This is a genomic window from Lysobacter sp. Hz25 (assembly GCF_046097045.1).
GTDB lineage: Bacteria > Pseudomonadota > Gammaproteobacteria > Xanthomonadales > Xanthomonadaceae > Lysobacter > Lysobacter antibioticus_B.
In genome coordinates, this window is the sequence record NZ_CP175666.1 from 5,577,986 (window position 1) to 5,634,026 (window position 56,041).

The window sequence follows — 56,041 nt, forward strand, 5'->3', positions numbered from 1 at the left end:
AGACAAATAAATACATTCCTGGAACAACCGGAAACTGGGCTAATTTCTGCCCTGGAGGATGCCCATGGCTCGTGCCAAAAATAAAATCGCTCTTTGGCTTCTAATAGCTATCTGCGCCCCCCTTACGGGGTGCCAAAAACCCCCAAAAGAGTATCGTGATGACTGGCAAGGACAGTTACCCAGCCAATTTGAGCAGATACCAACACTCGAAATGCTTCCCGCTTATAAGGCGGCGGCGTATGCCGGCTCAGGTCCAGCCGCAAATGCTCTTTCCACTTACTACTTAAAGGCAGACAGAACGGGCGCGCAGGAGTTTTACTGGAACTCTGTATCTGCTGAAAACGGTGATGCTGTTGGGCAATACAATGTCGCGATGGATCACTTAGAGCCAAATAGCCCTTATTTCTCGCAGCGGCGAGCAATCTATTGGCTGAAAATTTCGGCAGGACAAGGGCATAGTCTTGCGACGCGAGTACTTGCGGACCTAAACAAACGCTAGCAAGCGGCACTCAATCATGTCGCACTGGAAAGGCCCCCAAGACGGGGCCTTTCTTTTGCCCACGAGAACCACCGCTCCGCCCATCATCGATGTCTCGCCTAAGACATGCCGGTCATGATGGTAGTGACGTTTGCGAGGCCAAGGACGAGCGGGTCTCGTGGGCCGACAACGCCAACGGCGCGATCACCGGCTACACGCTGTACGACGAAGCCGGGCATTGGCTCGGCGATTACGACGCCAACGGCGCAACCAAGCAGCAGGCGATCTGGCTGGGCGAGGCGCCGGTCGGTCTGCTGGTCGGTGCGGGCGTCACACAAACCCTGCGTTACGTGCAACCCGACCACCTGGGCACCCCGCGCGCAGTGATCGACCCGAGCCGCAACCTCGCGGTCTGGACCTGGGACGCCAAGGGCGAAGCCTTCGGCAACAACCCGCCGACCCAGGACCCGGATCAGGACGGCACCGCGTTCGTGTTCGATATGCGGTTCCCGGGACAGCGCTTTGATGCGGCTACGGGGCTGAATTACAACTACTTCCGGGATTACGATGCACCTACCGGCAGATATGTGCAGGTGTTCTATAGAGCAGATGCTGTTAGAAACATTTTTCAAGACGCGGCCAAAGAGGCCGGGAGAGAGCTTTCTCGCCCCCATCATGGCTGTTTCCTCCAGCGGGAATCGCCGCGATGAACGCTTCCCCTAATGAGGATGTCTATGAACCCTGCCGCCACTCCACCTGCACTCTATCCTCTTTGGGCTAGGTACCTGGAAAGACATCGAATCGACGGTCGTCAGATCGACAAGGAATTTGTGCATCGCGGTTTTACAGGTGTTACGGCTGAGATTGAGTTCATCAACTCAATCTATGGGCCCAACACCTACGAGATAGACATAGAAGTTCATTCTAGTGCCACCGCGTTTCAGCGCTATCGAGCACTTGAGAGTGAAGCTCTTAAATCGATGCGCGCGAGCCTGACGAGTTCACCCGAAGAGCGAGCAGGCGCTTGGGCCGAGGTTTTAGATGACCCCCGTCTTCCGAGCTTTCTTAAACGGACTATATTGCGTTCATTGAGTAATCCAAAGTTCGATGCTCTCGTAAGCCGACATCTTCCTGAGCTGCGCGGCGCTCTCGCTAAGGAACGGCAGAAGATCTGCAGAATTTACTCAAACCCGCCTGTCTCTCTCCACCAAACAGAAATGATCCCGCTACGCAAAGAGGCATTTAACACGATCATGTCAGATGCGTATGGAGCACTCGGCTTTGATGTACTAAAGAAAAAGAAAGGTGTGAACCTGTACGTTAAAGCTATTACGTCGGAATATTCCGTGGTTTTGGAGCCGGATATCGTAGCGATTGAGCGCAAGCACATGGAGTCTCCTAGCACACAGGAACTCATCTATTGGCCGCTCATTCCGTCTGAAATTTGGTGCCACCTTGTCCCTACTAACGAACAAGGGAAGAACCAGAAAATCCCTTTAGTTGCAGGACTGCGATGCATTGCATCGGGGCGCCGGGAGCGCTATGACGACACCCAGTCACTTGAATTAATGATTCGCGCCAACGCGCTATGGTATGAAATTAATATTCAACCGTTTGAGAAAGATGTAGCCAGCGCTGATTGAACCTGCATCTTTCTTCGCATCAGAGAGGCCCCGGAAACGGGGCCTTCCTCTTGTTATCAGCCCGGCAGAAGTGCCTTGCCTATTGCGCGAGGCGTACCAACAGCAACTTACGAGCACTGGCGGACGAATCGTGAGTCCAACTAGAGCAGAGTGGTAATCATGTTTGAATTCCAGAAATTAGTTACACACCTGGAGAGCATCGAATATGCGCGTCGCAGTCTATTCGCGGTAATGACAGCGGAACGACTTGCGCCTTTTTTTCGTCGCTATGCAAGCTTGCTGCCAGATGGCGTTGAGGTTCTGGACGGGGGACTGGATTACGTATGGTCTAGAATTTCGACCGAAAAATTAGGGGCCGATCAAAGAGAAGGCTCATTGATTCTTTCCCAAATCGAACATCTGATCCCGCCCGAGGACAGTTCTGAGTTGTTTTCTGCTCAAGCCGACGATGCCGCATCATCCTTGATGTATGCAATCCGCAGCCTATACAGCCCGGACCCGCGAGAAGCAGCTTGGGCGGCTCAACGCGCATACGATACTGTCGACAACTTCGTCAACAACTTGCCGGACTCAACCGGCACGATCTCGAAGGGATATATAGATCACTCCCCGCTTTTGAACGATGAACTAGAGACACAAAGGGCAGATTTTGCCTTGGCACAAAGTGCGGACCTGACGGAACTCGTGAAATTGCGAAGCCACTCGGGGCAGAACGGCGAAGAGCTACTCGGCAAGTTTCTCAGCCTCATTAAGCGGGGATGATCTTAACGGAGACCCGGTAATAAATTGACCCCAGAAGATTGGGCTCTGTCCAAGCTCTGGGGTCAATTTAAAACGGGCATTCCTTTCAAAGGTTCAGTATTGCTTGATCACCTCAGCCGGCATGACTTCTGTTTTTCGGTGAGTTGCTGATCGAGAACGCTGACTCTAGGGTCGACGATTACCTGCAAAATGCCATAGAAGCTGGGTTGCTGGCGCGAAAGTTCGTCCTGCAAATCAAGAATGAGTGCTGCAAAAAACCGGGTCAGAGCACCTTTCTGTCTAGCCTATGTCGGAAGCTACTCTGACCCGGTTCGCCAAGATCATCCTCGACAGCGCCGCCGGTGGCTTGTCGCTCTCGTATGGTTATAACGAAGTCGGCGAACTGACCGAACAAGGACGGCCTGCAAAGCGCGTTCCTGGCCAAGTACGACTACGACACCCTGGGCCAGCTGAAGATCACCCGCGACGGTCCGACCGGCATGCCGTTGGAGACCTACGGCTACGACGCCACCGGCAACCGCAGCAGCCTGCTGCACGGCGGCATCACCACCAGCTACACCTACCCGGGCACGAGTCACCGCCTGAGCAACGTCGGCGGCGTCAGCCGCGGCTACGATGCGGTCGGCAACACCACCAGCATCGGCGGCACGGCCAGGGAGTTCGTTTACAACGCGAACGACCGCATGAGCCAAGTCAAGCAGGCCGGCGTGGTGAAGGCCAGCTACCGCTACAACGCCAAGGGCGAGCGGGTCTCGCGGGCCGACAACGCGACCGGGGCGATCACCGGCTACACGCTGTACGACGAAGCCGGCCATTGGCTGGGCGACTACGACGCCAGCGGTGCAGCGACGCAACAAGCGGTCTGGTTGGGGGATGCCCCGGTGGGTGTGCTAGCGGGCGCTGGCACGGCGCAGAAGCTGCACTATATCCAATCGGATCGTCTGGGCACGCCCCGTGCCGTGGTTGATCCAACCCGCAATCTCGCCATTTGGACGTGGGATGCGAAGGGTGAAGCATTCGGCAACAGCCCGCCGACCCAGGACCCGGATCAGGACGGCGCCGCGTTCGTCTTCAATATGCGATTTCCGGGGCAGCGATATGACCCTATTACTGGCTTCAACTACAACTACTTCCGCGATTACGACCCTGTCACAGGGCGCTATCTCCAGAGCGACCCGATAGGTTTGAGTGGAGGAATGAGCACCTATCTTTACGCAAATGGCCGCCCTGGTGACCTCGCGGACATGTACGGGCTTGCGGCCGGCAAAGAATGCGCAAAATGCGCCGGAAGTCCTGATAAGCCGGCTCACGACTCGTGGTCTATGGAACGGGCTAATGATGCTTGGATGGGCAAGATTTCCGTCACGAACGAGGGCGGCGTTACCGTCATTCGTGGAAATCTGACCGTGTCGGGTGTTGGGGCAGCGATAGCCGCCGCCGACGTTAATCGTTACTGGAACGGAGCTACCGGCAACTACAACGGCACTGACTACCGCTCGGAAATTTCCATGACCCCAGTAGACCGCAAAGGCGACTGGCGTATAGTTCCCTACAGCTTCAAGGAATGGCAACGCCGAAACGGGGAGTTATGTGAGGGCGAAGTGGTTGCAACTGCCAGAATCAACTCCCCAAAAATTTTGGTATCCCCTTTCGATTCCTGGAAGAAGGAAAGCGTAATGGGGCACGAGTTCGGCCATAGCATGGGTCTCGACCACGCCCCTAAAGGGAGTGGTAGCATCATGTCGTACGATAAAAACCCCAAGGTCCTCCCGAGAGACCTTTACAATCTCTCCATTGGATATAGGAAATAACCATGAGGACTCTTACGCTCACGTTGTTAACTCTTGTCACAGCGAGCTTTGGTTGTGCTGCGGGCCCTACGCTCACCACCGCTCAGATTAAGGAAATTGCCAAGGCTGAGGGGGTTACCTCAGTTTGGCGCTCTGAACTCAATGAACGGCAAGGTGGAGAGGTCGATCTTTTTCTCTTTCTACACTCATCGCCGGAGCAAATCGCTAAAAATGCGTGCACTACGCATGAGACGATCTTGGGCATAAAATTTGAGGGTGGTGCGCCTAAAGTTATCGACAAGAATGAACAGGACAAGATAGCTCTTGATTCATGCGCGGCACTCAGCCCCGAGGATTTTGCTGACATTTCGGGCAACACTCCTTCCACATCACTCTCGGTGATAGCCGAACTCATTGATAAAGGAATTCCTTCGCTCGGGTCTGAGGCAAAACCCGCGAGCGCAAAAGGGGGGAAGCTGAAACAGTGCATTCGCAAGTCACCGCGACGCGATTTGTCGTCACTGATAGTGGAATCGGAGAAGAAGGTCAGCGCGATCTTCTACACAGAGAAGAAAAAAAGCTGTCCGAAAGAGGTCACAGCGAGCATTACCCAAGAGGTCGACGGCACGGTGAGGGTGGCAATCGAACCCACGATAGGTTCGTACACCACTGAAAACTGACGAGCTGCGGCGCGCGCTGCACTTGAATCTTTTAGATAAAAGTCGCCCGGTCTTGCGAGCCGCAATGAGCCGGCGTCTTCCGAGAGGAAGGCGCCGGCTTTTTCATGGGTGACTGAATAGTTCAGCTAAGGCTCCTCGCTCAGTCGCAACGCACGAGATTGGCTGGCGCAGCATTCGTGCATGGCGCGCACAAAGCAACCTTTGCCAGAGCCTTTCCAAATGGAGGCAATGGAGTCCACGCAAGATTCACCATTGGAAGCCGAAAAACCGGGTCAAAGCACATTTCCATCTAGCCTCTGTCGGAAGCCACTCTGACCCGGTTCGCAGTTACCCGAAAACCATGTGGTGCAACACCTGCCCTTAAGGAGCTGACATGAGAATTTGCGCTTCCACCTTGTTGGCATCGTTCATAGGTCTTAGCTGCATTATGCTTACAGACGCTGCGATTGCTCAGGAAAATTGGTCGAAGGTAGCAGCACAGCAATATAAGAAGGCAAATGAATACGAACGCCTCAATTTGTGCATTGAGGCGATAAAGAGAAAGATCATTTGTCGTGGATGCAGTGTCGCGAACATCGATCAACTGTTCTCGACAAATTTCATCGAGCCAGATGAATCCACCAAAGGACTCGACAACTTATACAGCGGAATCGTGCACTTCGGTCCAGCAATCACTCCCCCAAAAAACCCCGATCCAAGTCGCGCCTGGCCGGAGCAGAAGGGGTGGCACTTGGCTTTTAAGTACAGCAAGAGTGGCAAGATCGTCACGTATAGTCTTTCCGACCTTGGAAAGTAACGAGGGAGCCGCGAATTAATAGGTCGACATCCGGATGCAATTAAGGAGGCGATTTTTTCTCTTGGCACCACCGAGGCGCGGCCCTCAATCTGCCTCTAGTTTCTCAACCATCAACAAAACCGGGTCAGAGCACCTTTCCATTCTGGGACCTAAAGGCAAGCCAATTTCGGGAAACCTACGGGAAAACCCTCATGCCCATATACCTGTTGAGGATTGGATCAAATGGACCGAATGGAACCGCCCGTAGGGCATATCCGCTTCCCGGAGGCTCGGGAGAATGTTATCAGTGCACTTCGATCGCTTGCCGACAGAACTTACCAAGAGCAGGAATGGGGCGTATATCGCAAAGAAGGAAGTCGTTATGACGACCTATCGTTGACCGTAAACTTGCTTTACGACAACCAAGTGCTTCCGAATCCAGCTGGCTGCATAGGAGATGTATTGTTTCCGCCTGAGGTAGAGCCATTGCTATGTCTCAGCAAGGTTCTTAAGCCGCTTATCGATGAGCTTGGGGATAGGCCCGATCTGAACTATATGAAAGACCCGCGCTGGACACTGGTTGTTGAGGCTGCGGCAGTTGCTCTAACGGTGTTTGATCAGAACGATACTTCTGTCTAGCAGCGAGTCAAATACTTATTCGTTACTAAGCCCAGAAAAGAGTAGCCCAAGATCGAAAGGCCCTAGCGATGGGGCCTTTCTTCCTAGAAAAATCAGGAGCTCATATAGCTCCGCCCCTTCAAAGGCCGGTGCAATCCAATACGTAGACTCCGCCTCTAATTCCCCAACTATCATCTGGTGATTTATGTCAGTTCCTGCTGTGGCATTAGCTATTGGGATGCAAATCACCGCATGCCCGCCGGTGATTGAAGACACCCAGAGCGTCAAACCTGTTTCAGGCTGGACTGTTTCGGTTTACAAGCATTCGCGGCCTTTAAAAGGGGTGATGCTTTACGTCGGCGAGCCCTCTAAGCGCCGATCAGTAATGCCGGTTCCAGGGAAAAAGAAAGGGACGCAAACTTGGGGCTTTGGAAAGACAGATACCTGGGTTGAGTGCGAATATACGGGTTCCGCCGCCACGCTCACGAGAAACCTCGGGGCCGTTAGATCCTGTGATTTCACCCCCCAACAGGGTGGCACCAGCAATCCAGCCAGCTTGGTTTGTGAAAAATAGAACTAGTCCACATCGGCTCGGCACCTTCCTTGAAGGTGCCGGGGCAGTAATGGTGGCTGAGTCCAACGCTTAGCAGGTGCTAGTAGGTTAACTAACTTATAGGGACTAGAAGTATTACAGAACCGGGTCAGAACACCTTTCCATCTGGCCCCTGCCGGAAGCCACTCTGACCCGGTTCGCAACCCTCTGGAGTCCACCCGGTTCTACATCCAGCTATCGGACAAGCAATTAGCCCGATTTAGAGAGGCAACGCAGCAGCGTTGGAAGCACAACGAACTGCGTGGCAATTGCGCGTCGTGGATCAAGTATGCTTTTGAGCATACGATCAAAGGTGCAAAAATGAATGTAGACGACTGGATGGTTGGCGCAGATACCCCGCGATATATTCAGGGCAGCATTGAGTTATGGAAAAAGAACGGCGCCTTCAAAGACAATAGGCTTACTAATCCGGCAAAATTCAATGAGTGAGCAGCCATGAAAAAATGGTTCCTAGCTTTAGCAATGATAATTGTTGCAGTAACTCCGGTATACATGCTCCTCAGAACCGACGACGTGTCCGAAAAAAAATTTAAATCCCTTTATATCGATAGCGTCGAGCATGCCTATTCAACATGGTACCTCTACGAAATTACCGGCGAAAGATTATGTTTTAAATACTCTAGGCCCATTGTGCCAAAGCGCTACTGTGTTCCGACCTCTGAACTCTCGGTAAAAAACGGCAAGGAAGGCAACGCGGCAACAGGCTTCGTAACCTCAAAGGAGCTTTTTGTTCGCAATCCCGACGGGCTGGAAACGCAAATTGTGGTTCCCTAATACGTCCTGCCATTAAATCTAAGGAAACCGCCCCCTTAAATCTCATCAACTTATAGCCCCCGGCGACGGGGCCTTTTCTTTGCGCGGGCCCTTATTCGGCCAAAAGGCTGATCCCGTCGATGGACAACCACGCGACCGTCGCACTCGGCTGCAGTCCAATGAGCGACCAAAACCGGGTCAGAGCACCTTTCCATCCAGCCTCTGTCGGAAGCCACTCTGACCCGGTTCGCAGTTGCGGTGTGTCCTCATCTGGGGGAACTGGAAGTCGCCGAACGCGGCCGGCTTGGGCTGCGGCGGTTTCGGCCGTGCGGCCGCCGAAACGAATAGCTCACAACCCAGATCGCGAGTTGGATCCAGAGGTTCATAAATTTCCAAAATTGAGCACAAAACAAATGCTCACGCACAGCCAACACCGGAAAGCAGCAGTCGGCCGCTGTAGCGCCTACGCACCGGCGCTTGGAGTGAGCTTTGGTGATCGATTGATCAATTGAGGCAGCGATCACGCTCGTCCGCCACGCTAATGACGATTATTTCGCTGCTGACGCGATGCACGCGACATGCCTCGCCTCATCGCGTCGCCATCGGCATCGGCATCGGCATCGGCAAGCCAGCATTCCTGATGCGTGCACTACCGAATCGGAGGCTAAAGTGACGGCATTGACCAATCGGGCAGCGTTGTTGTTCTTGTCAGCGATAACACTTTCAGCCGCTGGAAGCGCATCGGCAGCGGAGATCTTCGAACCAGTTGCCAAGAGCTGCCGCGGGATGCGGATTAACGATCTTGGCGAGTTTACCGGTATATGTACGCAGCCCTACGAGGGCCTCGTGAGAGTCCCGCTGCAAGGACAACCGTCCTATATCAGGAGCCCCGACCCTTCGTGTGACGTTCGCGGCATCGCGAATAACGGCACGGTGTTTGTGCAATGCGCAGACAACTCTTTGCAACGCGGATATCTGTGGCTTCCGCAACAAACAACATTACTGCCACTGCAACCAGTCATCGGCCACGAGCGAGCGACTGTCAATGGCTTCAGTAGCGTAGGCGTCGTAATTGGCACAACGGTCGACCGAAACGGAAACGCCTATCCAGCGCTATGGAGAAACCCGATCGGTCGTCCCACGGAACTGAAAGTCGGCCTACTAGGGACCTTAGGTGAAGGATGCGTCGCCGTTGGCGTCGAGGACGACAACGCTGTGGATCCGGCAGTGGTGGGTTCCTGCCCAAATCAGGGCAGCGATGGCAGCGATCCGGTCGTGTGGCGGCGTGATTCTTTACTAGCGACCTATCAAGCTCATCGCCTGAAGATTCCCCGCGACATGACCTGCATCGCTCGCTTTGTCTCGGCGGATTTCGTAGTTGGCACGTGCGCCGACGAGGATGAGGACGATGATGGCAATCAGCTGATTGAGATCGCTGTTTGGCAGTCGGACACGATGTTGCCGCGACTTCTCGAGAACTCGATCCCAGGCGGCGACCCCTTTTTGGTCAGCTACCCGATTGGCGTTTCCAAGGATGGAGCTATCGCCGGCTCCGCTGACGCCGCTTCACATGGCCAACGACCGCTAGTCTGGCGCCCGCTCGCCAACGATTTAACTCTGTATAAGACCGCTATCGACCCAACGCATCCAGAGCGCAATATTATTCCGCTCCGCTATAACAGCGGAAATGCCTATCTGTTCGGGTTTTCCACTCCGCTGAACATATTTCGCCTGAACACGAGCACAGGTCACCGCGAAGATTTAGGGGCTCCAGCTGGATACAGTGCCGCATACGTCTTTGACGCATCTAGATCAGGCTGCTACTTCGCATTGGAGGCGTTCTCGCTGGACGGACTTAATCGCGATGCGATTCGCGCACGGGTATGCCCGTGATCGCGAATCTGCACTGTCGCATCCCCTGTTTCTGAGTCAGAAGATGGGTGTTCCGTCAAAGGGGGACTTACCGAGCAGTCCGGGCGCGCCGCTGTAGTTCGGGGCGTTGTTGAACTTGGTGTGGCATATCGGTACAAAACCGGGTCAGAGCACCTTTCCATCGCCCGAACTGCCCGAGCCCGCTGTACCGCACCGACCCGGGCTTCCGTGCCTGCTACAAACCGGTCGGCGATTTCCCCGAGGTCAACCTCGGCGTGAAAAGCCTCACTACGCGCATGTTCACTGCGTTCGGCGCGGGGCTGGCTCCGATTCTTTGATTGCGGCCCGACTTGCGCGCCATGAGTGGCGCTGCCGCAGGGCTGATCCGCTGCGCTCGCCCGCATCGGCACCGGATGGAACTCGCCCGGCCAGTACGTGTCTGAGCGGGGGCGATTCGAGCCATGGACCGGAGCCTTTCGATGCGTATCGTCGCGTTGCTTGTAAGCGTATTGGGCGTGCTGGCATTCGGCGGCGCACTCGTTTATTCGTTCGTGCGACCCACCGCGATCGAATCGTTGGCCCGCGACCTGATCCGGGTCGAAGTAGAGCAACGCGTCGGCGAAACCCTGCACACCCTGGACGACACCACGGTGTCGCGGATCGCGACGCGGATGTCCGAACGCAGCCGTGCGCGTATCGCGCTGATCGGCCAGCAGTTGCAAACCGGCCTGCCGCGCCGGGTCGCCGAGATCGCAACGCAGATGCGCGATCCCGACTGCGCCTGCCGCGACCGGATCGAAGCCGGCGCTACCGCGGCGCTGCAGATGCAGCGCGAACGCCTGCTGGATTCGGACACGCGCCTGACCCGCACGATCCGCGCCAAATACATGCAAGTCGCCGACGCCTTGATCCGCGAGTTCCGCATCTTCAGCACCGCGAATCTGCTGGTGTTCGGGCTGCTCGGCGTGGTGACGCTGACCCGGCCTCGCGCCGGCCTGCATTTGCTGCTGCCAACCCTGGTAATGCTGGGTGCGGCGGCCATCACCGCCTATTTCTATCTGTTCCAGCAGGACTGGCTGCGCACCGTCGTGTTCGGCGACTACGTGGGTTTGGCCTATTTCCTTTACCTGGGGTTGGCGGGCGTTTGGCTGAGCGACATCTCGTTCAATCATGCGCGCCTGACCACCGCGACGATCAACGGCGCCGGCGAAGCGGTCGGCGTGGCGCTCAACCTCGTAGCCTGCTGAAGCCCGCACGAGACCCGCTCACCGAGCTTAGTCGGCCGGAGCGCTCCGGTATCGCTCCGAGCATGGGGCTCCGCAATCTCCGCTCTGCCCCAATCGTGCCGGGAGCTGGCCATGGACCATGGCTGAGCGCTCTCGTCTTCGTGATGCGCATGCAGCCAATCCGGCTCTCTTCCCTTCGGTTGGTCACATCCCTCGCCTGATCTAGGTCTTCAGTCATGGGTGCGCGATTGCAACCTCCGCGCCCCTCGCCACATCTCTATCCACAATCCCGGCGCTCGCAACCCAGCCGCCGGGGCCCGGAACCCCGCCGGGCGCCCCGAAACACCGGGGCATGACTTCCAGCACATAGCGAAGATTGTTTAGGTGTTGTACTTTACCAACACACCGAGTCACTACAGCCCCCACGACACAGGAAGCCCGCCATGAACGCCCAGAACGCCCGCACCGTTTCCCCGACCGCCACGACCGCTACCGCCACCGTCCAGGCTGCCCCGACCGTCCGCCACCAGCACCGCCAGCGCGATTTCGGCGTCGGCTACGGCAACAGCAGCGGCTACGCCAGCAACCGCAGCTACGCCAGCAACTGGGTCCAGCCGCGCTTCCGCTTCGCCTGAGCGCAGACGTTCGTCCATGGGCCGGCCGAACGCGGTGACCACCCCCTCCTCTTTCCGACCCGGACCGGCGCGCACAGTCCCCACTGTTCAACGCGCGCCGTTCCGGGCTTTTTAGAGGACGCCGGGCCACCCGACCGCCTCGAGCCAATCGCCCAAGCGCCGCCCAAGCGCCGCTCCATCGCCTCACTGCAGCACCCGATGCACGCCCGCAATGCCTGCGAGCCGACGCTCGCGACTGGCTCCACCGCCGCATCGCCGCTATCGTGAGGCGATGAATGCCTCCGACACCGCTCCCTCCGCCGCGCGTCCCCTGTTCCGCGGCCACAACACCGTCGCCGACCTCAACCAGCTCTCGCGCAACACTGCGATGGAGCCGCTCGGCATCGTCTTCACCGAAATCGGCCCGGACTACGTTCGCGGCACCATGCCGGTCGACGCCCGCACCCACCAGCCTTACGGCCTGCTCCACGGCGGCGCCTCGGTCCTGCTCGCCGAAACCCTGGGCAGCAGCGCGGCCAACCTGAGCGTGCCCGAAGGCAAGATGTGCGTCGGCATCGAGATCAACGCGAACCACGTCCGCGGCGTGCGCAGCGGCACCGTCACCGGTACCGCACGTCCCGTGCACGTCGGCGCCAGCACCCAGGTCTGGGAAATCCGCATCGAGGACGAGGCCGGCAAACTGGCCTGCATCTCGCGCCTGACCCTGGCCGTGGTACCCAAGCCCTGACCCGGCGAGTAGGCTAGGACCTCATCCGGCGCAGCAGCGCCGGTTTTGCGCTGACTCGCGAGAACCCCGTGCGCCGACCCACCATCAAAGACGTCGCCGAACTGGCCCAGGTCTCGCTGAAGACCGTCTCGCGCGTGATCAACGACGAATCCGGCGTCCGCGCGCGTACCCGCGCCCGGGTCCACGAAGCGATCGCCGAACTCGACTACCGCCCCGACCCGTCGGCGCGCAGCCTGCGCAGCGCGCAGCCGTATGCGCTCGGCGTGGTCTACGACAACCCGAACCCGTACTACATCATCAGCGTGCAGAACGGCGTCCTGGCCGCTTGCCGCGAAACCGGCTACGGCCTGCAGATCCATCCCTGCGATTCGTCCTCGCCGCTGCTCGCCGCCGACCTGATCGATCTGGTCCAGGGCGCGCGCCTGGCCGGCCTGGTGCTGGCGCCGCCGATGTCCGAGCGCATGGAATTGGTCAGCGAACTGGTCGCCCACGGCATCCGCCTGGTGCGCATCGTTTCGGCCGCCGAAGACCCGAAGGACGGCTCGCCCTGCGTCTGGGTCGACGACCGCGACGCCGCCTACGACATCACCGAACACCTGATCCAACTCGGCCACCAGCGCATCGGCTTCCTGTGGGGCGGCAAATCGCACCGTTCCAGTTGGGAGCGCTACAAGGGCTATGCCCAGGCGCTCAACGACTACGGCATCGCCGAAGACGAGAACCTGGTGCTGCCGGGCGACTATTCCTTCGACGACGGCTTCCGCGGCGCCCGGCGTTTGTTCGCCCTGCCCGACCGCCCGACCGCGATCTTCGGCAGCAACGACGAAATCGCCGCCGGCGTGTTGGCCGCGGCGAAGTCGAGCGGCATGCACGTGCCCTACGACCTGTCGATCGCCGGTTTCGAGGACAGCCCGTTCTCCAAGCAATCCTGGCCGACCCTGACCACCGCACGCCAGGCCACCGAAGAGATCGCCCGTCACGCGGCGTATCGCCTGATCGCCGAACTGCGCCGCGAAGTGGATCAGCCCCTGGAAGTCCCGCCGAACGAAGGCTTCAGCCCGATCCTGGTAGTCCGAGGCTCGACCGCCCCGCCGCGTCCGTTGCAGACGCCGTAAGCCGCCGCACGACCACGACGACGCGCCTTTGCTCTTCTCCCCCTTTTGGAAAAGGGGGCTAGGGGGATTTGCCGTTGCCGTTGCCGTTGCCGTTGCCGTTGCCGTTGCCGTTGCCGTGATTTTGATTTGCCGCTTTGCCGGTCAAGTGGAGACCCGGAGGGCGCCGCACAGGACGTGCGGCGTTTTCCGATAAGACAGGGACGTCTTATCGGAAAATCCCGGCGACAGCACCGCACTCGTGGCCTGTGCCCTTGCAAGGAGAGCCCTTTTCTTTGGTTACCTTTCTTTTGGGCTTAGCAAAAGAAAGTAACCCGGCCGCGTCAGCGGACGGAAGCTTTGCTCTTGCTCAGGCTTCTAAAGAAACTAGATCAAACGCCAAGAGCTTCCGCCACTAAAGCGGCGGGTTACTTTCTTTTGTCATAAGCAACAAAAGAAAGGTAACCAAAGAAAAATGCTTTTCTTTGAGTCAAGGGCCCGCACGAGCGATGCATACGCGGGGCTTTTTCATACGGGACATCCCTGTCCCGATGAAAAACGGCGCGCATCCCTGCGCGCCGCCCTTCGGGTCTTCTATCGCCTTCGCGAGTGCAAGGCTGCGCACAGCAACAGCGATAGCGACAGCGACAACAGAAACATCGCTATCGTCGCAAACCCGTCGCAGCGCGGTCGCGACTTGTGACCGAAGGAAATCCACTAGGACGCCGCTCCTACCCTCACGACGGCACGCCGCTTCGATGGATGACATCGGTGTTGTTGCGTCCGCGCATCCCGGGGTCGCGACTCACGTCGCTCCTACATGGGAAGGCTTCTCAAGTGGCGGCAGAAAAGTAGCAACAGCAAAACCACGCTATCGCCGAGCGATCAGCCGCGTAACGCGACCGCCTCACGCGCCAGCGCCTCCACCTTGCCCCAATCGCCGGCCTTGACCGCCGCCGCGGGCGCTACCCACGAACCGCCCACACAGGGCACGTTCCTCAGCGCCAGGTACTCGTGCGCGTTGTGCACGCCGATGCCACCGGTCGCGCAGAAACGCAGTTCCGGCAGCGGGCCGCCGATCGCTTTCAAGGCCGTGGCGCCGCCGATCGATTCGGCCGGGAAGAACTTGAGCTGGGTGTAGCCGTGCTCGAACAAGGCCATCGCTTCCGATGCCGTCGCCACGCCCGGCAGCCACGGCAGGTCGATGTCGCGCGCCGCGGCGATCAGGCCCGGTGCGCTGCCCGGCGATACCGCAAAGGTCGCGCCGGCCTTGAGCGCGTCGCTGAAGTCGGACGGCTTGCGCACGCTGCCGACACCGACCGCGGCGCCTTCGACTTCGGCAGCGATCGCGCGCACCGCGTCGAGCGCCACCGCGGTGCGTAGGGTCACCTCGATCGCCGGCAAGCCGCCGGCGACCAATGCGCGCGCCAAGGGCACGGCGTCCTTCAGTTCGTCGATCACCAACACCGGCACCACCGGCGCAAGCGCCAACACGGCGGCGACGCGCGCCTGCAGATCCTGCATCGAGCTCATTGCCTCACTCCTGTCGTTCGGCGCGTCGCGCTCAAGCGCGCGCAGCCACTTCGTCGATATGCCTGAGCAGGTCGGCCGGGTCTTCGTAAACGCGGAAGGCGCCGGCGCGCTCGAGTTCTTCCTGGCCGTAGCCGCCCGAGAGCAGGCCCACGCCGAGCGAACGCGCGCGACGCGCGGCGAGCAGGTCCCAGATGCTATCGCCGACCACGATCGAATGTTCGATGTCGGCGCCGAGTTTGTCGGCGGCGGCCAGGAACAAGTCCGGATCGGGCTTGGCGTGCTTGACCATGTCGCGGGTGATCACCGGGGTGACGTCGGGATCGACGCCGAGCGCGACCAGATTATGGCGCGCAGTCTCCATGCGGCCGCTGGTGGCGATCGCCCAGGGGATCCGGTTCTCGGTCAGATAGGCGAGCAACTCGATCGACCCCGGCAGCGGACGGATCTGGGTCGCCTGCCGGCCATAGGCCTCGGCATGCAGGCGGTGCAGACGCTCGATGCGTTCGGGGGTGATGTCGATGCCGGTCTCGCGCAGCAGAATGTTGGTGAACAAACCACCGCTCATGCCGATCTTGCGATGGATGCGCCACACCGACAGCGGGATGCCGTCGGCATCGAGCGCCTGTTTCCAGGCGAGCACGTGCTGGTAGACGCTGTCGACGAGGGTGCCGTCGAGATCGAACAAGAAGGTGGTGCGTGCGGGAGCGGGCATGAGGGTCCGAAGGTTAGGAATCAGGGATTCGGGTGGACGATCACAGCGGCAGCGCGCCGAACACGCCGGCGCCCCGGTCGGCGGGTGCGGCGTAGTCGCGGAACGCGGCGAACAGTTCTCGGCCGAGGCCGACGTGGTGCGAGGACAGGTCGACGACCGCGTTCTCGCGCTCGCTCCAGTCCACCGGCGCCAGCACGCTGAGGGTTCCGGCGATCGCATCGACGCGCAGCACGTCGCCGTCGCGCAGCTTCGCCAGCGGGCCGCCGCAAGCGGCTTCGGGGGTGACGTGGATCGCCGCCGGCACTTGGCCGGAGGCGCCCGACATGCGGCCGTCGGTGACCAGAGCGACGCGATGGCCGCGCTTTTGCAGCACGCTCAAGGTCGGGGTGAGCTGATGCAGTTCCGGCATGCCGTTGGCGCGCGGGCCCTGGAAGCGCACGACCACGATCACGTCGCGGTCGAGTTCGCCCTGCTCGAAAGCCTGCTTGACCTGATGCTGCTCGGTGAACACGCGGCACGGCGCTTCCACGGTCCAACGGTCTTCCGGCACGGCCGAGACCTTGATCGCGGCGGTACCGAGATTGCCGTCGAGCACGCGCAGGCCGCCGTCGACGCGGAACGGTTCGCTGACGGGACGCAGCACCGCGGTGTCGGCGCTGGTCGGCGTCGACGGCACGTGCATGACGTGGCCGGCCTCGTCGAGCCGCGCCTCGATGCGGTAACGCGCCAGGCCCGGGCCGGCAACGGTTTCGACATCGCCGTGCAGCAGGCCGTGGTCGAGCAGTTCGCCGATCAGATAGGCCAGACCGCCGGCGGCATGGAAGTGATTCACGTCGGCGCTGCCGTTCGGATAGACCCGCGCCAACAGCGGGATCGCCGAGGACAACGCGTCGAAATCCTCCAGCCGCAGCTCGATGCCCGCCGCCGCGGCCATCGCGATCAGGTGCAGCAGGTGATTGGTCGAACCGCCGGTCGCGTGCAGGCCGATCACGCCGTTGACGATCGCGCGTTCGTCGACGATGCGGCCGATCGGCCGGTAGTCGTCGCCGAGCGCGGTGATCTGCGCGGCGCGCTGCGCGGCCTGCGCGGTCAGCGCATCGCGCAGCGGCGTATTGGGATGGACGAAGCTCGAGCCCGGCAGATGCAGGCCCATCAGTTCCATCAGCATCTGGTTGGAATTGGCGGTGCCGTAGAAGGTGCAGGTGCCCGGGCCGTGGTAGCTGCGCGCCTCGGCTTCGAGCAGTTCCTCGCGCGAGGCGTCGCCGGTGGCGTAGCGCTGGCGCACCCGCGATTTTTCGTCGTTCGGCAGACCCGAGGTCATCGGCCCGGCCGGCACGAAGATGCCCGGCAGGTGGCCGAAGTGCAGCGCGCCGATCAGCAGCCCCGGCACGATCTTGTCGCACACGCCCAGGTACAGGGCGGCGTCGAACATGTCGTGCGAAAGCGCGATCGCGGTCGACATGGCGATGACATCGCGCGAGAACAGCGACAGCTCCATGCCTTCGCGGCCCTGGGTGACGCCGTCGCACATCGCCGGCACGCCGCCGGCAACTTGCGCGGTGGCGCCGGCCTCGCGCGCGGCGGCCTTGAGCAGATCGGGAAACCGCTCCAGCGGCTGATGCGCCGACAGCATGTCGTTGAACGAGGTGACGATGCCCAGGTTGGGCGCATGGCCCGAGCGCAGCGCGCTTTTGTCGCCGGGCGCGCAGGCGGCGAAACCGTGGGCGAGATTGCCGCAGGACAGACGTCGGCGTTGCGGGCCGCTGCTCAAGGCCGCATCGATGCGGGCGAGATAGGCATTGCGGCGCGCGCGGCTGCGTTCCTGGATGCGGTGCGTGACTTGCGCGACAACGGGATGCATTGGGGTATTCACGGGTACTCGATTCGTTCGGGGCGCCTGCGATGGCGCCGGCCAGTTCCCCCCTTCGAAAAAGGGGGGTTAGGGGGATTGGCTCTACCTACACCTTCCTGAGAAGCCGAGGCAAAAGCAAATCCCCCCGCGCCCGCCAAGCGGACGCAGCCCCCTTCGGGAAGGGGGCGACAGCAAAGGCCTGAGCTTGGGAGGGGAGGGAGCCTGGGCCTGGCTGTCTGCGGAGTCCAAGAGTGCTGCGGACTCCAAGTTTGGAGCGAGAGAGACGGAACGTGGGACGGGAATCGGGAATCGGGAATCGGGAATCGAAAGCTAAAGCGGAGTCTTCAAGGACTCCAGTACAAGGTCGGCGTAACCGGCGCGCCGCTCAGCACCGAACGGATCGGCAGCGCGCTGCGCGGATCGCGCTGGGCGCCGTCGAGCACTGCGCGTTTTTTCTCGCCTTCGATGTGCAGGTACAAGGCCGGCGCGGTGAAGATCGCGCTGAGAGTCAACGTCATGCGCGGTTCCGGCATCGCCGCGGTGCGGATCGACATCACCGGTGCGCGGCCGCGCGGCTGCAGGCCGATTTCGCGCAAGGCCGGATTGTCGTAACCCAGGTCGGGGAACAACGAGGCCACGTGGCCGTCGTCGCCCATGCCGAGCACGGCGACGTCGAGCGGCAGGCCTTCGTTGGCGATCTTGGTCAGCACCGGCATCAGCGCCGCTTCCGGGGTTTCGGTCGGGCGGTACAGCGGCAACAGGCGCGCGACGGCGGCGTTGTGCTGCAACAGGAATTCGCGCAGCAGGCGCTCGTTCGAGCGCGGATGCTCCGGCGGCAGCCAGCGCTCGTCGATCGGCAGCACCGTCACCCGCGCCCAGTCCAGAGTCTGGGTCGACAAGGCCTGGAAGAAGCGCTTCGGCGTATTGCCGCCGGACAACGCGATGCAGGCTTCGCCGTGGCGCGCAAGCGCGCCGCGCAGATCCGCCGCGACCTGTTTCGCCAAGGCTTGCGCGAGTTGCTCGCCATCCTCGAACAGACGCTCGTGCAACGGCAGGGGCAAGGGTTCGATCACTTTCAGTCGCTCAGCCTGCATCTTCATGCCAGGTCCTCCCATCGCGTTCGATCAAGGCCACTGCGGCGCTCGGGCCCCAGCTGCCGGCGGTGTACGGGCGCGGCGCCTCGGCGCTCGCGGCCCAGGCGGCGCGGATCGGATCGATCCACTTCCAGGCCGCGTCGACTTCGTCGCGGCGCATGAACAGCATCGGGTTGCCGCGCACCACGTCCATCAGCAGACGCTCGTAGGCATCGGCCTGACGTCCGCCGAAGGCCGCGGCGAAGCTCATGTCCAGCGGCACGTGGCGCAGGCGCAGGCCGCCGGGGCCGGGCACCTTGTTCATCAGCCACAGCTTCACGCCTTCGTCGGGCTGCAGGCGCAGCACCAGCTTGTTCGGCGCCAGCCGGCTCGACGGGTCCTGTTCGGTGAGGTCTTCGAAGATCGAGTGCGGCACCTGACGGAAGGTCACCACGATCTCGGACGAACGCTCGGCCAGGCGCTTGCCGGTGCGCAGGTAGAACGGCACGCCGGCCCAGCGCCAGTTCTTCACTTCGGCCTTGATCGCCACGAAGGTTTCGGTGAGCGACTGCGCGCCGAGTTCCTGCGCATAGCCCGGCACCGCGCGGCCGTCGACCGCGCCGGCCTTGTACTGGCCGCGCACGGTGGATTGCGCGGCATTGCCGTTCTCGATCGGGCGCAAGGCGCGCAGCACTTTCAGTTTCTCGTCGCGGATCGCGTCGGCGGCCAGCGACGACGGCGGCTCCATCGCGACCAGGCACAGCAGTTGCAGCAGATGGTTCTGGACCATGTCGCGCAGCGCGCCGGACTTGTCGTAGTACGGCGCGCGCGATTCCACGCCGACGGTCTCGGCGACGGTGATCTGCACGTGGTCGATGTGTTCGGCCTTCCACAGCGGCTCGAACAAGGCGTTGCCGAAGCGCAACGCGGTCAGGTTCTGCACCGTTTCCTTACCGAGGTAATGGTCGATGCGGAAGATCTGGGTTTCGGCGAACACCCGGCCGAGCGCGTCGTTGATCGCGTCGGCGCTGGCGCCGTCCTTGCCGAGCGGCTTCTCGACCACGACACGGGTCTTGGGCCCGACCAGGCCGTGCGAGTGCAGGCGGTCGCCGACCACGCCGAACAGGTCCGGGCCGACCGCGAGGTAGAACACGCGGACGCGTTCTTCGTCGGGAAACTCGGCGGCGAACTCGGGCCAGGCGGCGTCGGAGCTGAGGTCGAGGCGGCGGTAGTACAGCAGCGCCAGAAAGCCGTTGAGGGCGTCGCCGTCGCGCGCCTGCTCGCCGGCGAAATTCTGCAGCGCCTCGCGGATCTTGCCGCGGTAGTCCTCGTCGCTGCGTTCGTCGCGGGCGATCGCGACGATACGGGTGCCGGCGACGATCTGGCCGTCGACATAGCGGTGGAACAAGGCGGGCAGGAGCTTGCGCAGGGCCAGGTCGCCGGTGCCGCCGAAAATCACCAGGTCGAACGGGGCCAGCGGCGCCAGATGCGGGGCGTGGGAGGGGGTCGGCACGGAGTAGACACTCATGGGCGGGCTCGGACAGGTCTCGTTAGGAACCATACCAGTAAAGATACCAGTAAGATACCACTTCGACAAATTATCCATTTTTCAATCATTTACGCAGGCGAATCAGACACTTGTTGCCGCCAGTGGTCTGCGACTGGTATCTTTTTGCCATGCAGCCCTACTTGGTCAGCGAGTTCCGCCGCCAGAGCGACGCCCGACGCGCGCCGGCTTATCAGCACCTGCGCCGGTCCCTGCAGCACGCCATCGAGAACGGCGAACTGACCGCCGGCCAGGCCCTGCCCGGCGAACGCGAGCTCGGCAAGCTGCTCGACCTGTCGCGGGTGACCGTGCGCAAGGCCATCGCCGGCCTGGTGGCCGATGGCCTGCTGGTACAGCGCCAGGGCGCCGGCACCTTCGTCGCCGAACGCATCGTCAAATCGTTCTCGCGCCTGACCAGCTTCACCGACGACCTGCGCGCGCGCGGGCTCGACCCGCGCTCGACCTTCCTCGAACGCAGCCTCGGCGAAGTCACGCCCGAAGAGGCAATGGCCTTGAACCTGTCGCCGGGCGCGGGAGTGATCCGCTATTACCGCTTGCGCACCGCCGACGGCGTGGCGCTCGCGCTCGAACGCACGGTGGTGCCGGCTTCGGTGATCGCCCATCCGGACTTCGTCGAGAACTCGCTCTACGAGGCCTTCGCCAAGCTCGGCATCCAGCCGGCCCGCGCCCTGCAACGGTTGCGCGCGATCGCCTTCGACGCCGAACAGGCGCGCTTGATGAACCTGCCCGAAGGCGCCCCCGGCTTGTTCATCGAGCGCCGCACCTTCCTCGACGACGGCCGCGTCGTCGAGTTCACCCGATCCTTCTATCGCGGCGATGCCTACGACTTCGTCGCCGAACTGCAGAGCGAACCCACGCCGTGACCACAGACACCCTGCTCGACGCCACCAGTACGCGCATGTACGCCGAGGCGCAGGAAGCCGGCGATGCCGTCGCCCGCCAATTCGCCGCCAACGCCGACGTCGTCGACGACCTCGCCGAACGCCTGCACAAACACCCGCCGCGCTTCATCGTCACCTGCGCGCGTGGCAGCTCGGATCACGCCGCCACCTACGGCAAGTATCTGTTCGAGACCCAACTCGGCCTGGTCACCGCCTCGGCCTCGCCTTCGGTCGGTTCGGTGTACGCGATCCAGCCAAAACTCGACGGCGCCCTGTTCGTGACCGTGTCGCAATCGGGCAAGAGCCCGGATCTGGTGCGCAACGCCGAGATCGCCAAGGCCGCCGGCGCCCATGTCGTCGCCCTGGTCAACGTTACCGATTCGCCGCTGGCGCAGATCGCCGACACCGTGCTCGGCCTGCACGCCGGCCCGGAAACCAGCGTGGCCGCGACCAAGAGCTATCTGTGCTCGTTGGCCGCGCTGCTGCAACTGACCGCGCGCTGGAGCAACGACGCCGCTCTGTTCAACGCCGTGCATGCCCTGCCCGACGGCTTGCGCGAGGCCTGGCGCCAGGACTGGTCGCCGCTGGTCGACGGCCTGGTCGATGCGCACAACCTGTTCGTGGTCGGCCGCGGCCTCGGCCTCGGCGCGGCCCAGGAAGCCGCGCTCAAGTTCAAGGAAACCTGCGGCCTGCACGCCGAGGCCTTCAGCAGCGCGGAAGTGCGGCACGGCCCGATGGCGATCGTCGGCCCCGGCTTCCCGGTGCTCGCCTTCGCCCAGGACGACGGCACCGGCGACGGCACCGTCGCGGTGGCCCGCGAGTTCCGCTCGCGCGGCGCGCCGGTGTGGCTGGCCGCGCCGGGCGTGCCCGGCGGCGACGTGCTGCCGACCGCGCGCTCGGTGCATCCGGCGTTGACCCCGCTGCTGACCGTGGCGAGCTTCTACAAGGCGGTCAACGCCTTGTCGGTGGCGCGCGGGCACAACCCGGACCTGCCGCCGCATCTCAACAAAGTCACCGAAACGGTCTGAGGCCCAGCATGTCCGCCACCGCCTTCGTCAACGGCCGCGTGCTCAGCGAGCGCGGCTTCGAGTCCGACCTCAGCGTCATCGTCGAGGAAGGCCACATCGTCGCGGTGGTGCCCGGCCCGGCGCCGAGCGGGGCGCAAACGGTGGACCTGCACGGCCAGTACCTGGTGCCGGGCTTCATCGACACCCAGGTCAACGGCGGTGGCGACGTGCTGCTCAACGACACGCCCACGGTCGACGGCATCCGTCGCATCGCCCAGGCCCATCGCCAGTACGGCACCACCGGCCTGCTGCCGACCCTGATCAGCGACGACGTCGAGGTGATGGTCGCGGCGATCGACGCCGTGCGCGAGGCGATCCAGCAGGGCGTGCCGGGCATCCTCGGCATCCACCTGGAAGGCCCCTACCTGGCCGCGGCGCGCAAGGGCGTGCACAACCCGAACAAATTCCACACCCCGGACGAAGCCGAACTCGATCGGATCGCCTCGCTCGGCGTCGGCAAGACCATGCTCACGCTCGCGCCCGAGCGCTTCGCCAACGCCACCCTGCAGACGCTGGCCGCGCGCGGCGTGCTGGTCTGCGCCGGCCACACCGCCGCCGACTATGAGCGCCTGCGCGACGCCTTCGCCCACGGCGTGCGCGGCGTGACCCATCTGTTCAACGCCATGACCCCACTCGGCAGCCGCGAACCCGGCGGCGTCGGCGCCTGCATCGAAGACCCGCACAGTTGGTGCGGGGTGATCGTCGACGGCGAACACGTCCACGACGCTTCGCTGCGCATCGCCATCGCCGCCAAGCCGCGCGGCAAGATCATGCTGGTGACCGACGCGATGCCGCCGGTCGGCGGCACGCAGGAAGACTTCGTCCTCTACGGCGAAACCATGACCTGCCGCGACGGCAAGTGCACCACCGCCGCCGGCACCCTCGCCGGCTCGGCGCTGGACATGGCCAGCGCGGTGCGCAACACCGTGCAGCGCCTCGGCCTGCCGCTCGACGAAGCATGCCGCATGGCCTCGACTTATCCTGCCGAATTCCTCGGCCTAGGACACGAGTTGGGACGCATCGCCCCGGGGTATCGCGCCGATTTGGTCGTATTGGACGACGGCTTGCGAGTGACGGGCAGTTGGATCGGCGGGTTGGCCTAATCCCTGCTCGCCCGCGTCGCTACGACCGAATCCAGCCGCAGCGCCCCCGATGTCAGCGCCGTATGTCGGCGATGCACTCGACGACGATGATCTTCCTCAATCGCCCTGCTCGATCGGATCGGCGCGCGATGGCTCGGCGGGCGGGCTGCGCGTCGTCGCCAGGAACGAACCCAGCAGCACCAGCACGAAACCGGCGCACATGCCGTACGTGAGCGGCTCGTGCAGCAAGGTCACGCCCAACAGCAAGGCCACCAGCGGATTGACGTAGGTGATGACGGTGGCCCGCGCCGGCCCCGCTTCGGCGATCAGTGCGAAGAACAGCAGGAACGCCAGCGCGGTGCAGACCACGCCCAGTATCGCCACGGCCCCGGCCGCCTCCACCGTGATCTGCGACGGCCACGCGCTGAGCACGAAGGGCACATAGGCCGTCGCCGCCAGCGCCAGCGAGGCGGCGATGACGCCTAACGGCGGCACATCGGACAAGTAGCGGCTGATGATGATCGGGCCGAGCGCATAACCCAGCGCGGTCGCCAGGGCGGCGGCCATCGCCCAACCGTTGGACACGTCGATGTCCAGGCCGACCAAGGCGCCTACGCCCGCCAGGCCGACGCAAAGGCCCAATAGCCGGCGGCCGTCCAGCTTCTCGTGACCGCTCAGGGCCATCAGGCCGGCGGTCATCACCGGCACCGTAGCGATCAACAAACCGGCGGTCGAACTGTTGATGCGGGTCTCGGCATAGCCCAGCAACCACCACGGGATGCTGATCTCGACCACGGTGAATGCGAGCAAGGGCCGCCAGTGAGACAACAGCGGCCGCAACGCGCCACGTGCCGCCGCGATCGGCAGCAACAACATCGCGCCGATCAGCGTGCGCCCGAACGCGACCGACACCGGCGAGATGTCGGCGACGGCGACTCGGATCAGCAGATAGGGCACGCCCCAGATCACGCCCAAAGCGAGGAACAGCCACCAGGCGCGCCGGCTCATCGCGTCCTCCGGGCGAGCACGTAGCGCCAGGGGGCTTCTCTGCCGTCGAAGCGCGACGCCCAGTCGACCTCGAAACCCGCAGCTCGCAGACGGTCGTCCAGCCCCGCATCCGACCACAGCACCACCCGATAATTGCCCGAGTCCCCGTGCTCCCAGAACTCGCCCTCGCCGAGCGGGTACGACAGCAGCAAGACACCCTCCGGGACCAGGGCCTGGGCCAGCTTGCGCAGCACGCCGTCCAGGTCGCTACGTTCGAAATGCTGCAGCACGCACAACATCAGGACGCCCGCATAACGGCCCTCGACCTCGTCCACGAGCAGATCGAACACCTCCGCGCGCCGACCGCGCTGGGCCTGGAATTCGCAGAAGGCCCGGGCCACATCGGTGCGATGCACGGGCACTGCGAGCGCCTCCAGGAAATCCGCATCCCATCCGGGACCCGACCCGATCTCGAGCACGCCATCGCCGGACGGCAGCGCATCGGCGAGCCGCCGCAGCGCCTCGGCCCCGGCCGCCGACGGTTGCGGCAACACCGAGGCGGCATAGTCGCGCGCGCATTTTTCGTAGGCGGCGGCGGTACGGCGGTTGTTGGACTGAGACGATGCCATCGGAACATCCTCTTGCAGGGTGCACTGTCGTCGACACGCCATATAAACATAGGAGCGGGCGCGATTGATGCGGCCGCCATGGAAAGCCGGATTCCGCGCAAGACCGAAGCGGCGCGATCGCGGCTCGCGCCGCTCCAACCCCGGAGCCGAGCCTCCAACCGTTGCCGTTGCCGTTGCCGTTGCCGTTGCCGTTGCCGTTGCCGTTGCCGAGATTTTGATCTGCATTGCCGCTTTGCCGCTTTGCCGGTCAACAGTAGACCCGGAGGGCGGCGCACAGGACGTGCGCCGTTTTCCGATAAGACAGGGACGTCTTATCGGAAAATCCCGGCGACAGCATCGCACTCGTGGCCTGTGCCCTTGCAAGGAGAGCCCTTTTCTTTGGTTAGCTTTCTTTTGGGCTTAGCAAAAGAAAGTAACCCGGCCGCGTGAGCGGACGGAAGCTCTGCACTTGCTTGTAGCTTTTTAGAAGCGAAGCAAGATCAAACGCCAAAAGCTTCCGCCACTAAAGCGGCGGGTTACTTTCTTTTGTCATAAGCAACAAAAGAAAGGTAACCAAAGAAAAATGCTTTTCTTTGAATCACAGGCCCGCACGAGCGGTGCATACGCGGGGCTTTTTCATACGGGACATCCTTGTCCCGATGAAAAACGGCCCGCATCCATGCGGGCCGCCCTCCGGGTCTTCTATTGCCTTCGCGAGTGCGGGGCTGCGCACAGCAACGGCAATAGCTAGAGGCTAGGGCCAAGCAACCTCGCGAGACCGAAGCAACGCGGTCGCGACTCGCCTCGCTCCTACCCTAAAGCCACCTTGCGCCGCTGCGCCTGCCAATCGCTGCGCAACAGCGCATACAAGGCCGTATCCGAAAACACCCCCTGCACGATCCAGCGCTCGCGCAGATAGCCCTCGCGTACGAACCCCTGTCGTTCGATGCTCTTGGTCGAGGCGGTGTTGCGCGGGTCGATGTCGGCTTCGATGCGGTTGAGGTCCATAGACTCGAAACCGAAATCGATCAGCGCCGGCAGGGCTTCGCGCATGTAGCCGCGCGACCAGGCCGACACGGCCAGGGCATAACCGATCTCGGCGCGGCGGCAGGGCGGGTCGAGATTGAACAAGGTGCAGGTGCCGATCAGCGCGCCGTCGTCGACCCGCTGCAGGCCGAGGCGGAGGAAGTGGCCGGCGGCCATCGCCTCGCGGTCGCGGACGATCTGCGCGTCGGCTTTCTCGATCGAATCCCAAGGCGGCGAGCTGCCGTAGCGCATCACTTCGGGATCGGCATAGATCGCCATCAGGGCGCCGGCATCGGCGGCGGCGAGCGGTCGCAACAACAGGCGTTGCGTGGTCAGGGTGACTTGGTCGAAGGCGCTCATGACGCGACTTTACTTGCTCGGCGTGACTTGCTCGGCGTGGCTCGGCTGGCCGACGCGGCGACCCGCAAGCCACCACCAACCCCACCCGACGGTCCACGATCCGCCCCGGTACGGAGGTGCGCATTCAGCGAGTTGCACTCGCCCTCTCAGTGACTCTTGTCCCACTGCCGGCCCGATTCCGCCCAGAGGCTATAATTCCGAGTCTTTGCTCGGGCCCCGGCGCGCCACCGCCGTCCCGGCCGGGATGCCGTCCCGCCCCGCCAGCCAACCCGCGGCACCGCCGCGAGAGCCCGCCCATGACCAGCACCGCAGAACTCAGCTCGCCTTCGTCGGCGAATACCGACCTGACCAACAGCGTCCTCGATACGGACTATTCGCTCGATCACAAGTACACCCGTCAGGAAGGCCGCATCTACCTGAGCGGCGTGCAGGCGCTGGTGCGCCTGCCGCTGATGCAGCGGCTGCGCGACCAGGCCGCCGGCCTCAACACCGCTGGTTTCATCTCCGGCTACCGCGGCTCGCCGCTGGGCGGCTTCGACCTGGAGCTGTGGCGCGCGCGCAAGTACCTGGAAGCCTCGGGGGTGAAATTCACCCCAGGCCTCAACGAGGACCTCGGCGCGACCATGGTCTGGGGCACCCAGCAGACCAACCTGTTCCCCGGCGCCAAGGTCGAGGGCGTGTACGGCATGTGGTACGGCAAGGGCCCCGGCGTGGACCGCACCGGCGACGTGTTCAAGCACGCCAATGCCGCCGGCACCAGCAAGTACGGCGGCGTCCTGGCCCTGGCCGCGGACGACCACGCCTGCCGCTCCTCGACCCTGCCGCATGGCTCGGAAGGCGAGTTCACCAGCGCGATGATGCCGATCCTGAACCCGGCCGGCGTCCAGGACATCCTCGACATGGGCCTGATCGGCTGGGCCATGTCGCGCTTCACCGGGCGCTGGGTCGGCTTCAAGACCATCGCCGAAACCGTCGAGTCCTCGGCTTCGGTCGACGTCAATCCGCTGGCGCTGAAGATCGTCACCCCCGACGACTTCGTCATGCCGCCGGGCGGCCTGAGCATCCGCTGGCCGGATCCGCCGATGGACCAGGAGATGCGCCTGCACCAGTACGCGGTGAAGGCCGCGCAGGCCTTCGCCCGCGCCAACGGCATCGACCGCACCGTGATCGATTCGCAGAACGCGCGCCTGGGCATCATCACCACCGGCAAGAGCTATCTCGACGTGCTGCAGGCGCTGGAATACCTGGGCCTGGACGAACGCGCCTGCTCCGACCTCGGCATCCGCGTCTACAAGGTCGGCATGACCTGGCCGCTGGAGCCGGTCGGCCTGCGCGCGTTCGCGCGCGGCCTCGACGACATCCTGGTGGTCGAGGAGAAGCACGCCTTCATCGAAAGCCAGATGAAGGAATCGATGTACAACTGGGACGGTGAGCGCCGTCCCTCGATCGTCGGCAAGTACGACGAGAGCGGCGAGTGGATCCTGCCCTCGACCGGCGAGCTGACCCCGGCTCGCATCGCCGGCGTGATCGCGCGCCGCATCCAGCGCTTCCACAACTCCGAGCACATGGAGAACGTGCTGCGCTGGATGGCCGAAAAGGAAAGCGAACTCGCCCTGCCGCGCGCCTCGTTCCCGCGCGTGCCGCATTACTGCTCGGGCTGCCCGCACAACACCTCGACCGTGGTGCCGGAGGGCTCGCGCGCGCTCGGCGGCATCGGCTGCCACTACATGGTCACCTGGATGGACCGCGACACCAACACCTTCACCCACATGGGCGGCGAAGGCGTGACCTGGTCGGGCCAATCGGCGTTCACCGACACCGAGCACGTGTTCCAGAACCTCGGCGACGGCACCTATTTCCACAGCGGCTCGCTGGCGATCCGCCAGTCGGTCGCCACCGGCGTCAACATCACCTACAAGATCCTCTACAACGATGCGGTCGCGATGACCGGCGGCCAGCCCGTCGACGGCACCCTGTCGGTGCCGCAGATCGCCCACCAGGTGCGTTCGGAAGGCGTGCATACCATCGTCCTGCTGTCGGACGACATCGCCAAGTGGAACAAGCGCGAGATTTTCCCCAGCGACATGGAGTTCCATGACCGCAAGGAACTCGACGCGGTGCAAAAGCGCCTGCGCGAGGTCAAGGGCACCAGCGTGCTGATCTTCGATCAGACCTGCGCGACCGAGAAGCGCCGCCGCCGCAAGCGCGGCAAGATGATCGACCCGCAGAAGCGCGTGATGGTCAACACCCTGGTCTGCGAAGGCTGCGGCGACTGCGGCAAGAAGTCGTTCTGCGTCTCGGTGCTGCCGAAGGAAACCGAGTTCGGCCGCAAGCGCGAGATCGACCAGTCGAATTGCAACAAGGACTACAGCTGCGTCAACGGCTTCTGCCCGAGCTTCGTCACCGTCGAAGGCGGCGGACTCAAGAAGAAGAAGGGCTCCTCGGCCAAGGACCGCCTGCAGAACCTGCCGGCGCCGCAGTTGCCGGCGCTCGACACGCCCTGGAACATCCTCATCACCGGCGTCGGCGGCACCGGCGTGGTGACGATCGGCGCCCTGCTCGGCATGGCCGGCCATCTGGAAGGCAAGGGCGCGAGCGTGCTCGACCAGACCGGCCTGGCGCAGAAGGGCGGCGCGGTCACCACCCACATCCGCATCGCCAAGACTCCGGCCGACATCCACGCCGTGCGCATCGCCGCCGGCGAAGCCGACCTGGTGCTCGGCTGCGACATGGTCGTGGTCAACGACTACTGGGCGCTGTCGAAGGTGCGCGCCGGCCGCAGCGCGGTCGTGCTCAACACCTACGAAGCCATGCCGGGCACCTTCACCACGCGTCCGGACATGCAGTTCCCCGCCGCCGACATCGTCGCCGCGGTGCGCCAGGCGCTGGGCGGCGAAGAGCCGCTGCTGGTCGACGCCACCCAGCTCGCCACCGCGCTGCTCGGCGACGCCATCGCGACCAATCTGTTCATCCTCGGCTACGCCTGGCAGCGCGCGCTGGTGCCGATCTCGTTCGATGCGCTGATGCGCGCGGTCGAGCTCAACGGCGCCGCGATCGAGATGAACAAGACCGCGTTCGCCTGGGGCCGCCTGGCCGCGATCGACCCGAAGACGGTCGCCGAAGCCGCCGGCCTGGTGCGTAATGCGCCGACCGCCGCCGAAGCCACGCCGCACGCCCTGCCGCACCTGGCGCCGGGCGAATGGGAAGGCAACGAATGGGGTGCGACCTCGGCCCCGCGCGCGACCCGCAACGAAGACGAACTGCGGCATGTGCCTGCGAACGCCGACAGCGACAACGTCGCCTTCCTGCCGCTCGACGACCTGCGCCTGTCGCGTTCGCTCGACGAACTGATCTCGCGCCGCATCGCCTTCCTGACCGAGTACCAGGACGCGAACTACGCCAAGCGTTACGCCGAGTTCGTCGCCAAGGTGCGTGCGGCCGAGCAGGCCAAGGCGCCGGGCTCGACCGATCTGACCGAGGCGGTCGCGCGTTATTCGTTCAAGCTGATGGCCTACAAGGACGAGTACGAAGTGGCGCGCCTGTACACCAGCGGCGATTTCCAGCGCAAGCTGGAGCAGCAGTTCGACGGCGACTACAAGCTCAAGTTCCACCTCGCCCCGCCGTTGCTGGCCAAGAAGGACGAGCAGGGCCGCCTGATCAAGCAGGAATTCGGCCCCTGGGTGTTCACCGCGTTCAAGTGGATGGCGAAGTTGCGCAAGCTGCGCGGCAGCAAGCTCGATATCTTCGGTTACACCGAAGAGCGCAAGATGGAGCGCCAGCTGATCGCCGACTACGAGCAGACCGTGACCGGCCTGCTGGCGACCCTGGACGGCGGCAACGTCGATCTCGCCGCCGAGATCGCCAGCGTCCCCGAGCACATCCGCGGCTACGGCCACGTCAAGGAAGCGCACCTGCACAAGGCCAAGGAGCGCGAGGCCGAGTTGCTGAAGGAATACCGCAATCCCTTGCGGATCGTGCAAGCGGCCTGAAGCTCGCCGGCATGAAAACAAAAAGCCCCGCATGCGGGGCTTTTTTGTTGCGCGGGGCTTTTTGTTGCGCAGACCTTTTTGTTGCGCGGGCCTTCTTGTCGCAAGACCTTCATCGCACCGATGAAGACTTATCGCGACGACTTATGGCGAAGTCTTATGGCGAAGGCTTATGGTTCTTCAGCTGCTGAAGCGGCGATCGATCTCGCTCGCCAGGTCCTGCACCTTCGACGATTCGGTCGGCATTTCCGATTCGTGCTGCGAGGCGCGGACCAGTTCGATCCGCGCCGCTTCCAGGGTGGGATCGTGATAGTGCGCGATCGTGAAGCGGCGCCAGTCCTGCTGCGTCGCCATGCCTTCCGCCAACGAGCGTAGAAACGTTCCGAACGCGTTGCGCGTTTCCTGCATATCCGTAGAGATCATCGTCATGGCCTTTCCTGAGTTCTGTCAGATCGCGCCATCCAGCGCGCGCCTGACGACATCCGCCGATTCCCCGCCGCTCACCATCGCATAGTTGTACCCCCCGCGCGACCAGTACTGTGTGAGCAAGTCGCCGTCGCGGCGGTCGCCGCGCGGCAGCAGGTGGCGGCGCGGGCCCGGCGGCCGGATATAGAAGCTGATTGCGTTACCGCCGGCGTCTTCGTAGACCACCAGGGCGGCCGCGCCCTGTTCAGTCGCAAGCAGGCGTGCGCCGACCTGGCGGAACCCCGCCCCGCTCAGATCGGGCAGGCGCATCGGTTCGCGGAAATTCGTATCGAGCCAGCCCTGCAGGTCGCCGCCGCGCGCGGCCCGATCGGGCCGCAGATCGTGGCGCGCGGCGAACAAACGGTGCGCCTGGATCGCATCGCCCATCGGCGCCATCGCCACCGCCGCCGGCGCGCTGCCGCGCCAGTCGCGCGCCTGCCATCCGCCGATGCCGCCGACGCCGAGGCTCAACAGCACCGCCGCGGCCATCGCGTAGCGCGCGTTGCGCCGACGCGCGAGGCCGGCACGCAGGCGCATGGGGTCCAGGCGCGCCGGATCGGGCCCGGCGGGCGCCGCCACGGTTTCGCCGGCCAGCGCCGCGCGCAGCAGCTGCGCATCGCGCTGCCAGGCCTGGATCTCGGCGGCGCGTTCGGGATGCTGCGCAAGCCAGGCCTCGAACGCGGCGCGGCGCTCGCCGTCGAGCAGGCCGTCGACATAGGCGTGGATTTCGTACTCGCTCGGCGTAGTGATCATGGGGTCGACTTCGTTGCGGCAGGCGTCTTCAACAATCTCAGCGGCGACGCCGGGGTTTCGCCGTCGCTGAGCCGGCGCAGAGCGTCGCGTGCGCGCGACAAACGCGACATGACCGTGCCGATGGGCACCTGCAGAATGTCGGCGACTTCCTGGTAGCTGAGTCCCTCGACCGAAACCCACAGCAGCAGGCTGCGTTGTTCGACCGGCAGGCGCTGCATCGCTTCCAGGGTCGAACGCGCGAGGACTTCGCGCTCGGCCGACGGTTGGCTGTCGTGGGAGATGCCGAGCCGCGACAACAGACCGGCATAGCGTTGCGAGCGGCGTTGGCCGTCGAGGAACTGGCGGTACACGATCGCGAACAACCACGGCCGCAGCGCTTGCGCGTCGCGGCGTTTGCTCCAAGCGGAAATCGCCCGTTCCAGCGCGGCCTGGACCAGGTCGTCTGCGGCATGCGGATCGCGGGCGAGCCAGCGCGCGAACCGCCGCAGCGAGGGCAGTTGTTCGCGCAGGGCGCTGTCGAGGTCGCTGGCGGGCATGGGCGGTCCGTGGACGCAGGTCGGGGAATCTCTAAATGGGACGCCGCTGGCCGCAGTTTATTCCGCGGCCCGGGAATAAACCTCGCCGACGCGCGTCGTACCCAGAGAACCCCGCCCTGCCTCCCCAACTCGAGTGCCCGAATGTCCTCGCCCACGCCACCGCCCGACCCGACCGACCGCCCCCGTCGACCGCCCTTTCCGCTCGCACGCTGGGCCCTGATCGCCGCCGCCGTGACCGGCGTCGCCGCCGCGTTCGGCTATGTCGGCGGTTGGCTCGACCCGCACCGGCTCACCCCGCAACGCATCGTCGACCGCCTGCAGGTCAACGGCGGCCTGCATCCGGGCTATCGCCGCAACCACGCCAAGGGCGTCTGCGTGATCGGCCATTTCGACAGCAACGGCAGCGCCGCCCGGTATTCGAAGGCGGCCTTGTTCGCGCCCGGCCGCACGCCCTTGGTCGGCCGCTTCGCGATTCCCGGCGGCAACCCGCATGCGCCGGATTTCGGTGTGCCCATCCGCAGCCTCGCCCTGCGCCTGACCCAGGCCGACGGCCAGCAGTGGCGCACCGGCATGAACAGCATGCCGGTGTTTCCGGTCGCCACGCCGCAGGCGTTCTACGAGCAACTGGCGGCGGGCCGGCCCGATCCCGCCACCGGCAAGCCCGACCCGGCCAAGCAGGCCGCGTTCTTCGCCGCGCATCCGGAAACCGCAGCCTTCCGCGCCTGGGCCAAGAACCATAAGCCGTCGGCAAGCTACGCCACCGAGAGCTACTACGGACTCAACGCGTTCTACTTCATCGATGCCGCCGGCACGCGCCAGGCGGTGCGCTGGCGCGTCGCCGCCGACAACCGCCCTGCGGGCAACGCGCCCGTGCCGCCACCGCAGGATTACCTCGACGGCGAGTTGAACCGACGCTTGGCGCAAGGCCCGCTGCGTTGGCGCCTGCTGGTAACCCTGGGCCAGGCCGGCGACCCGACCGCCGATGCGACCCGGACCTGGCCGCAGGACCGTGTCGAGATCGACGCCGGCACGGTGGTGATCGAACGCAGCGAATCGCAAGACCACGGCGCGTGCCGCGACATCAACTTCGATCCGCTGATCCTGCCGGCCGGCATCGCCGCGTCCGACGACCCGTTGCTGCCGGCGCGCTCGTCGGCCTATGCCGAATCCTATCGTCGCCGCACCGCCGAGCAGGCCGGCGGCGCCACCGCTCACGCACAGGAGCGAACGCCATGAATCGCGATACCGAATTGTTCTGGTGGCCCGCCCGCGTGCTGCATTGGCTGATGGCGGCGATGGTCCTGACCATGTTGTTCGTCGGCGTGGGCATGGTCGCCAGCGTCTCGGCGCGGCACAGCTGGTCGCTGGCGCTGCACAAGCCGCTCGGCGCGGCGATCCTGGTGCTGGCGCTGCTGCGTTTGATCCTGCGCCTGTGGCGCGCGCCGCCGCCGTTGCCGGCCGATCTTCCGGCGTTGCAACGCATCGCGGCGCAGACTTCGCATTGGCTGCTGTACGCGCTGATGCTGGCCTTGCCGCTGGTCGGCTGGGCGATGCTCTCGGCCGGCGGTTATCCGGTCATGCTGAGCGACAGCCTGCGCCTGCCGGCGATCGCGCCCTTCGACGCCGACTGGTTCGCCCGCCTGCGCTGGTTGCATCGGGTGCTGGCGTATTCGCTGTTCGGCTTGATCCTGGTGCACGGCGCGGCGGCGCTGTACCACGGCCTGATCCGCCGCGACGGCGTGCTGCGCAGCATGCTGTGGCGACGGCGCGCGGCGGCGGAAACGCCGTCACCGCCGCAGGACGCGGACTGAGCGGCTTCAGCCGCCGCCCAGGCCGTGGCCGCCGACCGGCTCGGTCTCGTGGTATTCGTCGAAGCTGGCGATGATCGGTTTCGCCTTCGCGATCGCGGCTTGCACCGACGGCAACGCCAACGAAGCGCGATGGCTGCCCTGGCTGTCCCAGACTTCGCTGATCCAGATCGCGTCGGCGTCCTTGGGATCGCGCGCGACGACATAGCTCAGGCAGCCGGGCATGGCGTCGATGCCGTCGAGCAGGATCGCGATCAGGGCATCGCGCTGGCCGGCGGCGGCTTTCATCTTGCCGATCAATCCGTACATGGTTTGGGTCTCCTCTTGAACGTCGACGACGCCGAAGTATCGCCCTACTTCGGCGCGTAGATCTTCGACAGGCGATCCGGCGTGCCCTCGATGCGTTCCAGCTTCGGGTACTTCAGGCCTTCGCGGTAGTCGATGCGCACGGTCTTGATGGCATCGCCGTTCTTGATCAGCAACTCGATCGGGTGCTGACCGTCCTTGGCCGCGGTGACCGCGTCCTTGAGCCGCTCGCCGCTGCTCGCGTAACCGTTGACCGCGAGCACGGTGTTGCCCGGGGCGATGCCGGCGTCGAAGGCCGGGCCGTCCCAACGCACGCTGTTCACCGAGGAATCGCCGCTCGACACGCTCATGCCGAGCGAATAAGTGAGATCGACGGCCTTGCGTTCGCCCTCGGCGAGTTTCTGGAACTCGCCGGGCGTGTCGGTGAACACCAGCTTCCAACCGCTCGCGGCCAGACCGTCGACCGGCGGCGCGTTGCCGTCGATGCGCTCGCGCAGGAACGTGGCCCAATCGAACGCGGCGACGCCGTTGAGCGCAGCGACCACGTCCTCGAATTCGTAGGGTTTGACCCGATAGTCGCCATTCTCGCCGGCGAAGAACGTACGAGCGAAGTCGTCGAGCGAACGCTTGTCGCCGCTGAGCGCGCGCAGCTTGGCGTCTACCGCCAGCCACACCAGTTGCCCGCCCTGGTAGTAATCCTCGCTGAGCTGATAGCTGGTATACGACTTGGGCCGGCGCTGGGCGATGACCGGGTCGTAGGTGGTGTCCTGCAATGCGCGCCAGGCCAGGCCCGGACGGTCGTGGCTGTAGCGCGCGGCGACCTGCGCCAGCGCCTCGCGCGCGAGTTCCGGCTTCCACAGCCCTGAGCGCGCGGTCAGCACGTAACCCCAATACTGGGTCTGGCCTTCGTAGACCCAAAGCAGGCTGTCGCTGAGCGGAACATTGAAGTTGGGCGCGGCGATACCGCGCGGGCGACGGTACTTGCCGTTCCAGGAGTGGGCGAATTCGTGCGCGAGCAGATCGCGGCTGATGGCGCTGCCGCCGTCCCAGCCGGTGAAGTAGTCGACGTCGAGGCCGTTCTCGCTGGAGCGATGATGCTCCAGGCCGATGCCGCTCATCTGGCCCGACAGCGAGAACAGGAAATCGTAGCGGTCGAACGGACGCGAGCCGAACAATTTGAACGCCTGGCTGACCAGCTCGCGATGCAGTTTGATCTGCTCGGGCTTGGCTTCCAGGTACTTGGCCGCATCGGCGACCACGTTCAGGCGCACCGGCGTCTTCGCATCGGGAGCGAGATCGATCTGCTTGAAATGGCGCCCGGCGAAGACCGGCGAATCGAGCAGGGTGTCGAACGGCACCGCGCGGTAACGCAGGCTGTCGCCCTGGCGCGATTCGAGCTCGAGCGCGGTGCCCGCCTGCCAACCGGCCGGCAGTTTCAAGCTCGGCACGATCTGGATGCCTCGCGCGTAATACCCGGCCGGATACAGCGCGACCTGGTTCCATTGCACGTTGAGCATGTCGGCGGTCATCACCACCCGGCCCTGGTTGCCGCCGGTGGGGGTGAGCATGTCGAAACTCGCCTCCAGCTCGCTCACGCCCTCGGGCACGACCAGCTTGAAGGCATAGACGTCGAGCGGATCGCGCTGCCAGGCGATGGCCTGGCCGTTGCCGCGCAGGCGCAGGCCGGCGAGCTTGTCGATCGGCCCGGTCGGCGAGTGGTTGCCCTGGATCCACTGCGGAAACAGCAAGGTAAGCGCGCCCGGCTGCACCGGAATGCGTTGCCGCACGTGCAGCACGCGCCGCGCCAGGTCGGTCGCATCGACGTCGAGCTGCAAGGTGCCGGGATAAGGCAGGTCGCGCGGCGCGGCGGTCTGGGCGCCCGCATTCGAGAACGGCAGGGCCGCGGCGATCAGCAGGGGCAGGACGGCGTGGATCGGACGAACCATGGAAGACTCCGGCGACGCGAACACGGACAGGATTCCGCATCCTACCCATCGCGTCCGCCCTGCCCCCTGCCATTCGGCATGGCCGGGGCCCGCCGGGCGCGGTCGACCGATTGCGCACATGGCTTGCACAATCGGGGGATAGGGCCGGGAGGCCCGCTTTACTTCGGCGGAGCCGAACACTCAGGGCTTCACCTGAGCATTGCGCTGAGCTCTCTGGAGCTCGCCTTCGCGGGGATGATGGTTGGGGAATCGCCGCACAAACCAACCATCGTCTCGCCCGCAGCTGGAAGACACACGCCTCAGGCGCGGCCGAGGCCGGCCATGATGCTCATCGCCACCGCTTCGGCGGTCTTGATGCCGTCCACCGCCGCCGACAGGATGCCGCCGGCATAGCCCGCGCCTTCGCCGGCCGGGAACAGGCCGCGGGTGTTGAGGCTGTGGCCGTCCGGGCCGCGGGTGATGCGCACCGGCGACGACGTGCGCGTCTCCACGCCGGTCAACATCGCATCGGGCATGGCGAAGCCCTTGAGCTGCTTGTCGAAGGCCGGCAAGGCTTCGCGGATCGCCGCGATCGCGTAGTCGGGCAACGACGCACTGAGGTCGCTCAGGCGCACGCCCGGCGTGTAAGAAGGCTGCACCGTGCCGAGCGCGGTCGAGGGCCGCCCGGCGAGGAAATCGCCGACGGTCTGGCCCGGCGCTTCGTATTCGCCGCCGCCCAGGGCGAAGGCCTGCGCCTCCCAGTGCCGCTGCAGGGCAATGCCGGCGAGCGGACTGCCGCTGGCGTCGTAGGCCTTGTAGTCCTCGGGGGTGATGCCGACCACGATCGCCGCATTGGCGTTGCGCTCGTTGCGCGAGTACTGGCTCATGCCGTTGGTGACCACGCGCCCGGGTTCGCTCGCCGCCGCGACCACGGTGCCGCCGGGGCACATGCAGAAGCTGTAGACCGAACGGCCGTTGCGGCAGTGATGCACCAGCTTGTAGTCGGCCGCGCCGAGAATCTCGTGGCCGGCCTGCGGCCCGAAGCGGGCGCGGTCGATCAGCGACTGCGGGTGCTCGATGCGGAAGCCGATCGAGAACGGCTTGGCCTCCATGAACACGCCGCGCTCGTGCAGCATCGCGAAGGTGTCGCGCGCGCTGTGGCCGACCGCGAACACGACATGATCGGCGCGCAATTCGCCGCCGTCGGCGAGGGTCACGCCGCGCAACTGCCCGTCTTCGATCAACACGTCTTCGACGCGCTGCGAGAAACGGATTTCGCCGCCGAGCGATTCGATGGTCTCGCGCATGTTCTCGACCATCGAGACCAGGCGGAAGGTGCCGATATGCGGCTTGCTGACGTAGAGGATTTCCTCCGGCGCGCCGGCCTTGACGAACTCGGTCAACACCTTGCGGCCGTGATGCAGTTTGTCGCTGATCTGGCTGTAGAGCTTGCCGTCGGAGAAGGTGCCGGCGCCGCCCTCGCCGAACTGCACGTTCGACTCGGGATTGAGCACGCGCTTGCGCCACAGGCCGAAGGTGTCGACGGTGCGCTCGCGCACCGCCTTGCCGCGTTCCAGGATGATCGGGCGGAAGCCCATCTGCGCCAGGATCAGGCCGGCGAACAGGCCGCAGGGGCCCATGCCGATCACGATCGGCCGCAGCGGCAGCGCGTCCGGCGCACGGGCGACGAACTTGTAGTCGGTGTCGGGGGTCGGCAGCACCTTGCCGGCGTCGCCCGCGCCCTTCTTCGCATCCTGCGCCGGCACCGCGGTTTCGGCGGCCTGCAGGCGCTGCAGGATCTCGGCCTCGCGCGGCGTGTCCACGTCGATCGAATAGATCAGCACGATGCCGCCGCGCTTGCGCGCGTCGTAGCTGCGCTTGGCGATGGTGTAGGCGGTCAGTTCGTCCGCGGCGATGCCGAGGCGGGCAAGGATAGCGTCGGTGAGCGCACTGGCCGGGTGGTCCAGCGGCAATCGGAGGTCGGTGAGTCGAAGCATGGCGATATTCTAAGAGGCTTCGGCGGCGGGCGGTTTTCGGCGCGCGTGGCCGGTCGACGGAAGCCCTGGCGACGCCGGCGGTGCTGCCCTCTCCCACCCCTCTCCCATGGGCGGGAGAGGGAGCCGAAAGGCGGCCGGCCGGCCTCCATGGCGATCGGCTCCCTCAACGCCGGCATAACCAACGCCACGCCGCTATTGGCTAGCATGTTCAGTCCTGTTGCCACGACGTCGCCTTCCCCCAATGATCCGACGCCAGTTCCTCAAATCCGCGGCCGCCACCCTGGCCACCCTCGGTTTGCCCTTGCCGGCGCTCGCCTGGGCCGCGCCCGACGCGACCAAGCTCGGCCCGGCCCAGCCTTTCGATTTCGCCGCGCTCAAGGGCCAGGCCCGCGCGCTCGCCGAACGCGCCTACGCGCCGCGCAGCACCACCCTGCCGCCGGCGGTGGAGGCGATGAACTGGGACCAATACCAGTCGATCCGCTTCCGCCGCGACCACGCCCTGTGGGCGCAGGACGACACCCGTTTCCTGGGGCAGTTCTTCCACCTCGGCCTGTTCTTCAAATCGGCCGTGCGCATGTACGAAGTCGATGGCGGCCAGGCGCGCGAGATCGTCTACGACCCGACGATGTTCGACCGCGCCCGCAGCGGCCTGGACGGCAAGCCGCTGCCGGCCGACCTGGGTTTCGCCGGCTTCCGCCTCAACACCCGCAAAGACCCCGAGCGCGATTTCGCCGCCTTCCTCGGCGCGAGCTACTTCCGCGCGGTCGGCGGCGAGGGCCAGTACGGCCAGTCCGCGCGCGGCCTGGCCATCGACACCGGCACCGGCCGCGCCGAGGAGTTCCCGGATTTCACCGCCTACTGGCTGGAACGCCCGAACCCGCAGTCGGACACCTTGGTGGTCTATGCGCTGCTCGATTCGCCGAGCATCGCCGGCGCCTACCGCTTCGCGATCACCCCCGGCGACGTGCTGTTGATGGACATCGATTGCGCGCTGTACCCGCGCAAGACCATCGAACGCATGGGCCTGGGCCCGTGCACGAGCATGTACCAGGTCGGCGAGAACGACCGCCGCATGGACTGGGACTGGCGTCCGGAGATCCACGACACCGACGGCCTGGCGATGTGGACCGGCAGCGGCGAATGGATCTGGCGCCCGCTGTGCAACCCGGCGCAGCTGCGCTTCAACATGTTCGCCGACGAAAACCCGCGCGGCTTCGGCCTGCTGCAGCGCGACCGCAACTTCGATCACTACCAGGACGACGGCGTGTTCTACGAGAAGCGTCCCTGCCTGTGGGTCGAACCCAAGCAAGGCTGGGGCGCGGGCTCGGTGCAGTTGGTGGAGATCCCGACCGTCGACGAATCCTTCGACAACATCGTCGCGTTCTGGAACCCGCGCGCCAAGCCGCAGCCCGGGCAGGAACTGCTGTTCGGCTACCGCCTGTACTGGGGCGCGATGCCGCCGGCGACGCCGAAGCTCGCTCACTGCGTGGCCACCCGCACCGGCCTGGGCGGCCGGATCGGCTTCAAGCGCGATTATTTCTCCTCGCGTTTCGCGGTGGATTTCGCCGGCGGCGCGCTGGCCGAGTTGGCCAAGCGCAATGCGACCGTCGAGCCGGTGTTGCAGATCGGCCGCGGCAAGCTCGAAACCGTGTCGTGCCGGCCGCTGCACGAGATCGGCGGCTACCGGGTGATGTTCGACGCCGTACCGCAGGACGACTCGACCGAGCAGATCGACCTGCGCCTGTTCTTGAAAGACGCCAGCGGCGCGCTCAGCGAAACCTGGCTGTATCAGTGGTCGCCGCCGGCGAAGAGCGAACGCAAGCTGTACTGAGCGGCGGCGTCGCGGAAAGGTAGAAGCAACAGCAAATCCCCCCTGCCCCCCTTTTTCAAAGGGGGGAACGGCAAAGCGAGCTTCCGATATCAGGCTCGACCGCGAATCCGGAACCCCGACTTCCGATTCCCGATTCCCGATTCCCGATTCCCGACTCCCGACTCCCGACTCCCGATTCCCGATTCCCGATTCCCGAGTCCCGAGTCCCGAGTCCCCGACCAAGCGAATCACATCGCCCCCTTTGCAAAGGGGGCTGGCGCCTACGTCGTTCGGTGGACAACGGCGCTAGCTGCGCCGGGGGATTTACTCGAGCTCGCCAGAACCTCGCGACCAGCGGACGCATGCGACCCTCTCGCCACTCAAGCTTTTGCTCTGGCGAATCTCAGATCCGAAATCCCCAATCCCTGCTTTCAAGCCACCCGGGCCCGCCGCGCGCGCGTCAGATGCACCAACAGCAGCGAGATCGCCGCCGGGGTCATGCCGGGGATGCGCTGCGCCTGGCCCACGGTCTGCGGGCGCACGCGCTCCAGCTTCTGCTGCGCTTCCGCCGACAAGCCGCGCACCGTGGCGTAGTCGAATTCGCCCGGGATCGGCGTGCTCTCGTTGCGCTGCTGGCGCTCGATCTCGTCGCGCTGACGGTCCAGGTAACCGGCGTACTTGACCCCGATCTCGACCTGCTCGGCGACCTCGGCCTCGGCCACCGCCGGGCCCAGCGAGGGCACGCTCATGAGTTGGGCGTAGTTGATCTCCGGACGCTTGAGCAGATCGCGCGCGCTGCTTTCGCGGCTGACCTCGATGCCGAGGGTTTGCGCGATCTCGCGGCCGAGCGGGTTGTTCGGCGCCGCCCATACCGAGGCCAGGCGCGCGCTCTCGCGCTCGATCGCCTCGCGCTTGCGCGCGAACGCGGCCCAGCGCGATTCGTCGACCAGGCCGAACCCTCGACCGGTCTCGGTCAGGCGCAGGTCGGCGTTGTCCTCGCGCAACTGCAGCCGGTACTCGGCGCGCGAGGTGAACATGCGATAGGGCTCGCTGGTGCCGTGGGTGATCAGGTCGTCGACCAGCACGCCGATGTAGGCCTCGTCGCGGCGCGGGCTCCAGCCCTCGGTGCCGGCGACGAAACGCGCGGCATTGACGCCGGCCAGCAGGCCCTGCGCGGCAGCCTCCTCATAACCGGTGGTGCCGTTGATCTGGCCGGCGAAGAACAGGCCGGCGACCGCCTTGGTCTCCAGGGTCGACTTGAGCCCGCGCGGGTCGAAGAAGTCGTACTCGATCGCATAGCCGGCGCGGGTGATGTGGGCGCGCTCGAAGCCGCGGATGCTGCGCACCAGGTCGAGCTGGACGTCGAACGGCAGCGAGGTCGAGATGCCGTTCGGGTAGATCTCGGCCACGTCCAGGCCTTCGGGCTCGACGAAGATCTGATGGCTGGCCTTCTCGGCGAAGCGCACCACCTTGTCCTCGATCGAGGGGCAATAGCGCGGGCCGATGCCTTCGATCTGGCCGGTGTACAGCGGCGAGCGGTCGAGGGCGCCGCGGATGATCTCGTGAGTGCGCTCGGAGGTGTGGGTGATCCAGCACGACACCTGACGCGGATGGTCGGCCTGCGTGCCCAGGAAGGACATCACCGGACGCGGATCGTCGCCCGGCTGTTCTTCCATGACCGAGTAGTCGAGGCTGCGGCCGTCGATGCGCGGCGGCGTGCCGGTCTTGAGCCGGTCGACCACGAACGGGCCTTCGCGCAGGCGCGCGGCCAGGGCGATCGCCGGCGGGTCGCCGGCACGGCCGGCGGCGTAAGTCGTCTGCCCGACATGGACCTTGCCGGCGAGGAAGGTGCCGGCGGTCAGCACCACCGCCGGCGCGACGAAGCGCAGGCCGGTCTGGGTGAGCACGCCGGTGACGCGGCCGGCGTCGAACTGGATGTCGTCGACCGCGGCCTGGAACAGGGTCAGGTTCGGCTGGGCCTCGACCGCGCGGCGGATGAAGCTGCGATACAGCGAACGGTCCGCCTGACAGCGCGTGGCCCGCACTGCCGGGCCCTTGCTGGCGTTGAGCCGGCGCCACTGGATGCCGGCGGCGTCGGCGGCGCGCGCCATGATCCCGCCGAGGGCGTCGATCTCCTTGACCAGATGGCCCTTGCCGACGCCGCCGATGGCCGGGTTGCAGCTCATCGCCCCGACCGTCTCGACCGAGTGGGTCAGCAGCAGGGTGCGCGCGCCGGCGCGCGCCGATGCCAGCGCAGCCTCGGTGCCGGCGTGGCCGCCGCCGACCACGATCACGTCGTATTGGAAGAAGGATTCGTTCATCGGTTCAAGGCACCACGGTCGCACCGTCGTCGGAAGCGACGCTCAGGACGCAGATTTTAGGCCAGACGGCAGGCCGAGCGCCTTCACCCGAGCTTGGCACACTTCATGCTTGGGTACTTAGTGCACCTTGCGGGGCAGGCGCTCGACGCCGGCTGGAATTGGAACAGGGGCTGGCCAAGCGCTCGCGGGGGAAGCTGGGGGGCCGAATGTCGGGGGACATTCGGCCCCTTTTTATTGCCCGTCGTTTGGGCCCCGTATCGGCACCGGCAGGGCCGACCGCCCTCGGACGCGTCGCCGCGGCATTCGCCGGCATGACGACTAACGCATTGATCGCAAACGAAAAGGCGCGCGTGGATACGCGCGCCTTTTCGTGTTTCCCCGGGATCCGGGGGAATGGGCGCCGACGCCTGACAAGGACGGAACAGGGGGGATCCGTGATTCCTCGCCAGGCGCCGACATAGAAGCCTTGCTTACCGAAAACGTCCAAATACGACGTAAGCGGTCAGTAGCGGTAGATTGCTGTCACTTCCGCCTGAACGCAAGTGCTCGCCATTCCAAATCCAGCGTCTTGCCGGGCCGACCTTCACATCGGCTAGATTCCGTTCAGCGTTCGACGTCCTTCCAGGCCCGGCCGCCGTCGCGGCGGGTCGAGGGGGCGGACTGCATGCGCGGCTGCATCGGCTGCTGCTGCATGGCCCGGGGCTGCGGCATGCTGCGCGGCTGCGAGACCGCACCGGGGTTGTTCGGCGCCCAGGCGCCGCCGCCGACCGGATGCGCATCGCGCCACGGAATGCCGCGCGAGGGCTGGTTGGTCTGGGGCGGGCGGTGGCCCGGCGGACGGTGCGGGCGGTGGTTCGGGTAGTAATAGCGCGGGTAGGGCTGCGGGTAGTAACCCGGGTAGCCATAGCCGTAACCGCCGCCGTAGTAGCCGGGGTAACCGTAGTTGCGATAGCGATAGGCATCGCCGTACGGGTAATAGCCATACCCGTAGTTCTGGCCGTAATAGCCGTAGTCGACGCTGGGGCGGCCGTAGTAATACGAGCCGGCGCCCCCGCCGCCACGATAGGCGTAGTCGGACACGCAACCGGCCAGCAGGCCGGCGGCGATGAGCGGAACGATGAGCTTGCGGATCATGTCAGACCCCCTGGTTTTAGGGTCTCAGCTTCGGCCCGATGCGTTGAACTCGGGCTTAATTCGGCCCGCCCGCTGCTGTACGGTTCAGCCCTTGCTGTCGACCGAGGAATCGCTTTGCGGCGCCGAGACCATGGTCGGATCGAGGCGCGGGGGCAGGCAACCCACCAACAGGACGACGAGCAGACATACCGTTAGTTTGCGGAGCATGTGGATTCCCTGTGGTGGGCGTCGAAGAAGATCGCGCCGTGAGCGGAACCGATCGCGAACGCAGCGACCGGGTGGATATCGGCTTCGACCTTATCCTGGCGGCCCCCCATCAGGGAACTCCAGGTCCGAATCCGGGTGATGCCGACGCGCGAGGACGAGGCCTGGATGAGGATCGTGTAGTCAGCGCGCAACGCCCACGCCCTGCGTCCGGCGGTGGCGATGCGCCTAAGCTAGTCTTCGCGCGGGCGGCGTTTACTGCACGGGTTCACAGAAAAACATGCTGCACTGCATCCGGGTGCAATGCTGCACAAGACACATTGTCGCGGCGCCCCCGGGTTAAGGTAGATTGATCGCGATGGTTACGACCGGGGATCGGTCTTCGCCGCGCACGCTGCATGCCTCATCCGATCGGCCCGAAGGCCGCGTCGGGGAACGTTGCCGGCGAGTGCCGGGTCGTTCTCCGTAGCGCGGGCACACGCTCGCGCGGTCGCCGCTGCATCGTCTTTCCCTTCTGGCCTGGCCTGTCCCGATGATCGAACTGGATGCGGTCCATCGTCGCTACGAGATGAATGGACAGGCGGTCAATGCCTTGGCCGGCGTGGATCTGAAAATCGCAGCGGGCGAATTCGTCGCCATCACCGGCGCCTCGGGCTCGGGCAAATCCAGTCTGCTCAACATCCTCGGCTGCCTCGACCGGCCCACGCGCGGGCGCTATCTGATCGAAGGCCGCGACGTCGCCGCGCTCGACGACGAAGCCGCCAGCGACATCCGCAACCGCCGCATCGGCTTCGTGTTCCAGAGCTTCCATCTGCTGCCACGCCTGAGCGTGATGGAGAACGTGCTGCTGCCGCTGCGCTTCAATCGCGAGCCGCCGCCCGGCAGCGTCGAGCGCGCGCGCGAGTTGCTCGCGCGCGTCGGCCTGGGCGAACGCAGCGAGCATCGGCCGAGCGAACTGTCCGGCGGCCAGCAGCAGCGCGCGGCGATCGCGCGTGCGCTGCTGCTGCGCCCGGCCCTGCTGCTCGCCGACGAACCCACCGGCAACCTGGATTCGAAAAGCGCCGCCGACGTGCTCGACCTCATCGAGGAAGTGCACGGCGGCGGCCAGACCGTGGTGCTGGTGACCCACGACCGCGACCTCGCCGCGCGCGCGCCGCGCGAGGTGCGCCTGCACGACGGCAAGGTCGACCATGACACGGCCGCCTGAGATGCGCCCTGCCCTGCGCCGCCCACGCTGGCCGCTGCTCACGGCCTTGCTGGCCGGCGCGCTGACCGCGCTGCCGGCGACCGCGGTGGTGCTGACCGGCGAAGTGCGCTCGGTCGGCGCGCAGCCGATCTACACCCCGCAATCCAATACCGCGCCGGTGGCGATCCGCTACTTCGTCGCCGAAGGCCAGGCGGTCAAGGCCGGCGATGTGGTGCTGCGCATCGATCCGGGCCAGGCCGGCACCCAGATTCCCGACCTCGACGCCAAGATCGAACAAGCCCGCGCCAAGGCCGCCAAGGAACTGGCAGAACTCGAGGTCAAGGCGGTCGACGCCGAAGTCGCGCTCGCCGATGCCGAGGCCGCGTTGGCCACGGCCAAGATCGAAGCGGCGATTCCGCGCGGGCTGATCTCGCAGCTCGACTACGACCGCCATCAGGGCGAACTCGACAAGACCACGCGCGAGCTCACCCTCAAGCGCGAGCAGTTCGCCGCCGCGCGCGCCGCCGTCGCGCGCCGCCACCAGGACGCCAAGCTGGAAGTCGACAAGCTGATCGTGCAGCGCGAGTACTACGCGGCGCTGCTGCGTCAGTCGGAAGTGCGCGCCGAACGCGACGGCATCGTCCTGCACGGTTTCAACAACAACTGGATCGGCGGCCGCATCGACGAAGGCAGCTCCGCCATGCCCGGCAGCAAGGCCGGCGAAGTGGTCGGCAGCGGCGGCGGCATGGAGATCCGCGCCTGGGCGCTGGAACCGGACCGGCGCGGCCTGAGCGTCGGCCAGACCGTACAGCTCGCGTTCGACGCACTGCCGCGGCAACGCGTGCAAGGCCGCATCAAGGCCATCGCCGGCGCTCCCGACCGCAAACCCGAATGGGGCGAAGGGCGCTACTTCAGCCTCGACATCGAACTGCCGCGCGGACATGCGCTCAAGCTGCTGCCGGGCATGAGCGTGCGCGTGTCCACGGCCGCCGCGGGCGGAACGGCGCGATGAAGCGGAGCATGCTCATCGTGCTGTTGTCCGCCGCGGCACTGCCGGCGAGCGCGGCGACCCTGCGTGTCGACGGCGAGGTCTATGCCCGCCGCAGCTCGGCGCTGATGCCGCCGAACGTCGAGCGCATGTGGCAGTTCAACATCACCCAACTCGCCGGCGACGGCACGCCGGTCAAGCAAGGCCAGTCGGTGATCTCCTTCGACAGCAACGACGTGATCAAGCAACTGGGCGAGAAGCGCAGCCAGCTTAAGGAGAAACAGAGCGAGCTCGACAAGCTCGACCTGGAGCTGGCCGAACGCGAGCGCAGCGAACGCCTGGCCACCGCCGAGGCGCGCGCCGCGCTCGACAAGGCGCAGCGCAAGACCCAGCAGCCGGCCGAGCTGATCGCCGGCATCGAGTACCGCAAGCTGCTGGTCGCCCGCACCCAGATGGAACGCAAGATGGCCCTGGCCCAGCGCCGCGAGAACTTGTCGGCCGAACAACGCCGCCAGGAGCGGCGCCTGCTCGCCGCCGAACGCGCGCAGTTGCAGGCCGACGTCGAGCGCCTGCAGCGCTCGCTGACGGCCCTGGAAGTGACCGCGCCGCGCGACGGCCTGATGATGCACAAGAGCAACTGGGAAGGCGAAAAATACGACGTCGGCTCGCAGGTCTGGGTCGGCCAGACCGTCGCCGAGATTCCCGACATGGCCACCCTGGCGGTGCGCGCCGAGTTGCCCGAGCGCGACCTGCGCCGGGTCGCGGTCGGCGTGCCGGTGCGGATCGTCGTCGAAGGCGGCGCCGGCAGCGTGCTGCGCGGGCGCATCGCCTCGATCGGCAATGCGATCCGCAGCAAATCGCAGGTGCAGCCGGTGCCGGTGCTGGATCTGGACGTGCGCCTCGACGACCCACGCGCGCCCTTGCGTCCGGGCCAGGCGGTGCGGGTGGAGATTCCTTCGGCCAATCCGGCCGCACCCGCAGCGCCGCGGAGCCCGGCCCGATGACGCATCGCCCCGCACCTCGCGCGGCGTCGCGCTGCGCCGCGCTTGCCGTCGCCCTGGCCTTGCTCTCGGGCTGCGCGTCCGACACCGCGCCGGCCATCGTCGAGACCGTCGCCGCCGCACCGCTGCGCCTGAGCGTACGCGGCGAAGGCGAACTCAAGTCGGCCAAGGCCACGCCGCTCAACGTGCCCGGCCGCAATTGGGCCTCGCGCCAGCTCGAATGGATGCTGCCGGAAGGCAGCGCGGTCAGGAAAGGCGACCTGATCGCGCGCTTCTCGGCCGCGCAAGGCCAACAGGAACTCAGCCAGACCCTGATCGATCTGCAGCGCAACCTGCTGGCGCGCGCCGCCAAGCAGGGCGAACTGGCGACCGCGCAGAGCAAGGTCGCGGTCGACCTGGCCCAGGTCGCGGTGGAACTCGGCATCGCCGAGCGCTACGCCAGCGCCGACCTCAGCACCATGGCGCGCAACGAAGTGCTCGATGCGGTGCAGGACGCGAGCTACCTCACCGCCAAGCGCGACACCCTGGAATGGCAGCGCGGCCAGGCCGGCGTGCGCGGCGGCGCCGAGCTGGCGGTGCTGGATGCGCAGCGCGCGACTTTCGACCTCACCGCCAAGGCGCGCCAGTCGGATCTGGACGCGCTGGAGCTGCGCGCGCCCAACGACGGCGTGCTGATGCTGTCGAGCAACTGGTCCGGCGACAAACCCAATGTCGGCGCGACCCTGCGCGCCGGCTTCGACTACGGCAGCCTGCCCGACGCCTCGGCGATGGAACTCGAATTGAGCCTGCCGCAGATCGAGGCGCAGGGCCTGCAGGTCGGCAACGCGGTCGAGATGTTTCCGGTCGGGCGCCCCGAGCAGCGCATCGTCAGCCGGCTGTCGTGGGTCGCCAGCGCCGCCAAGGTACGCAGCCAGGAAAGCCCGGTGAAGTACCTGACCATGAAGGCGCCGATCCCGGCCGAGGCGATCGCGCGTTACCGGCTGGTGCCGGGCCAACGGCTCGAGGCCCGGGTGATCCTGTTCGATTCGCCCAAGGCGCTCAGCGTCGCCAACGTCGCCATCGACAGCGACGCCGGCAAGGACTACGTGCGCGTCCGCGAAGGCGGCGATTTCCTGCGCCGCCCGATCCGGCTGGGCGTACGCGGGCCGGCGCGTTCGCAGGTGCTGTCGGGCCTGCGCGACGGCGACGAGGTGCTGTTGGCCGAAGCCGGCGCCATCGGAGCCGCGGCGAACACCGCCGAGCCGCCGGCCGAGACCGACGATCCGGGCCAGGCCGCGTCGGCCGATGGCGGCAAGACCGCGGCGGCCCCGGCATCCACTCCCCAGGCGGTGCGTCCTTGAACCGTTTCGCCGGCCTGCTGCCGTCGATCTGGCGCGAGGCGATCGAAGAATTGTGGCGTCGCCGCCTGCGCACCTTGCTGACCCTGCTCGGTCTGATCTTCGGCGTCGGCGCGATCGTCGCGATGCAGGCGGTCGGCGAAGGCAGCCGGCGCGAAGCGCTGCGCCTGGTCGAAAGCCTGGGCCTCAACAATCTGATCGCCGAAGCCAAGCCGCAGGACGAAAACAGCCTGCGCGAAACCCGCGCGCGCAGCCTCGGCCTGAGCCTGGCCGATGCCGACGCCGCGCTCGCGGTGGTGCCCGGCGCGGAACGCTACGCCGCCGAGAAACCGATCCGCACCCATTCGGTGTTCAGCGACAGCGGCCACAGCGATGCCCAGGCCAGCGGCGTGAGCCCGGACTATTTCGCCCTGTCCTCGCTGCGCATCGCCAAGGGCCGCACGCTGAGCGAAGACGACGACCGCGCCCTCGCCGCGGTCGCCGTGCTCGGCCACCAGGCCGCGGCCGATCTGTTCCCCGGCGTCGACCCGATCGGCCAGTACCTGAAGGTCAACCATGTCTGGCTGGAAGTGATCGGCGTGCTCGCCGACCGCGACCTCAGCAAGGATCAGTTCGAAGGCGTGCAGCTCGGCCTGGAAAGCAATCGCGTCTATCTGCCCTTGGCCAGCGCGCGCGCCCGCTTCCGTTTCCAGCCGCAGGAGGACGAGATCGATCGTTTCCTGCTGCGCCTGCGCGACCCCGCCCAGCTCGCCGCCGGCGCGCGGGTGCTGTCGACCGTGCTCGGCCAACGCCACGCCGGCATGGCCGACTTCCGCCTGGTGGTGCCGCAACAACTGTTCCAGCAGCACCAGAAGACCCAGCGCATCTTCCGCGTGGTGATGGGCGCGATCGCCGGCGTCAGCCTGCTGGTCGGCGGCATCGGCATCATGAACATCATGCTCGCCAACGTGCTCGAACGGCGCCGCGAGATCGGCCTGCTGCGCGCGCTCGGCGCGCGCCGGCGCGACGTGATCGCGCAGTTCCTGCGCGAGGCCCTGGTGATCTGCGTCGCCGGCGCGGTGCTCGGCCTGGCGTTCGGCGTCGCCCTGGCCTATCTGATCGCCGCCTTCGCCGGCTGGCAGGTCGCCTGGGCGCCGATCCCGGTGCTGGGGTCGGCGCTGTTCTGCGCCGCGGTGGGTTTGGCCTTCGGCGTGTATCCGGCGCGGCAGGCGGCGCGCCTGGATCCGATCGCGGCGCTGCGCCACGACTGAGCGCAGCATTGCGACACGACTGAACTCATCCTGTCGCCGCCCCCGCATGGCGCGAATCCGCCATCCGGCGCATGCCAGGCCGGCCGGGCCTGGGCTACCCTTGGGGCATGAACAATCTCTCCGCACCGCCCAGCCTGGCCCCCCTGTTCACCGACATCCTGGCCGCCGCCGCGCGCATCGCGCCGCACGCGCACACCACCCCGGTGCTGCGTTCGCGCGCGATCGACGCCCTGGCCGGCTGCGAGCTGCATTTCAAATGCGAAAACCTGCAGCGCGGCGGCGCGTTCAAGTTCCGCGGCGCCTGCAATGCGGTGTTCTCGCTGGCCGAGGACGAAGTCGCACGCGGCATCGTCACCCAGAGTTCGGGCAACCACGGCGGTGCGATCGCGCTGGCCGCGAGCCTGCGCGGCGGACGCGCGACCGTGGTCGCCCCGCACAACACCCCCAAGATCAAGCTGGCCGCGATCCGCGCCTACGGCGCCGAAATCGTCGCCTGCGAACCCGACCAGGCCTCGCGCGACGCCATGACCGCCCAGGTCCTGGCGCAGACCGGCGGCGTGCTGGTGCATCCGTTCAACGACCCGCGGGTGATCGCCGGCCAGGGCACCGCCACCCTCGAACTGCTCGGCAGCGCGCCGGACCTGGACGCGGTAATCGCGCCGGTCAGCGGCGGCGGCCTGCTCTCGGGCACGGCGATCGCCGCGCACGGGCTGAACCCGGCGATCGAAGTGTTCGGCGCCGAACCCGAAGGCGCCCGCGACGCCCACGATTCGCTGCGCGCCGGCCAGCGCATCACCGGCCGCAAGGCCGACACCATCTGCGACGGCCTGCGCGCCGAACTCGGCACGCTCACCTTTCCTATCCTGAGCGAACACCTGCGCGACATCCTGCTGGTCGACGACGCCCAGGTCGTCGCCGCGATGCGGCTAATCTGGGAACGCATGAAGCTGGTGGTCGAACCCTCCGGCGCGGTGCCGCTGGCGGTGGTGCTGGCGCATCGCGAGCGTTTCGCCGGCCGCCGCGTCGGATTGGTCGTCTCCGGCGGCAACGTCGATCTGGATCTGGTCGCCGATCTGTTCGCCTCTAAGCCAGTTTGACCGGTTCTGCAATCGCATTGCGTTTGTTATGCGGCACGTTTCTCAACGTTCGCCATTGCCCGCATAAACCCCAGGAAAACTCGCTTTTTCTGTGATCCTGGTTTGTGTTTTTTATGAACACAGCTGCCACGCTGCGCCATCGCGCGCCCGTCCCTGTCATGCCGCGCGATCATTAACAGTGGGGCTCCTCGACGAGCCGGGGACCACGGACCAGCGCAGGCCAGGGAGTACTACATGGTGGATGTCGAGTTTCGCGTGGTGTCCGACCGTCGCGACGGGCTGCTGCTCGCCCTCGGACAGGTGGTGATCGCCAACGGCTTCACTTTGTTGCGTCAGCGCATGCTCAACAGCGAAGAAGGCGTGGTGCTGAGCATGGTGGTGCGCGGCCCCACCGAATCGTTGCTGATGCTCGAAGAGCGCCTGGGCACCCATCACCTGGTGCAGAGCTTCGAGGCCTCGCCGTACGAAGGCGCCAGCGCCGCGCCGGCGCCCACGCCGGTGCCGCGCAACAACGGCTCGGCGACCGCACCCACCTCGGTGCCGCCCTCGGCCGCGCCTGCGCCCACCGCCTCGCCGTCGAGCGCGCCGCCGATCGATACCCAGCGCGTCGAGACCCTGCTGCCGCAGTTGGCCCGCAACTACCCCAACATCCTGTTGCAGTTGGTCGCGCTCGAACGCGAACTGCCGCCGGCCCAGCGCGAGGCGACCTTGCGCTACATCGGCCAGCGCGTCGGCGCCTGGGTCTACAAGCGCGACTTCGCCCTCGGCGGACAACTGCCGCTGGCCGACTCGGTGCGCCGCATCGCCTTGCCGGCGATGCGGCAACTGGTCCAGGCCGAACTGCACGACGACATCCTGAAAATCCGCAACAGCCCCTTCTGCCATCGCGGCGACAGCGGCGAATGCTGCCATTTCCTGCGCGGCATGCTCGGCGGGCTGCTCGAAGGCCAACACGGCGCCGACGGCGTCCGGGTGATCGAAAGCCAATGCCGCAACACCGGCGCCGAGGCCTGCCGTTTCGAATTCGAAGCCTGAGCGTCTCCATTCGCCCGGCAGACAGGGAGCCGGCCGGGCTTGCGATGCCGCACCGGGGCGGGGATGGCGCCGGTTCGGCCCTTAGCTAATCCAACCCATCCACAGGGGGTTCGTCATGCCGATCGATCACGCCATTCAGTGCATCCATGACCCGGTGCTCGCCATCTTGTCCTACGTGGTGTCGGTACTGGGCTCGTTCACCGCCCTGCAGCTGGCCATCGCCATCCCGACCGCGGTCGGGGCGGGACAGCGTTGGCGCGCCATCACCGCCGCCGGTATCGCCATGGGCGGCGGCGCGATCTGGGCGATGCATTTCATCGCCATGCTCGCTTGCCGCATGAACGTGGAAGTGACCTATGACCTGCCGATCACCATCGGTTCGGCGGTGGTCGCGGTGGTCTCGTGCATGGCCGGCCTCGCCATCGCCGGCACCGGCATCTTCAACTGGGGCAAGCTGATCATCGCCGGCGTGCTGATGGGGCTCGGCGTCACCGGCATGCACTACGCCGGCATGGCCGCGATGCTGATGCCGGCCGACACGGTCTACAACAGCAACCTGGTCATCGCGTCCGCGGCGATCGCGATCGTCGCCTCGATCGTGGCCTTGTGGCTGGCCTTCAACCTGCGCGGCTGGGGCCAGATGCTCGGCAGCGCCCTGGTCATGGGCGTGGCGGTGTGCGGCATGCACTACACCGGCATGCTCGCGGCCAGCTTCGTGCCGCACGAAGCCGGCGCCGCGGCGGTCGCGCGCGGGGTCAGCGGCGGCTACCTCGGCATCGGCATCTTCGTGGTCACCACCGCGCTGCTCGCCGCGGTGCTGACGCTGAGCCTGGTGCGCCAACGCCAGCGCGCGACGGTGCGGATCTGAGGGAAGCCTGTCGATCAGGCCAAGCGGGTCCGGGCCACACCCCGGCATCGGGCGCAGCGATCCCCGCCTACCGAAAGGCCCGCCCATGCGGGCCTTTCGTTTTAGTGTGCTTTGTTAAGACGAAGCTGCCGAGCGCGAGCCCCGCAGGGCCGACCGCAGCTGCGGCACGGCGCACGAATGAGCGATCATGGCCCGGCCCCGCATTGCCCGCAGGAATCCCGATGAAGATCGACGGCACCCGCATTCACGATCGCGCCACCGAATTGGTCCTGTCTTACTACGCCGCCTTCAACCGCGCCGACTGGAACGCCATGCTGGGGCTGCTCGGCGCCGACGTCGTCCACGATCTCAACCAGGGTGCGCGCGAGGTCGGGCGCGACGCGTTCGCCGCCTTCCTGCAGCGCATGGCGCGGCACTACCGCGAGCAGTTGCGCGACATCGTGGTGATGGCCTCGCCCGACGGCGCGCGTGCCGGCGCCGAGTACGTGGTCCACGGCGAGTACCTGCTCACCGATCCGGGCCTGCCGGAAGCGCGCGGCCAGCGCTACGCCCTGCCCGGCGGCGCCTTCTTCGAAATCCGCGACAACAAGATCCAGCGCGTCACCAACTACTACAACCTCGAACAGTGGATGGCCATGGTCGGCGCATGAGCCGACCTGCTGACCGCATCGGCGTTTGAGCCGGCCTACCGGCGGCATCGGCACTTGAGCCGACCTATCGACCGCATCGGCGCTTGAGCCGACCTGCTTGCCGCATCGGCATTCCAGCCGAGCCGGCGAAGATCAACCGCCGCGATCGCTGCGCAGTTGCTTGACCTTGCGTTCGTTGCCGGCGGCCGCGCGCGCCGCGACGATACTGAACAAGACGATGCCGATGCCGACCACGCAGGCGCCGGCCAGGGCGCGGCCCTGCGGCCAGGCTTCGCCGAGCCACAAGGCGCCGATCACGGTCGCGAACAAGATCTCCGCGGCCTGCATCGCCTCGGCCGCGGCGAGCGCGGTCGGGTCGTTGCGGACCATGCCGGTGGCCTGGAAGAACAACACCGTGGCGATCACGCCCGCACTCAACGCCACGCCGGCGGCGAGCCACACTTGCCCCGCCGGCGGCGCGCCCGCTTCGACGCCGGCATACACCGCGACCGCCCACCACAAGGGCTGGCTCGCCAGGGTCATGCCGAACACGCGCTGGGTCGCGTTGAGTTCGATGCCGGCCTTTTCCAGGTGCAGCAGCAGGCCGCGGTTGCCGAGCGGATAGGCGAAGGCCGACACCGCCACGCAGATCAGCGCGATCCAACCGGCGCGATCGAGGCGGCCGCCGCCATGGCCGAACTGCAACAGCAGCACGCCGGCCACGATGACCGCGCCGACCGCCAGCGCCGGGCGCGGAATCCGCGCGCGCGCATCGCGGTACAGGAACGGCGCGCACAACATGCCGGCGATCACGGTGAGCTGGAAGGTGCCGGCGATCAGCCACGAGGGTCCGCTGGCCGCGGCAAAGCTCAGGCACACGTAGAACAGCACGAAACCGATCCCGCTCCACCACAGCCAGGGCCCGGGGTGGCGGCGGATCGCCCGCCACACCGGCGCCACGCCGCCGAGCATCGGCATCGCCACCAGCAGCATCGGCAGGGTGAACAGATAACGCAGCGCCGCGGTCCACGCCCAATGGCCGCCGTCGTTGGCGGCAGCGCGGTTGAGCACGTAGGTGCAGGTGAAGAACAGCGCCGACACCAGCGCGATCAGCACCGCCCACAGAGCATGGCGGCGCGCGCTCACGGGCGCTGCCGCACGCGAATGCTCGACACCGGCACCTGCACTTCGTCGAAACCGCCGATGCGGATCGGCGCGCCCGGCGGCGGGCCCCAGGCGTGGGCGTAGATCACTTCCCAGGTCGCCGGCAGGCGGCCGTCGCTGCCGCGCAGGGCTTCGTAGGCCTGCGCCGCGCGGGCGAAGCGCGCGCGGCCGGTCAGGCTGCGGCGGCGATCGTTCATCGCATTGGTCGCGCCGAGCGTGCGCAACTCGCGCATCAGATGGCCGAGGTCGGGGTGGCCGAGGACGAATTCGTCGCGATCCAGCACCGGGTTCTGGAAACCCGAAGCGATCAGCGCATCGCCGAACTGGGCGATCGACGGGAACAGACTGACGTGCGGCGCGGCGTCGGCTTCGGCGAAGGCGCCGCGCAGTTCGTACAAGGTGTCGGGGCCGAAGGTCGAGACCAGCAACAGGCCGCCGGGCTTGAGCACGCGGCGGAACCCGGCGAACACCGCCGGCAAGTCTTCGCACCATTGCAGGCACAGGTTGGAGAACAGCACGTCGACGCTGCCGTCGCGCAAGGGCAAGGCGCGCGCATCGGCGCAGACCGCGTCGGGACGGCGCGCGCCGCCGAGCAGGCGCGGCCGCCAGCCGCCTTCGCCGAAATGAGTGCGCGCCTCGCGCAACATCGGCAGAGCCAGGTCGAGCGCGATCACCTGCGCGCGCGGCCAGCGCTTCTGCATCGCCGCGCTCAAGTGACCTGGGCCGCAGCCGATGTCGACCACGACCTCGGGGGTGCGCTCGTCGAGGTAGTCCAGGGTTTCCGACAGGCGCGCGCCGACTTCGCGCTGCAGGGCGGCGGCGCCGTCGTAACCGTGCGCGGCGCGCGAGAACGAGCGGCGAACCTGGCGGTGGTCGAAAAGATCGTTCATGGGGCGTCAGCAATCCAGTACGGCGGTCGGGGCGGTCGCCGGCGCGACGAAGCCCTCGATGAGTTGCGCGACCTGGGCGGTCGCGCCGAGAAACGGCGCATGGCCGGCGTTGCCGATGACCACGCTGCGGCCCTGCGGCGAGAGCGCGGCCGCGGCCGGCATCGCCCCGGCCGGCACCAGACGGTCGCGACGGCCGGAGATCCACAGGCTGGGCACCTGCAAGCGCGGCAGTTCGCTGCGCACGTCGAATCCGTCGAGCAGGTCCAGGCCTTCGTGCAGCGCGCGCTCGGCCGGCTCGCCGCGGGCGAAGGCTGCACTCCTCAGGCTGCGCAGTTCTTCCTGGGCACTGGCCGAACCCAAAGCCTCGAGAGCGAGAAAGCCTTCGAGGGTGCCGCGGAAATCGCGCCGCAAGGCCTCGCCAAAATTACGGAACAGATCCGGCGAGACCCCATGAGGCCAGTCCTCGCCGACGACGAAACGCGGCGACGACGCGATCATGATCAAGCCGCGCACCTGCCACGGATGATCGAGCGCGGCGCGCAGCGCGACCTGGCCGCCGAGCGACCACCCCAGCCAGTACGCATCGGGAATGCGCGAGACCAGTTCGGCGGCGAGCGCGCGCGGATCGAGCGGCGCCTGGTCGTCGCGCGCATGGCCGTGGCCCGGCAGATCGATCAGGTGCAGGGTGAAGTGCGCACTCAACTGTTCGACCAAGGGCGCAAACAAACCGCCGTGCATGGCCCAGCCGTGGATCAGTGCGATGACCGGGCGGGCTGGGTCTGCCGCGGCGCCGGTGGTTTCGATGTACATGGGAAGCGGGTCCGTACTGCTATAGGTCGTCGGGTGATGCTGATTGCCGCGCGCTGCGCTCTGGTGTCGCCAAGGCCCGCACGCGGCCGCAACGGCCGCGACGGCCGTTACTGCGCGAACGCAGGCACCG

Annotated in this window: 52 protein-coding genes and 1 pseudogene (1 of these 53 only partly in view); 33 read left to right on the forward strand and 20 right to left on the reverse strand. The window is 65.8% G+C overall.

Going from position 1 to position 56,041, the window contains the following annotated elements; all coding sequences use genetic code 11:
• The 17 genes and pseudogenes from ACKN61_RS22970 to ACKN61_RS23050 all read left to right on the forward strand — a co-directional run.
• Positions 1-104, forward strand: the end of a protein-coding gene (locus tag ACKN61_RS22970; protein WP_408951389.1) for an RHS repeat-associated core domain-containing protein. The gene continues 4,288 nt to the left of window position 1, outside the view; the window shows 104 of its 4,392 coding nt (coding positions 4,289-4,392); the start codon falls outside the window, past its left edge; its stop codon occupies positions 102-104.
• The gene (locus tag ACKN61_RS22975) at positions 65-499 is read left to right on the forward strand and encodes a hypothetical protein (protein ID WP_408951390.1); all 435 of its coding nucleotides are present in this window, start codon (positions 65-67) and stop codon (positions 497-499) included. Before ACKN61_RS22970 ends, ACKN61_RS22975 begins: the two co-directional genes overlap by 40 nt.
• A gap of 176 nt (positions 500-675) precedes the next feature.
• Positions 676-1,071, forward strand: a pseudogene (locus ACKN61_RS22980) (RHS repeat protein); the annotation flags it as partial.
• Positions 1,072-1,212: 141 nt separating this feature from the next.
• Positions 1,213-2,121: a hypothetical protein gene (locus ACKN61_RS22985; RefSeq protein ID WP_408951391.1), complete on the forward strand. Its 909-nt coding sequence runs from the start codon at positions 1,213-1,215 to the stop codon at positions 2,119-2,121.
• Positions 2,122-2,280: 159 nt separating this feature from the next.
• A complete protein-coding gene (locus ACKN61_RS22990; protein ID WP_408951392.1) occupies positions 2,281-2,883 on the forward strand; it encodes a DUF416 family protein in 603 nt (200 codons plus the stop codon).
• Between the two features lie 479 nt (positions 2,884-3,362).
• Positions 3,363-4,694: an RHS repeat-associated core domain-containing protein gene (locus ACKN61_RS22995; RefSeq protein ID WP_408951393.1), complete on the forward strand. Its 1,332-nt coding sequence runs from the start codon at positions 3,363-3,365 to the stop codon at positions 4,692-4,694.
• A gap of 2 nt (positions 4,695-4,696) precedes the next feature.
• Positions 4,697-5,353 (forward strand): hypothetical protein, encoded by a 657-nt coding sequence (locus tag ACKN61_RS23000; protein WP_408951394.1) that lies wholly within the window; start codon positions 4,697-4,699, stop codon positions 5,351-5,353.
• Between the two features lie 373 nt (positions 5,354-5,726).
• Positions 5,727-6,149, forward strand: coding sequence for a hypothetical protein (locus tag ACKN61_RS23005; RefSeq protein ID WP_408951395.1), 423 nt, complete (start codon positions 5,727-5,729; stop codon positions 6,147-6,149).
• A 222-nt stretch (positions 6,150-6,371) separates the two neighbouring features.
• Positions 6,372-6,767 carry an SCO4402 family protein gene (locus tag ACKN61_RS23010; RefSeq protein ID WP_408951396.1) on the forward strand — a complete coding sequence of 132 codons (396 nt, stop codon included), beginning with the start codon at positions 6,372-6,374 and terminating at the stop codon, positions 6,765-6,767.
• 217 nt (positions 6,768-6,984) lie between these two features.
• Entirely contained in the window at positions 6,985-7,320 is a 336-nt protein-coding gene (locus ACKN61_RS23015) for an STY0301 family protein (RefSeq protein WP_408953895.1), read from the forward strand.
• A gap of 339 nt (positions 7,321-7,659) precedes the next feature.
• Positions 7,660-7,788 carry a hypothetical protein gene (locus tag ACKN61_RS23020; protein WP_408951397.1) on the forward strand — a complete coding sequence of 43 codons (129 nt, stop codon included), beginning with the start codon at positions 7,660-7,662 and terminating at the stop codon, positions 7,786-7,788.
• Positions 7,789-7,794: 6 nt separating this feature from the next.
• Positions 7,795-8,133, forward strand: a complete 339-nt coding sequence (locus ACKN61_RS23025) for a hypothetical protein (RefSeq protein WP_408951398.1) — start codon at positions 7,795-7,797, stop codon at positions 8,131-8,133.
• A 648-nt stretch (positions 8,134-8,781) separates the two neighbouring features.
• Positions 8,782-10,005, forward strand: a complete 1,224-nt coding sequence (locus ACKN61_RS23030) for a hypothetical protein (protein ID WP_408951399.1) — start codon at positions 8,782-8,784, stop codon at positions 10,003-10,005.
• 458 nt (positions 10,006-10,463) lie between these two features.
• Entirely contained in the window at positions 10,464-11,231 is a 768-nt protein-coding gene (locus ACKN61_RS23035; RefSeq protein ID WP_408951400.1) for a hypothetical protein, read from the forward strand.
• 422 nt (positions 11,232-11,653) lie between these two features.
• Complete coding sequence (locus tag ACKN61_RS23040) at positions 11,654-11,845, forward strand: hypothetical protein (protein ID WP_408951401.1); 192 nt, start codon at positions 11,654-11,656, stop codon at positions 11,843-11,845.
• 367 nt (positions 11,846-12,212) lie between these two features.
• Entirely contained in the window at positions 12,213-12,572 is a 360-nt protein-coding gene (locus ACKN61_RS23045) for a hotdog fold thioesterase (RefSeq protein ID WP_408953896.1), read from the forward strand.
• Positions 12,573-12,640: 68 nt separating this feature from the next.
• Positions 12,641-13,687, forward strand: coding sequence for a LacI family DNA-binding transcriptional regulator (locus ACKN61_RS23050; protein WP_031373094.1), 1,047 nt, complete (start codon positions 12,641-12,643; stop codon positions 13,685-13,687).
• An 861-nt stretch (positions 13,688-14,548) separates the two neighbouring features.
• Here ACKN61_RS23050 and eda read toward each other — a convergent pair.
• The 5 genes from eda to zwf all read right to left on the reverse strand — a co-directional run bounded on the left by eda (position 14,549) and on the right by zwf (position 20,361).
• A complete protein-coding gene (gene eda / locus ACKN61_RS23055; protein WP_408951402.1) occupies positions 14,549-15,196 on the reverse strand; it encodes a bifunctional 4-hydroxy-2-oxoglutarate aldolase/2-dehydro-3-deoxy-phosphogluconate aldolase in 648 nt (215 codons plus the stop codon).
• 31 nt (positions 15,197-15,227) lie between these two features.
• Positions 15,228-15,908 carry an HAD family hydrolase gene (locus tag ACKN61_RS23060; RefSeq protein WP_408951403.1) on the reverse strand — a complete coding sequence of 227 codons (681 nt, stop codon included), beginning with the start codon at positions 15,906-15,908 and terminating at the stop codon, positions 15,228-15,230.
• Positions 15,909-15,948: 40 nt separating this feature from the next.
• The gene (gene edd, locus ACKN61_RS23065; RefSeq protein WP_408951404.1) at positions 15,949-17,769 is read right to left on the reverse strand and encodes a phosphogluconate dehydratase; all 1,821 of its coding nucleotides are present in this window, start codon (positions 17,767-17,769) and stop codon (positions 15,949-15,951) included.
• Between the two features lie 335 nt (positions 17,770-18,104).
• The gene (pgl, locus tag ACKN61_RS23070) at positions 18,105-18,860 is read right to left on the reverse strand and encodes a 6-phosphogluconolactonase (protein ID WP_408951405.1); all 756 of its coding nucleotides are present in this window, start codon (positions 18,858-18,860) and stop codon (positions 18,105-18,107) included.
• Positions 18,844-20,361 (reverse strand): glucose-6-phosphate dehydrogenase, encoded by a 1,518-nt coding sequence (gene zwf, locus ACKN61_RS23075; protein WP_408951406.1) that lies wholly within the window; start codon positions 20,359-20,361, stop codon positions 18,844-18,846. The genes pgl and zwf overlap by 17 nt, the downstream gene beginning before the upstream one ends.
• Positions 20,362-20,510: 149 nt before the next feature.
• Between zwf and ACKN61_RS23080 the strand changes: the two genes are divergently transcribed.
• From ACKN61_RS23080 to nagA, 3 genes are read left to right on the forward strand one after another with little or no spacing between them, the layout of a single operon-like run.
• Positions 20,511-21,263 (forward strand): GntR family transcriptional regulator, encoded by a 753-nt coding sequence (locus tag ACKN61_RS23080; RefSeq protein ID WP_057970638.1) that lies wholly within the window; start codon positions 20,511-20,513, stop codon positions 21,261-21,263.
• A gap of 35 nt (positions 21,264-21,298) precedes the next feature.
• Entirely contained in the window at positions 21,299-22,309 is a 1,011-nt protein-coding gene (locus ACKN61_RS23085) for an SIS domain-containing protein (protein ID WP_408953897.1), read from the forward strand.
• Between the two features lie 8 nt (positions 22,310-22,317).
• Positions 22,318-23,451 (forward strand): N-acetylglucosamine-6-phosphate deacetylase, encoded by a 1,134-nt coding sequence (nagA, locus tag ACKN61_RS23090; RefSeq protein WP_408951407.1) that lies wholly within the window; start codon positions 22,318-22,320, stop codon positions 23,449-23,451.
• A 96-nt stretch (positions 23,452-23,547) separates the two neighbouring features.
• On the opposite strand, the gene ACKN61_RS23095 is transcribed toward nagA, so the two are convergent.
• The 3 genes from ACKN61_RS23095 to ACKN61_RS23105 form a co-directional block, all read right to left on the reverse strand.
• Positions 23,548-24,438, reverse strand: a complete 891-nt coding sequence (locus tag ACKN61_RS23095; RefSeq protein WP_408951408.1) for a DMT family transporter — start codon at positions 24,436-24,438, stop codon at positions 23,548-23,550.
• Complete coding sequence (locus ACKN61_RS23100) at positions 24,435-25,271, reverse strand: methyltransferase domain-containing protein (protein ID WP_408951409.1); 837 nt, start codon at positions 25,269-25,271, stop codon at positions 24,435-24,437. Before ACKN61_RS23100 ends, ACKN61_RS23095 begins: the two co-directional genes overlap by 4 nt.
• Before the next feature lie 564 nt (positions 25,272-25,835).
• Positions 25,836-26,411 (reverse strand): GNAT family N-acetyltransferase, encoded by a 576-nt coding sequence (locus tag ACKN61_RS23105; protein ID WP_408951410.1) that lies wholly within the window; start codon positions 26,409-26,411, stop codon positions 25,836-25,838.
• Between the two features lie 296 nt (positions 26,412-26,707).
• On the opposite strand from ACKN61_RS23105, the gene ACKN61_RS23110 reads away from it, so the two are divergent.
• Positions 26,708-30,400 carry an indolepyruvate ferredoxin oxidoreductase family protein gene (locus ACKN61_RS23110; protein ID WP_408951411.1) on the forward strand — a complete coding sequence of 1,231 codons (3,693 nt, stop codon included), beginning with the start codon at positions 26,708-26,710 and terminating at the stop codon, positions 30,398-30,400.
• Between the two features lie 177 nt (positions 30,401-30,577).
• Here ACKN61_RS23110 and ACKN61_RS23115 read toward each other — a convergent pair whose 3' ends face one another.
• Genes ACKN61_RS23115 through ACKN61_RS23125 form a run of 3 tightly spaced genes read right to left on the reverse strand, consistent with a single transcriptional unit; the run spans position 30,578 to position 32,151 of the window.
• Positions 30,578-30,826, reverse strand: a complete 249-nt coding sequence (locus ACKN61_RS23115) for a hypothetical protein (protein ID WP_144436312.1) — start codon at positions 30,824-30,826, stop codon at positions 30,578-30,580.
• 18 nt (positions 30,827-30,844) lie between these two features.
• On the reverse strand, positions 30,845-31,615 hold the full coding sequence (locus ACKN61_RS23120; protein WP_408951412.1) for an anti-sigma factor family protein: 771 nt from the start codon (positions 31,613-31,615) through the stop codon (positions 30,845-30,847).
• Entirely contained in the window at positions 31,612-32,151 is a 540-nt protein-coding gene (locus ACKN61_RS23125) for a sigma-70 family RNA polymerase sigma factor (RefSeq protein WP_031373645.1), read from the reverse strand. Before ACKN61_RS23125 ends, ACKN61_RS23120 begins: the two co-directional genes overlap by 4 nt.
• Before the next feature lie 141 nt (positions 32,152-32,292).
• Between ACKN61_RS23125 and ACKN61_RS23130 the strand changes: the two genes are divergently transcribed.
• Both ACKN61_RS23130 and ACKN61_RS23135 read left to right on the forward strand, forming a co-directional pair.
• Positions 32,293-33,387 carry a catalase family peroxidase gene (locus tag ACKN61_RS23130; protein WP_408951413.1) on the forward strand — a complete coding sequence of 365 codons (1,095 nt, stop codon included), beginning with the start codon at positions 32,293-32,295 and terminating at the stop codon, positions 33,385-33,387.
• Positions 33,384-33,962, forward strand: coding sequence for a cytochrome b (locus ACKN61_RS23135; protein WP_408951414.1), 579 nt, complete (start codon positions 33,384-33,386; stop codon positions 33,960-33,962). Before ACKN61_RS23130 ends, ACKN61_RS23135 begins: the two co-directional genes overlap by 4 nt.
• 6 nt (positions 33,963-33,968) lie before the next feature.
• Here the strand turns inward: ACKN61_RS23135 and ACKN61_RS23140 are convergent, their stop codons facing one another.
• From ACKN61_RS23140 to ACKN61_RS23150, 3 genes are all read right to left on the reverse strand, one after another.
• Entirely contained in the window at positions 33,969-34,268 is a 300-nt protein-coding gene (locus ACKN61_RS23140; RefSeq protein ID WP_408951415.1) for a putative quinol monooxygenase, read from the reverse strand.
• A 44-nt stretch (positions 34,269-34,312) separates the two neighbouring features.
• The gene (locus ACKN61_RS23145; protein ID WP_408951416.1) at positions 34,313-36,211 is read right to left on the reverse strand and encodes a M61 family metallopeptidase; all 1,899 of its coding nucleotides are present in this window, start codon (positions 36,209-36,211) and stop codon (positions 34,313-34,315) included.
• A 299-nt stretch (positions 36,212-36,510) separates the two neighbouring features.
• Complete coding sequence (locus ACKN61_RS23150; RefSeq protein ID WP_408951417.1) at positions 36,511-38,187, reverse strand: NAD(P)/FAD-dependent oxidoreductase; 1,677 nt, start codon at positions 38,185-38,187, stop codon at positions 36,511-36,513.
• Positions 38,188-38,428: 241 nt separating this feature from the next.
• Between ACKN61_RS23150 and ACKN61_RS23155 the strand changes: the two genes are divergently transcribed.
• On the forward strand, positions 38,429-40,018 hold the full coding sequence (locus ACKN61_RS23155; RefSeq protein ID WP_408951418.1) for a glucan biosynthesis protein: 1,590 nt from the start codon (positions 38,429-38,431) through the stop codon (positions 40,016-40,018).
• Between the two features lie 410 nt (positions 40,019-40,428).
• On the opposite strand, the gene mnmG is transcribed toward ACKN61_RS23155, so the two are convergent.
• The 3 genes from mnmG to ACKN61_RS23170 all read right to left on the reverse strand — a co-directional run bounded on the left by mnmG (position 40,429) and on the right by ACKN61_RS23170 (position 43,659).
• The gene (mnmG, locus tag ACKN61_RS23160; RefSeq protein ID WP_408951419.1) at positions 40,429-42,318 is read right to left on the reverse strand and encodes a tRNA uridine-5-carboxymethylaminomethyl(34) synthesis enzyme MnmG; all 1,890 of its coding nucleotides are present in this window, start codon (positions 42,316-42,318) and stop codon (positions 40,429-40,431) included.
• Positions 42,319-42,921: 603 nt separating this feature from the next.
• On the reverse strand, positions 42,922-43,452 hold the full coding sequence (locus tag ACKN61_RS23165) for a hypothetical protein (RefSeq protein ID WP_051885331.1): 531 nt from the start codon (positions 43,450-43,452) through the stop codon (positions 42,922-42,924).
• 84 nt (positions 43,453-43,536) lie between these two features.
• A complete protein-coding gene (locus tag ACKN61_RS23170; RefSeq protein ID WP_255610572.1) occupies positions 43,537-43,659 on the reverse strand; it encodes a hypothetical protein in 123 nt (40 codons plus the stop codon).
• A gap of 529 nt (positions 43,660-44,188) precedes the next feature.
• Between ACKN61_RS23170 and ACKN61_RS23175 the strand changes: the two genes are divergently transcribed.
• The 9 genes from ACKN61_RS23175 (at position 44,189) to ACKN61_RS23215 (ending at position 53,068) form a co-directional block, all read left to right on the forward strand.
• Positions 44,189-44,863 carry an ABC transporter ATP-binding protein gene (locus tag ACKN61_RS23175; RefSeq protein ID WP_408951420.1) on the forward strand — a complete coding sequence of 225 codons (675 nt, stop codon included), beginning with the start codon at positions 44,189-44,191 and terminating at the stop codon, positions 44,861-44,863.
• Position 44,864: 1 nt separating this feature from the next.
• Complete coding sequence (locus ACKN61_RS23180; RefSeq protein WP_408951421.1) at positions 44,865-45,854, forward strand: HlyD family secretion protein; 990 nt, start codon at positions 44,865-44,867, stop codon at positions 45,852-45,854.
• Positions 45,851-46,834 (forward strand): HlyD family secretion protein, encoded by a 984-nt coding sequence (locus ACKN61_RS23185; protein WP_408951422.1) that lies wholly within the window; start codon positions 45,851-45,853, stop codon positions 46,832-46,834. The genes ACKN61_RS23180 and ACKN61_RS23185 overlap by 4 nt, the downstream gene beginning before the upstream one ends.
• Entirely contained in the window at positions 46,831-48,171 is a 1,341-nt protein-coding gene (locus tag ACKN61_RS23190; RefSeq protein WP_408951423.1) for an efflux RND transporter periplasmic adaptor subunit, read from the forward strand. Before ACKN61_RS23185 ends, ACKN61_RS23190 begins: the two co-directional genes overlap by 4 nt.
• On the forward strand, positions 48,168-49,418 hold the full coding sequence (locus ACKN61_RS23195; RefSeq protein WP_408951424.1) for an ABC transporter permease: 1,251 nt from the start codon (positions 48,168-48,170) through the stop codon (positions 49,416-49,418). Before ACKN61_RS23190 ends, ACKN61_RS23195 begins: the two co-directional genes overlap by 4 nt.
• A gap of 107 nt (positions 49,419-49,525) precedes the next feature.
• Positions 49,526-50,515, forward strand: a complete 990-nt coding sequence (locus ACKN61_RS23200) for a pyridoxal-phosphate dependent enzyme (RefSeq protein ID WP_408951425.1) — start codon at positions 49,526-49,528, stop codon at positions 50,513-50,515.
• Between the two features lie 234 nt (positions 50,516-50,749).
• A complete protein-coding gene (locus ACKN61_RS23205) occupies positions 50,750-51,550 on the forward strand; it encodes a V4R domain-containing protein (RefSeq protein WP_408951426.1) in 801 nt (266 codons plus the stop codon).
• Between the two features lie 115 nt (positions 51,551-51,665).
• A complete protein-coding gene (locus ACKN61_RS23210; protein WP_408951427.1) occupies positions 51,666-52,418 on the forward strand; it encodes an MHYT domain-containing protein in 753 nt (250 codons plus the stop codon).
• Between the two features lie 221 nt (positions 52,419-52,639).
• Positions 52,640-53,068: a ketosteroid isomerase-related protein gene (locus ACKN61_RS23215; protein WP_408951428.1), complete on the forward strand. Its 429-nt coding sequence runs from the start codon at positions 52,640-52,642 to the stop codon at positions 53,066-53,068.
• A gap of 132 nt (positions 53,069-53,200) precedes the next feature.
• On the opposite strand, the gene ACKN61_RS23220 is transcribed toward ACKN61_RS23215, so the two are convergent.
• From ACKN61_RS23220 to bioH, 3 genes are read right to left on the reverse strand one after another with little or no spacing between them, the layout of a single operon-like run.
• Complete coding sequence (locus ACKN61_RS23220; RefSeq protein ID WP_408951429.1) at positions 53,201-54,193, reverse strand: multidrug resistance efflux transporter family protein; 993 nt, start codon at positions 54,191-54,193, stop codon at positions 53,201-53,203.
• Positions 54,190-55,101 (reverse strand): malonyl-ACP O-methyltransferase BioC, encoded by a 912-nt coding sequence (gene bioC, locus ACKN61_RS23225; RefSeq protein ID WP_408951430.1) that lies wholly within the window; start codon positions 55,099-55,101, stop codon positions 54,190-54,192. The genes ACKN61_RS23220 and bioC overlap by 4 nt, the downstream gene beginning before the upstream one ends.
• A 6-nt stretch (positions 55,102-55,107) precedes the next feature.
• Positions 55,108-55,911: a pimeloyl-ACP methyl ester esterase BioH gene (gene bioH, locus ACKN61_RS23230; protein ID WP_408951431.1), complete on the reverse strand. Its 804-nt coding sequence runs from the start codon at positions 55,909-55,911 to the stop codon at positions 55,108-55,110.
• Positions 55,912-56,041: the final 130 nt, after the last annotated feature.

Bases quoted from the DNA above. Each gene is read 5' to 3' on its own strand.
- ACKN61_RS22975 (WP_408951390.1), top strand. From the start codon at position 65: ATGGCTCGTGCCAAAAATAAAATCGCTCTTTGGCTTCTAATAGCTATC.
- ACKN61_RS22985 (WP_408951391.1), top strand. From the start codon at position 1,213: ATGAACCCTGCCGCCACTCCACCTGCACTCTATCCTCTTTGGGCTAGG.
- ACKN61_RS22990 (WP_408951392.1), top strand. From the start codon at position 2,281: ATGTTTGAATTCCAGAAATTAGTTACACACCTGGAGAGCATCGAATAT.
- ACKN61_RS22995 (WP_408951393.1), top strand. From the start codon at position 3,363: ATGCCGTTGGAGACCTACGGCTACGACGCCACCGGCAACCGCAGCAGC.
- ACKN61_RS23000 (WP_408951394.1), top strand. From the start codon at position 4,697: ATGAGGACTCTTACGCTCACGTTGTTAACTCTTGTCACAGCGAGCTTT.
- ACKN61_RS23005 (WP_408951395.1), top strand. From the start codon at position 5,727: ATGAGAATTTGCGCTTCCACCTTGTTGGCATCGTTCATAGGTCTTAGC.
- ACKN61_RS23010 (WP_408951396.1), top strand. From the start codon at position 6,372: ATGGACCGAATGGAACCGCCCGTAGGGCATATCCGCTTCCCGGAGGCT.
- ACKN61_RS23015 (WP_408953895.1), top strand. From the start codon at position 6,985: ATGCAAATCACCGCATGCCCGCCGGTGATTGAAGACACCCAGAGCGTC.
- ACKN61_RS23020 (WP_408951397.1), top strand. From the start codon at position 7,660: ATGAATGTAGACGACTGGATGGTTGGCGCAGATACCCCGCGATATATT.
- ACKN61_RS23025 (WP_408951398.1), top strand. From the start codon at position 7,795: ATGAAAAAATGGTTCCTAGCTTTAGCAATGATAATTGTTGCAGTAACT.
- ACKN61_RS23035 (WP_408951400.1), top strand. From the start codon at position 10,464: ATGCGTATCGTCGCGTTGCTTGTAAGCGTATTGGGCGTGCTGGCATTC.
- ACKN61_RS23040 (WP_408951401.1), top strand. From the start codon at position 11,654: ATGAACGCCCAGAACGCCCGCACCGTTTCCCCGACCGCCACGACCGCT.
- ACKN61_RS23045 (WP_408953896.1), top strand. From the start codon at position 12,213: ATGGAGCCGCTCGGCATCGTCTTCACCGAAATCGGCCCGGACTACGTT.
- eda (WP_408951402.1), bottom strand. From the start codon at position 15,196: ATGAGCTCGATGCAGGATCTGCAGGCGCGCGTCGCCGCCGTGTTGGCG.
- ACKN61_RS23060 (WP_408951403.1), bottom strand. From the start codon at position 15,908: ATGCCCGCTCCCGCACGCACCACCTTCTTGTTCGATCTCGACGGCACC.
- edd (WP_408951404.1), bottom strand. From the start codon at position 17,769: ATGCATCCCGTTGTCGCGCAAGTCACGCACCGCATCCAGGAACGCAGC.
- pgl (WP_408951405.1), bottom strand. From the start codon at position 18,860: ATGAAGATGCAGGCTGAGCGACTGAAAGTGATCGAACCCTTGCCCCTG.
- zwf (WP_408951406.1), bottom strand. From the start codon at position 20,361: ATGAGTGTCTACTCCGTGCCGACCCCCTCCCACGCCCCGCATCTGGCG.
- ACKN61_RS23080 (WP_057970638.1), top strand. From the start codon at position 20,511: ATGCAGCCCTACTTGGTCAGCGAGTTCCGCCGCCAGAGCGACGCCCGA.
- ACKN61_RS23085 (WP_408953897.1), top strand. From the start codon at position 21,299: ATGTACGCCGAGGCGCAGGAAGCCGGCGATGCCGTCGCCCGCCAATTC.
- nagA (WP_408951407.1), top strand. From the start codon at position 22,318: ATGTCCGCCACCGCCTTCGTCAACGGCCGCGTGCTCAGCGAGCGCGGC.
- ACKN61_RS23095 (WP_408951408.1), bottom strand. From the start codon at position 24,438: ATGAGCCGGCGCGCCTGGTGGCTGTTCCTCGCTTTGGGCGTGATCTGG.
- ACKN61_RS23100 (WP_408951409.1), bottom strand. From the start codon at position 25,271: ATGCAGATCAAAATCTCGGCAACGGCAACGGCAACGGCAACGGCAACG.
- ACKN61_RS23105 (WP_408951410.1), bottom strand. From the start codon at position 26,411: ATGAGCGCCTTCGACCAAGTCACCCTGACCACGCAACGCCTGTTGTTG.
- ACKN61_RS23110 (WP_408951411.1), top strand. From the start codon at position 26,708: ATGACCAGCACCGCAGAACTCAGCTCGCCTTCGTCGGCGAATACCGAC.
- ACKN61_RS23115 (WP_144436312.1), bottom strand. From the start codon at position 30,826: ATGACGATGATCTCTACGGATATGCAGGAAACGCGCAACGCGTTCGGA.
- ACKN61_RS23120 (WP_408951412.1), bottom strand. From the start codon at position 31,615: ATGATCACTACGCCGAGCGAGTACGAAATCCACGCCTATGTCGACGGC.
- ACKN61_RS23125 (WP_031373645.1), bottom strand. From the start codon at position 32,151: ATGCCCGCCAGCGACCTCGACAGCGCCCTGCGCGAACAACTGCCCTCG.
- ACKN61_RS23130 (WP_408951413.1), top strand. From the start codon at position 32,293: ATGTCCTCGCCCACGCCACCGCCCGACCCGACCGACCGCCCCCGTCGA.
- ACKN61_RS23135 (WP_408951414.1), top strand. From the start codon at position 33,384: ATGAATCGCGATACCGAATTGTTCTGGTGGCCCGCCCGCGTGCTGCAT.
- ACKN61_RS23140 (WP_408951415.1), bottom strand. From the start codon at position 34,268: ATGTACGGATTGATCGGCAAGATGAAAGCCGCCGCCGGCCAGCGCGAT.
- ACKN61_RS23145 (WP_408951416.1), bottom strand. From the start codon at position 36,211: ATGGTTCGTCCGATCCACGCCGTCCTGCCCCTGCTGATCGCCGCGGCC.
- ACKN61_RS23150 (WP_408951417.1), bottom strand. From the start codon at position 38,187: ATGCTTCGACTCACCGACCTCCGATTGCCGCTGGACCACCCGGCCAGT.
- ACKN61_RS23155 (WP_408951418.1), top strand. From the start codon at position 38,429: ATGATCCGACGCCAGTTCCTCAAATCCGCGGCCGCCACCCTGGCCACC.
- mnmG (WP_408951419.1), bottom strand. From the start codon at position 42,318: ATGAACGAATCCTTCTTCCAATACGACGTGATCGTGGTCGGCGGCGGC.
- ACKN61_RS23165 (WP_051885331.1), bottom strand. From the start codon at position 43,452: ATGATCCGCAAGCTCATCGTTCCGCTCATCGCCGCCGGCCTGCTGGCC.
- ACKN61_RS23170 (WP_255610572.1), bottom strand. From the start codon at position 43,659: ATGCTCCGCAAACTAACGGTATGTCTGCTCGTCGTCCTGTTGGTGGGT.
- ACKN61_RS23175 (WP_408951420.1), top strand. From the start codon at position 44,189: ATGATCGAACTGGATGCGGTCCATCGTCGCTACGAGATGAATGGACAG.
- ACKN61_RS23180 (WP_408951421.1), top strand. From the start codon at position 44,865: ATGCGCCCTGCCCTGCGCCGCCCACGCTGGCCGCTGCTCACGGCCTTG.
- ACKN61_RS23185 (WP_408951422.1), top strand. From the start codon at position 45,851: ATGAAGCGGAGCATGCTCATCGTGCTGTTGTCCGCCGCGGCACTGCCG.
- ACKN61_RS23190 (WP_408951423.1), top strand. From the start codon at position 46,831: ATGACGCATCGCCCCGCACCTCGCGCGGCGTCGCGCTGCGCCGCGCTT.
- ACKN61_RS23200 (WP_408951425.1), top strand. From the start codon at position 49,526: ATGAACAATCTCTCCGCACCGCCCAGCCTGGCCCCCCTGTTCACCGAC.
- ACKN61_RS23205 (WP_408951426.1), top strand. From the start codon at position 50,750: ATGGTGGATGTCGAGTTTCGCGTGGTGTCCGACCGTCGCGACGGGCTG.
- ACKN61_RS23210 (WP_408951427.1), top strand. From the start codon at position 51,666: ATGCCGATCGATCACGCCATTCAGTGCATCCATGACCCGGTGCTCGCC.
- ACKN61_RS23215 (WP_408951428.1), top strand. From the start codon at position 52,640: ATGAAGATCGACGGCACCCGCATTCACGATCGCGCCACCGAATTGGTC.
- bioC (WP_408951430.1), bottom strand. From the start codon at position 55,101: ATGAACGATCTTTTCGACCACCGCCAGGTTCGCCGCTCGTTCTCGCGC.
- bioH (WP_408951431.1), bottom strand. From the start codon at position 55,911: ATGTACATCGAAACCACCGGCGCCGCGGCAGACCCAGCCCGCCCGGTC.